Source organism: Bacillus sp. SYZHCR11, assembly GCF_057196865.1.
The window spans coordinates 627,269-684,939 of sequence record NZ_JBXUND010000001.1 but is presented as its reverse complement, the minus strand read 5'-3'; the positions used below and the strand labels follow the sequence as shown (position 1 = coordinate 684,939).

Below are 57,671 nucleotides of genomic sequence, written 5' to 3'. Positions count from 1 at the left end.
ATACGATGAGCGTCGATCTCAGCAATAACGGATTGACATTCCGGGCAAACGGAAGTAAAGTCAAATTCGCCGGCTTCATGAAAGTCTATGTAGAGGGTAAAGACGATCAGCTGGAAGAAAAAGACCGCATGCTTCCGGACCTTAAAGAGGGAGACACGGTTTTATCAAAAGATATTGAGCCTGAGCAGCACTTTACTCAGCCGCCTCCGCGTTACACAGAGGCGCGCCTGGTTAAAACGCTTGAAGAACTGGGGATCGGCCGTCCTTCGACATATGCGCCGACTCTTGACACCATCCAGCGCCGCGGTTACGTGGGATTAGACAATAAACGGTTTGTGCCGACTGAGCTTGGGCAGATCGTGCTGGATCTTATCATGGAGTTTTTCCCGGAAATCATCAACGTTGAATTCACGGCTAAAATGGAAAGGGACCTTGACCATGTTGAAGATGGCGAGACAGAATGGGTTCAAATCATTGACAGCTTCTATACCGATTTCGAAAAACGCGTGAAAAAAGCGGAAGCTGAAATGAAAGAAGTGGAAATTGAACCTGAATACGCAGATGAAGATTGTGAATTATGCGGCTCCCGGATGGTTTATAAAATGGGCCGATACGGTAAATTTATGGCGTGTTCCAACTTCCCTGACTGCCGGAATACAAAACCGATTGTTAAACAAATCGGCGTAAAATGTCCTAAGTGCCATGAAGGAAATATTGTCGAACGAAAATCAAAAAAGAAACGCGTCTTTTACGGCTGTGACCGTTATCCTGAATGCGACTTCGTATCTTGGGACAAACCGATTGAACGAAAATGCCCGAAATGTGAAAATATGCTCGTAGAGAAAAAGCTTAAAAAAGGCATACAAGTCCAATGCGTCGAATGCGATTATAAGGAAGAACCACAGAAGTAGCGGTGAGCAGAGCCTTGCTCACCTTCTTTGTGTGGAAGGGACAAACAACAGGAGATGAAAAGAAATGAACCAGCAAACAGTTAATGTAATCGGAGCAGGCCTTGCCGGAAGTGAAGCGGCATGGCAGCTTGCAAAACGAGGAATTCAAGTAAAACTATACGAAATGCGGCCCGTCAGGCAGACGGCAGCCCATCATACCGATAAATTCGCTGAACTGGTATGCAGCAACTCCCTCCGTTCAAATACACTCGCCAATGCGGTAGGCGTATTAAAAGAAGAAATGCGGGCGCTTGACTCAGCAATCATTCAATCTGCTGATAAATGCTCGGTTCCGGCAGGGGGAGCGCTTGCCGTTGACCGCCATGAATTTGCGCAAAGCGTGACGGATCTCGTGAAAAACCATCCGAACGTAACGGTTCTTACTGAGGAAGTAACAGAGATTCCGGAAGGCCCGACGGTTATCGCGACCGGACCGCTTACATCAGAATCGCTTTCACAGCAGCTGAAAGAGCTCACGGGAGAAGAGTATCTGTATTTTTATGACGCAGCGGCGCCGATTGTCGAAAAAGACAGCCTTGATATGGATAAAGTGTACTTAAAATCCCGTTATGACAAGGGAGAAGCGGCATACTTAAACTGCCCGATGACAGAGGAAGAGTTTGACCGTTTCTATGAAGCATTGACGACGGCTGAGACGGTCCCTTTAAAAGAATTCGAGAAAGAAATCTTCTTTGAAGGCTGCATGCCGATTGAAGTCATGGCGAAAAGAGGCAAGAAAACGATGCTGTTCGGACCGATGAAACCGGTCGGACTGGAAGATCCGAAAACAGGCAAGCGCCCTTATGCAGTCGTTCAGCTCAGACAGGATGACGCGGCGGGAACGCTTTATAATATTGTAGGTTTTCAGACACATTTAAAATGGGGAGATCAAAAAGAAGTGCTGAAACTGATCCCCGGCCTTGAAAATGTTGATATCGTCAGATACGGCGTCATGCACAGAAACACATTTATCAACTCGCCGAGCCTTTTGAACCCGACATATCAATTTAAACAGCGGAACGATCTGTTTTTCGCGGGCCAAATGACCGGTGTAGAGGGTTATGTTGAATCTGCCGCTTCAGGTCTTGTAGCGGGAATCAATGCCGCCAAACTTGTGCTCGGTCAGGATCTTGTGACATTCCCGCAGGAGACGGCGATCGGAAGCATGGCTCACTACATTACGACGACAAATCAGAAGAACTTCCAGCCGATGAATGCAAACTTCGGCCTCTTAAAAGAATTGCCTGTAAAAATTAAAAACAAAAAAGAACGAAATGAAGAATACGCTAAACGCGCAATTGAGACTATTCAAACTATTTCGAAAACGATATAGCTTTTCATTGCAACTTCGATGCATTATATGATACCATTTAAAAGCCCTTCGGAGAGGGAGGTCTTCATAATGACTGAGAATGTTAACTTTTTTTTAAAGTTATTCGTTGAATATTTACAAATTGAAAAAAATTATTCACAATATACTATTGTGAATTATGTTAATTCGATTGAAGAATTTGGGATGTTTCTGCATGCTCAAAATATAAATGGAATGAAAGAAGCTGCATATCATGATGTGAGAATATTTTTGACAGAGGCTTATGAAAAAGGCCTGTCAAGAAGAACAATCAGCAAGAAAATTTCAGCTTTGAGAAGCTTCTATAAATTTTTAATGAGGGAAAAGCTTGTTGAAGAGAATCCGTTTCAGCTTGTTCATCTGCCGAAACAAGAGAAACGGATTCCGAAGTTTCTTTATGAAAAAGAACTTGAGGAACTATTCGCTGTCTCAGACAGAAGTCAGCCGTCAGGGATGCGCGATCAGGCCCTGCTTGAGCTTCTTTATGCGACCGGAATGAGGGTCAGTGAGTGCTGTACGCTCACTGTCGGCGATCTTGACCTGTTCATGGATACGGTGCTCGTTCACGGGAAAGGCAAGAAGCAGCGCTATATCCCGTTCGGCTCATATGCCCGTGATGCGCTGGAGCTGTATATCAACAGCGGAAGGCAGTGCCTGCTTGAAAAAGCAAAAGAGCCTCATGATGTGCTGTTTGTCAATCAAAGAGGCGGCCCGCTGACCGCCAGAGGAATCCGGTATATTTTAAGCGGGCTTGTAAAAAAAGCATCCGGCACTTTACATATACACCCGCATATGCTTCGGCACACGTTTGCGACTCATCTGCTGAATGAAGGGGCTGATTTAAGAAGCGTCCAGGAGCTTTTGGGCCATTCCAATCTGTCTTCTACGCAGATATACACGCATGTATCGAAGGAAATGCTGAGAAACACATATATGTCCCACCACCCGAGAGCTTTTAAAGAAAATTAAAAGGAGGCCCTTCTCATGTCATCTTTTCATGCGACAACGATTTTTGCCGTCCAGCATAACGGGAAAAGCGCTATGTCAGGAGACGGCCAGGTCACATTCGGTCAGGCTGTAGTCATGAAACATACCGCGAGAAAAGTGAGAAAGCTGTTTAACGGAAAGGTTCTGGCCGGATTTGCGGGATCTGTTGCAGACGCTTTCACACTTTTTGAAATGTTTGAGGCGAAGCTTGAAGAATACAACGGCAATTTAAAACGTGCGTCGGTTGAGCTTGCGAAAGAATGGCGCAGCGATAAAGTGCTGCGCAAGCTGGAAGCCATGCTGATTGTCATGAACCAGGATACCTTGCTTCTCGTATCGGGAACAGGTGAAGTGATTGAGCCGGATGACGGCATTTTGGCAATCGGCTCCGGCGGAAACTACGCCCTGTCAGCAGGAAGAGCGCTGAAAACCTATGCCGGAGAGAATCTGTCCGCCAAAGATATTGCAAAAGCCGCTTTGAAAATCGCAGGCGAGATTTGTGTGTACACAAACGATCAGATCATTTTGGAAGAACTTGAATAGAAAGGACTTGAGGCGCATGGAAAACAAACCGTTAACACCGAGACAAATCGTAGATCGGTTGGATCAATACATTGTAGGACAGCAGGATGCGAAAAAAGCTGTCGCCGTGGCATTAAGAAACCGCTATCGCAGAAGTCTTCTTGATGAAAAACTGAGAGACGAGATCGTTCCCAAAAACATCCTGATGATGGGCCCGACCGGGGTGGGGAAAACAGAGATCGCCAGACGGATCGCCAAGCTTACCGGTGCGCCATTTATAAAAATTGAAGCGACAAAATTTACAGAAGTCGGCTATGTAGGCAGAGATGTCGAATCAATGGTCAGAGACCTCGTTGAGACATCCGTGCGGCTCATTAAAGAAGAAAAAATCAGCGAAGTGAAAGAACAGGCTGAAGAAAATGCAAACAAACGTATCGTGCGGCTTCTCGTTCCGGGAAAGAAAAAACAAGCGGGTGTGAAAAATCCGTTTGAAATGCTTTTCGGAGGAAGTCAGACGGCAAATGATGATGAAGCCGATCAGCAGGAAGAAGCAAGCCTTGAAGAAAAAAGAAAACGCATGGCGCATCAGCTCGCATTGGGAGAGCTCGAAGACCATTACGTCTCCGTAGAGGTGGAAGAGCAGCAGCCGTCGATGTTTGACATGCTGCAAGGCTCCGGGATGGAGCAGATGGGCATGAATATGCAGGATGCGCTGAGCAATCTGATGCCAAAAAAGAAAAAACGCCGCAAAATGACGGTCAGAGAAGCAAGGAAGGTTCTGACCAATGAAGAGGCAGGCAAATTAATCGATATGGATGAAGTCGGCCAAGAGGCCGTGTTAAGAGCTGAAGAGGGCGGCATTATCTTTATTGACGAAATAGATAAAATCGCAAAAAACGGAGGGGCTTCTTCCTCAGCAGATGTATCGAGAGAAGGCGTTCAAAGAGATATCCTTCCGATTGTCGAAGGATCTACCGTCGTCACGAAATACGGCTCCGTCAAAACAGATCACGTGCTGTTTATCGCAGCCGGGGCATTCCATATGGCCAAACCGTCTGATCTGATTCCGGAGCTGCAGGGCCGCTTTCCGATTCGTGTAGAATTGAGCAAGCTGACGGTGGATGATTTTGTGAAGATTCTCGTCGAACCCGATAACGCGCTGTTAAAACAATATCAGGCTTTATTGCAGACAGAAGGTATATCTCTTGAATTTTCTGACGAAGCTATTCGTAAGATCGCCGAAGTGGCTTATCATGTGAATCAGGATACGGACAACATCGGAGCGAGAAGGCTTCACACGATATTGGAACGTCTCTTGGAAGACCTGTCGTTTGAAGCGCCGGACGTGACGATGGAAAAAGTCGCCATCACGCCGCAATATGTTGAAGAAAAGCTCGGAACGATTGCAAACAACAAAGATCTAAGTCAATTTATATTGTGAAAATTTAATAAGAGGAATTCTAGGAGGATTATTTATCATGGCTTTACTACAAAAAACACGAATTATTAACAGCATGCTGCAGGCTGCGGCAGGCAAACCCGTAAACTTTAAAGAAATGGCTGAAACGCTTCGTGACGTCATTGATTCTAATATTTTCGTCGTCAGCCGCAGAGGAAAGCTTTTGGGCTACTCTATTAATCAGCAGATTGAAAATGACCGCATGAAAAAAATGCTTGAAGACCGCCAGTTCCCGGAAGAGTACACGAGAAATCTGTTCAATGTTCCGGAGACGTCTTCAAACCTTGATATCAACAGCGAATACACGGCGTTTCCTGTGGAAAACAGAGACCTGTTCCAAGCGGGCTTAACAACGATCGTGCCGATCATCGGCGGAGGAGAGAGACTGGGCACGCTGATTCTGTCCCGTCTGCAGGATCAATTTGAAGATGATGATCTCATTCTTGCTGAATACGGAGCAACCGTTGTAGGAATGGAGATTTTAAGAGAAAAAGCGGAAGAAATCGAAGAAGAGGCGCGAAGCAAAGCGGTTGTTCAAATGGCGATCAGTTCTCTGTCTTACAGTGAACTTGAAGCGATTGAGCATATCTTTGAAGAGCTTGACGGAAATGAAGGCTTGCTTGTGGCAAGTAAGATTGCGGACCGTGTCGGCATTACGCGTTCAGTAATCGTTAACGCGCTGAGAAAGCTGGAAAGCGCAGGCGTCATTGAATCCAGATCATTGGGAATGAAGGGGACGTACATTAAAGTTCTGAACAACAAATTCCTTATTGAATTGGAAAACCTTAAATCTCATTAAGACAAAAGCAGGATCCCTGAAAATGGGGGTCCTGCTTTTTTTATGGACAATAGGTGAAAAGTTGCAGTTTAAAGTTGCTTATTGGAAGCTGATCTGAGATAATCCATCTTGCTGTGTGAAAAAAGGAGGAAGATACAGAAATTCTGCTATTTTCAGTCTTATATTAAACAAATGCTTGTAGTCCAAATACTCTAGGACTTAATACCTACATGCAAAATAGATATAATTGAGCACTTTTTTTTAGCCTAACTTCATAGACTTTAAGCCTGTTATTTCTTACAATAAGCATATGGTTTTACAATTCTCGACAAGGATTTTTAGGAGAAAAATATCTGAAATGGAGGTAAGTGGATTTGGACTTATTTTCTGGAACTATACAAAATCTTGAGAATGCCTTGGGGAGAGCGGACATTAAGCAAAAAGTCTTAACTAATAACATCGCCAATATAGATACACCGAACTATAAGGCAAAAAAAGTCTCTTTCCGAAATTTGTTAGATCAGGAAACATCCAATCTTGAAGCGGTAAAAACCGACTATCGGCACGTTGACTTTACGGGTTCAGGGGACGATTATTCTATCGTGTCCAGCAGTGATACATCGTACCAGCAAAACGGAAACAATGTCGATATCGACAAAGAAATGACAGATTTAGCCGAAAATCAAATTAATTATCAGGCTTTGGTTGAAAGAATGAGCGGCAAATTCAATTCTCTGAAAACCGTCTTGACAGGAGGAAAATAATGAGTGGCTTTCAAAGCTTAAATATTTCGGGCTCCGCTTTAACTGCACAGCGTGTCCGGATGGACGTCGTATCGTCCAACCTGGCCAATATGGATACAACGAGAGCGAAGCAGGTAAATGGCGAATGGGTGCCTTACAGAAGAAAGCTGGTATCTCTCCAATCCGGAGGCGAATCATTTTCGTCCCTTTTACATTCCAAGATGAACGGAACAGGAAGCGCGGGAAATGGCGTAAAGGTATCTGGCGTTACGGAAGACCCGTCCGCTTTTAATCTCGTTTATGATCCGGAGAATCCTGATGCGAATAAAGACGGATATGTACAAAAACCAAATGTGGACCCATTAAAAGAAATGGTGGATCTTGTCAGCAGCACGAGATCATATGAAGCAAACGTAACTGCATTAAACGCCTCCAAAGGCATGCTTTTGAAGGCTTTAGAAATCGGAAAGTAAGGTGATGTAAGTGGTTAACGCTATTACTCCTTTTCAGCTTCAACAAACCCAAAACACTCAAAACGTAACGAATCAATTAAACCAAACTCAAAAAACTGATTCTTCAAACCAAACAAGCTTTTCGGAGCTTTTAAAAAACTCTATTGATTCGTTAAATGAGTCACAAGTAAAATCTGACCAAATAACGAACGAACTGGCTGCAGGAAAGGATGTAAACCTTGACGAGGTCATGATCGCTGCCCAAAAAGCAAATATCTCTCTGACGGCCGCTACCGAATTCCGCAATAAAGCCGTGGAAGCCTATCAGGAAATCATGAGAATGCAGATGTAGTGGTCAGATTGAAGAGAATGACTGGAATGACCGGGGGTTAACATGAATCGTACTCTAATGCAAATGAAAACCAAAACGGCAGCGTTTTGGAACAACAGATCAAAAACACAGAAGATACTCATGGTAAGCGGCTTGGCCGCATTCATTATTTTACTCATCGTCGTTATTATTTTTACTTCGTCTGAAAAGATGGTGCCTCTTTATAAAGATTTGTCCGCGGAAGAAGCGGGGAAGATTAAAGAAGAGCTCGATACGAAAAAGGTGTCTTCTGAACTTGCTGACGGCGGCACGGTCATTAAGGTTCCTGAGAGCCAAGTGGATTCACTTAAAGTCCAGCTTGCCGCGGAAGGCCTGCCGAAAACGGGATCAATTGATTATTCGTTTTTCGGACAAAATGCGGGCTTCGGCCTGACAGATAATGAGTTTGACGTTTTAAAGGTTGAGGCGACTCAGACCGAATTGTCAAACCTGATAAATGAAATGGACGGTATTAAAAGCTCGAAGGTCATGATCAATATGCCTAAAGAAGCCGTGTTCGTCGGTGAAGATCAGCCGGCAGCGTCCGCATCCATCGTTTTGCAGATGAAACCGGGCTACTCGCTTGATCAAAACCAGATCAACGGGCTGTACCATCTCGTTTCTAAAAGTGTTCCGAACTTAAAAGAAGATAATATCGTCATAATGGATCAAAATTCTACATATTATGACAAAAGTGACAGCGGTGCAGGGTCCGTTTCTGACAGTTATGCATCTCAGCAAGGTATTAAGTCGCAGGTCGAAAAGGACATTCAAAAACATGTTCAGTCACTGCTCGGCACAATGATGGGGCAGGATAAGGTCGTTGTTTCCGTAACGGCGGATATTGACTTCACGAAGGAAAAACGCACTGAAGACACTGTCGAACCTGTCGATAAAGATAACATGGAAGGCATAGCGGTAAGCGCCGAAAAAGTCGCGGAAACGTATAAAGGCGACGGTGCGGCCAACGGCGGCACGGCCGGAACGGGAAGCAATGACACCGCGAACTATGCCGAGACAAACGGCGGTTCAAACAGCGGGGACTACGAAAAAAGCAGCAATAAAATCAACTATGAAGTCAACCGCATTCATAAAGAAATCGCGGAAAGCCCGTATAAAGTGCGTGATTTAGGCATTCAGGTCATGGTGGAGCCGCCTAATCCGAAAAATGCCGCTTCCTTATCAGCACAGAGACAGGCTGATATACAGAAGATTTTAGGAACGGTCGTCAGAACGTCTCTTGATAAAAACGAAACGCAAAATCAAAACCTGACAGACAATGATATCAACAATAAAATCGTTGTATCCGTTCAGCCGTTTGACGGAAAAACAAGCCTGAACACAGATTCGGCACAATCTTCAGGTCTTCCGATCTGGGTATATATTACAGGCGGCGTACTGCTTGCGGCCATTATTCTGCTTATCATTCTCCTCATCAGAAAGAAACGCTCACAAGAGGATGAATACGAAGAATATGAATATGAAACACCGCCGGAGCCGGTTCGATTGCCTGATATCAACGAAGAGAAAATTGAAACGGAAGAAACAGTCAGACGAAAACAGCTTGAAAAAATGGCTAAAGAAAAACCGGAAGACTTTGCTAAATTGCTTCGAAGCTGGCTGGACGAGGATTAGGGGGAATGGAAAATGGCGAAACGTGATCAGAACAAGCTTACAGGAAAACAAAAAGCAGCCATCCTCATGATTTCCTTAGGCCTTGATGTATCAGCTTCTGTGTACAAGCATTTGTCTGAAGAAGAAATAGAAAGATTGACTCTCGAGATTTCGGGAGTCAGAAGCGTCGATCATCAAAGAAAAGATGAAATCATTGAAGAATTTCATAATATCGCAATCGCTCAGGACTATATTTCACAAGGCGGTTTAAATTACGCCCGCCAAGTGCTTGAAAAAGCGCTCGGAGAAGACAAAGCGGTAAGCATTTTAAACAGGCTCACCTCTTCTTTGCAGGTAAAGCCGTTTGATTTTGCGAGAAAAGCGGAGCCCGAACAGATTTTAAATTTTATTCAGCAGGAACATCCGCAAACGATGGCGCTGATTTTATCCTACCTTGACCCGGTGCAGGCCGGACAGATTTTGTCTGAGCTGAACCCGGACGTTCAGGCTGAGGTGGCAAGAAGGATTGCGGTTATGGACAGAACGTCTCCTGAAATCATAAATGAAGTGGAGCGGGTCCTTGAACAAAAGCTGTCCTCCTCCTTTACGCAGGATTATACGCAGACCGGCGGCATAGAAGCCGTTGTTGAAGTGTTAAACGGCGTAGACAGAGGAACGGAAAAAACGATCCTTGATTCATTAGAAATCCAAGATCCTGAATTGGCGGATGAAATCAAAAAACGGATGTTTGTCTTTGAAGATATTGTCACCCTTGATAACCGTGCGATTCAGCGCGTGATCAGAGATGTTGAAAACGACGACCTCCTGCTTTCATTGAAGGTTGCGAGCGAGGAAGTCAAAGAGATTGTCTTCAGCAATATGTCACAGCGTATGGTTGAAACATTTAAAGAGGAAATGGAAATTATGGGGCCTGTGCGTTTGCGTGATGTGGAAGAGGCGCAATCAAGAATCGTGGGCGTCGTCCGCAAGCTGGAAGAAGCCGGAGAAATTGTAATCGCGCGAGGCGGAGGAGACGATATTATTGTCTAATATCATTAAACAGCAATCATCATTTTCTCCTGAACAAAAACGGCGCAAGCTTTCCTTGCAGGAAGTCAGGAAAACACATTCCCAGCCAGACCGGGAGGAACCTGAAAATCCGGAGGCGCTCATGGCCTTTGCCAAGGCCGAAGCCGACAGGGTGTCTGAAGAAGCGAAAAGTCAATTGGATCACACTCTTCGGCAGATTGAAGAAGAGAAAAACCGCTGGGCGGAAGAAAAACAAAGATTGATTGAAGAAGCGAAGGCAGAAGGATATAAAGAAGGCATGGCATTGGGAAAAGCCGATGCTCAAGCAGAATATGCCAATCTCATCAGCCGGGCCAATGCCGTTATGGAAATGGCCAGACAATCAGTCGAGGAAAAACTGGAAAGCGCTGAGGAAGAAATTATTGAGCTTTCTGTTGCGCTCGCTAAAAAAGTATGGCGGCAAAAAAGTGACGATAAAGAGGCTTTCCTTCTGCTGGTCAAACAGGTAGTAGCCGAAGTAAAAGATTATGATGACATCTCCATCTATGTGGACCCTGAATATTATGAGACGGTTCATCAGCATATGGACGAAATTCAGCAGCTGTTATACAAAGAATGCAGATTAAGCTTATATGCCGATGAAAAAGCCGCGAAGGGAACGTGCTCGATAGAAACTCCGTTCGGACGTGTTGATGCAGGCATAGACACCCAGCTGATGCAATTAAAGCAAAAGCTTTTAACGGCGCTTGAGGCGGGAGCGGAGCAATGAAGACACAGTATTTAATAGACTCAATTGAAACAGCGGATCCGTACAAACGCTACGGCAAGGTTAAACGGGTCATCGGGCTGATGATTGAATCAAAAGGGCCCGAAAGCTCAATCGGAGATGTTTGTCTCATTTATCCGAAAGGCCATGCGAAAAAAGCGATTAAAGCTGAGGTTGTAGGCTTCCAGGATGAAAACATTCTGCTAATGCCTTATCTGGAAGCGGCCAGCATCGCGCCGGGCAGCATTGTGGAGGCCACTGGCGAGTCGCTCCGCATCAAAGTAGGGGCGGGTTTAATCGGACAAGTTGTCGACGCGTTCGGCGAACCTCTTGACGGCCGGGCGCTTCCGAAAGGTTTGTCCCCCGTTTCGACGGAACAGCCGCCGCCAAACCCGATGAAACGCCCGCCGATACGGGAAAAGATGGGTGTCGGCGTCAGATCGATTGACAGTCTGCTGACGGTAGGAAAAGGGCAGAGAATCGGGATTTTTGCCGGAAGCGGAGTCGGAAAAAGCACCTTGATGGGAATGATTGCGAAGCAGACTGAAGCTGATTTAAACATTATCGCACTTGTCGGTGAACGGGGGCGCGAGGTGCGTGAATTCATCGAGAAGGATTTAGGCGAAGAAGGCCTGAAACGCTCGATAGTCGTAGTCGCGACCTCTGATCAGCCTGCGTTAATGCGATTGAAAGCGGCGTATACGGCCACCGCCATTGCGGAGTATTTCCGCGATAAAGGCCGGAATGTGATGTTCATGATGGACTCCGTCACGAGGGTCGCGATGGCTCAGCGGGAAATCGGCCTGGCAGCGGGAGAACCGCCGACAACAAAGGGATATACACCTTCTGTGTTCGCTATTTTGCCCCGTTTGCTGGAAAGAACGGGCGCAAATGAACAAGGAACGATAACCGCTTTTTATACGGTTCTCGTTGACGGAGATGACATGAACGAACCGATTGCCGATACGGTGCGCGGAATATTAGACGGGCATATCGTTCTCGATCGGGCGCTTGCCAACAAAGGACAGTTCCCGGCCGTGAACATCCTGAAAAGCATCAGCAGGGTCATGTCTAATATTTCAGACACAGCGCACATAGAGGCGGCCAACAAATTCCGCGATCTTCTGTCAACTTATCAAAACTCTGAAGATCTCATTAATATTGGAGCTTACAAAAGAGGGTCATCAAGAGAAATTGATGAAGCGATTCAGTTTTATCCGCAGCTTATTCAATTTTTAAAACAAGGAACGGAAGAACCTGCTCAATTGGAAGACAGCATTGCGGCATTGACGAGTCTGACAGGAAAAGAGGAATAAACATCATGGCGTACCAATTCAGATTTCAAAAGCTGCTGGAATTAAAAGAAAATGAAAAAGACCAAACATTGACTGAATACAGACAATCGGTTTCTGAATTTGAGACAGTGGCTGAAAAACTATATGAAAATATGAGCAAAAAAGAATTGCTCGAAAAAGACAAAGAATCAAAGCTGAAATGCGGGATGAGCGTTCAGGAAATGAGACATTATCAGCAATTCGTTTCCAATCTTGAGAACACCATCTATCATTATCAAAAGCTTGTCATCATGAAACGAAATGAAATGAATGAGAAGCAGGAACAGCTCACCGAAAAAAACATTGAAGTAAAGAAATTTGAAAAAATGCGGGAAAAACAATTTAATATGTTCGCACTTGAAGACAAAGCTGCAGAGATGAGGGAAATGGACGACATTTCAATCAAGCAGTTTATGATTCAGGGGCATTAGGAGCGAATGAAATGGCCGATAAAGAAAAGAGATCTGGAAAGTTCGGTTCAATCCTGCTTTTTATCATGATCCCGCTGATTTTTCTGATCATCGTCGCAAGCATCATCCTTTGGGCTGCCGGCGTTGATGTGATGAAGCCGATTCAGGAAACAGCCGCTAAAACGCCTGTTTTAAAAGAATTGGTTCCCGAAACGAAAGAAATGAAAAGCGCGGCGGAAAAGCAGAAGGAAGACAGAACGGCTTCTCTTGAAAAGACCATAAAGGAACAAAAAAGTGAAATTAACATTTTGAATAAAGATTTAGACACAAGCAAGTCCGAAATCGATAATCTGAATCAGAAAATCCGTTCGCTGAAACAGGAAGCTGAACAGCAGCAGAAAACGAAGACGGATGAAACGAAAAAAGACGCTTCGGATTCAGCCGGAAAAGATAAAATGATCAACATCTATAAAAGTATGGACAGCGGTAAAGCGGCAAGCATTATCGTAAAGCTGAAAGAAAAAGAAGCCCTCGATATTTTAAACGGATTAAGTAAAAAGCAGCTTGCTGAAATCTTGACGAAAATGACTCCTGAACAAGCGGCTAAATATACAGAAAAACTATCCGCTGACGGAAATAAGGAGTGATGTAAGTTGAAGCTGCTTGAATTAACGGGTAATCGTACGCAGACTGCGCAAAACAGCAATGTGAAGATGAATGTAAACAGCTTAGGTCTATTTCAGAACTGGCTCCTGTCGGAAATCACTTCTCCCCGGCAGCCCGGAGATGAAACAAAAACAAGTGACGCAGAGCTGAATGATGCCCTATCGAAAATCGGTGATTGGCTGAAAGCCGGCCCGGAAGATAAAGAATTGCAGCTTAAACAGCTGCTTGAGGCGGTAAAAGCTCTTGAAGGAAAGCAGACGGCTGAAACAGCTCTTCCTTTATTGAAACAGCTTGCCGAATCCGTTGAAGACATGTTAGCGGGAAAACAGCATGGGGCGAAGCCTGAAACGAATGAGCCGGATTCTTCCGCAAAAGACGGGGATTCCGTCAAGGATGCGCTTGAGAAGGGCCTGCTTTTCATTCAAGAAGCCGTATCCCAGCTCTTCACATCTCAGCAGGAACTGCCGGACAGCACGCAGGCAAAGGCGGTTTACCAGGAAGGCGCCCGTTTATTAGAGGCATTGAAAAAACAAGGCGTTCCGGACCGCGTGATTCAAGACCTGCGGCAGACATTTTTTCCGAAAAACGAATCTGCATCTAAACTTTACTCCATGACAGCCGCTGAGCTGAAGAGCTTTCAAAGCGTCGCGGAGCAGCTTGCGGGCCTTTCTCAAAAGGGAACAAAGGAATGGGATATGGCTGAAACTGAGCTGAAAGCTTTTGTGTTATCTCAATCATCTGAATCATCCCAAGAGTCAGCCGGGAAAACGGAACAGCAAAACGGCGGCACGGTTTCTCACGCAAAGGCGCCTGACAGCAAATTGTCTGCACATATACTGTTTTCGGGAACGAGAAGCCTTGCCGGCATTCAGCAAGCGTCCGCAGGAGCTGAACAGCAGCCGGCAGAAAATAAACCGTTAACGGATCAGGTCATCAGCGGCTGGAAACAGATGAAATACACGCCTTTCGGGAAAACAACCGGAAGCTTTACGATTCGTCTTAATCCCGAGAACCTCGGATTTGTCACAATTAAGGTGACAAACGAAAACGGGATGTTTCAAAGCAAAATAATCGCATCCAGCCAGTCCGCGAAAGAGCTGCTGGAACAGCATCTTCCTCAGCTGAAACAGTCGCTTCCGAATATGTCGGTCCAGGTCGACCGTTTTACAGTCCCGCTTCAAGGCGGGGATCAGCAGTCTGTTTACGGGCAGACGGCCGATCACAATAAACAGCAGCATCAGGGACAGAGAGAGCAGAAGAACCAGCAGCAGTCAGGCGATTTCGGAGATATGCTGGAGGAGCTTTCTCTCAATGAAATGGAGGAAGAATAGTTGACATCAGTAAACTCGGATTATGCCGCGGCGGGCGCTTCAACCACTTCAAACGCGAAGAGCACCTCCGCAGTAAACAGCAGTACGAATTTAGGGAAAGACGAATTTCTGAAGATCTTAATGACACAGGTTCAAAACCAGGACCCGCTCAATCCGGTTGATGACAAAGAATTCATCAGCCAGATGGCGACATTTTCTTCATTGGAACAAATGATGAATATGAATACGACGATGACTAAATTTGTAGAAAATCAAGATCCGTTTACGATGTATGTGAACTGGATCGGCAAAAATGTCACATTCAGCGACAGCGACGGGAAGGATCAGACAAGCCCAGTCAATTCAGTCAAGCATTCAAACGGCAATTACGTGCTCGTGCTTGAAAACGGCAAAGAGGTCAGTCCGTGGAATGTCACGGCCGTCAGCGAAACATCTAAATAAAAAGAAACCCAGGGGGAATTTAACATGTTACGTTCATTATATTCCGGTATCAGCGGCATGAAAAACTTTCAGACAAAACTAGATGTAATCGGCAATAACATCGCCAACGTCAACACAGTGGGATTTAAGAAAAGCCGCGTTACATTTAAAGATATGATCAGCCAGACAGTCGCCGGCGGTTCAAACGTGACCAATTCAAAACAAATCGGCCTGGGTGCCGCGACTTCTTCCATTGATGTCGTTCATTCAACCGGCGCCCCGCAGGCTACACAGAATAAAACCGACCTAGCCATTGACGGAGACGGCTACTTTCAGATTAATACAGGTTCGGGAATCGTTTACACACGTGCGGGGAATTTCGGAAAGGACAATCAAGGCAACCTTGTTACGACTGACGGGTACTACCTTGAAAAAATCGGCGGCGGCAAAATCAATATTCCGACTGATGCGAAAGATTACAGCATCGGTGCAGACGGAACCGTTACATACACTGATGCAGGGGATGCGGTTCATGATGCCGGACAAATCGGTCTTGTCACGTTCCCTAACAGCGCCGGTCTGGAAAAAATCGGAGGCAACCTTTACAGAGAATCATTAAGTTCAGGAGCTGCGAGCGCAGTCACCACTCCGGGCGAAAACGGAACGGGTAAGCTTTTGGCAGGCTATCTTGAAATGTCAAACGTAGATCTGACAGATGAATTTACCGAAATGATCGTTGCTCAGCGCGGTTTCCAATCAAACTCAAAAATCATTACGACTTCAGATGAAATCCTTCAGGAGCTGGTTAATCTGAAACGGTAAGGAGGGAGGAGAGGCGGTTAGGCCGCTTCTCCGGATTGCATGATTCAAGTCACCCGTTTAAACGGCCAGCCTTTTACGCTGAACGCGCTGTTTATCGAACAGATTGAGTGCTTCCCCGACACGACGATTACACTGTCCAACGGCAAAAAGTTCGTAGTGAAAGAACCGGAGGAAGCAGTTCTCAAAAAAGTCATATCGTTTTACCATAGCATACAAATATTTTCACTGGATCAGGGAATAGAGGAAGAAGAATGAAGAAAAAATTAGTCATCATTTTGCTGATTATTTTAATTGTCATCGCCGGCCTCGGAACGGCAGCATATTTTGTCGTCAGCGGACATTCCGGCAAAGATAAAAAGCCGACAATTGACGAAGTCGTTGCAGCCACTGTGTCTGTCGACGATATCACGACAAACTTAAAGTCTGACAGCATCATCCGTATCGGCATCAAGCTTGAAACCGACTCGGCTAAAGCGAAGGAAGAACTTGAAAAACGCGATTTTCAGGTGAAAGACAACATCATTTCCATTTTAGCTGACACAAGCGCCGGAGAGATTGAGGGAGATAAAGGAAGAGAAGCGTTTAAACAATCATTAAAAGAGAAAGTAAACAGCTATCTCCAAGAAGGAAAAGTTCAGAAAGTGTACATTACCTCCTTTAATCTGCAATAAAAACAAATTTGACAGAATACGGAGGTGAAGAAAATGTCAGGAGAAGTTCTCTCCCAAAATGAAATAGACGCACTGCTTTCCGCCATTTCCACGGGTGAGGCGGATGCGGAAGAGCTGAAAAAGGAAGTTAAAGAGAAAAAAGTAAAGGTATATGATTTTAAACGGGCTCTCAGATTCTCGAAAGATCAGATACGCAGTTTAACCCGGATACATGATAACTTTGCGAGGCTTCTCACAACACACTTTTCCGCCAAGCTCAGAACGTATATTCATATATCCGTCAGCTCAGTTGACCAGGTGCCGTATGAAGAATTTATCCGTTCCATACCGAACATGACGATTTTAAATTTATTCGATGTTCATCCGATGGAAGGCAGAATCATGATGGAGGTTAATCCCACCATCGCATACGCAATGCTTGACCGCGTCATGGGAGGCATCGGCATCACTCATAACAAAGCTGACAGCCTTACGGAAATTGAAACGAATATTATTTCTAACTTATTTGAAAATGCACTGGGCAACTACAAAGAAGCTTGGCAATCGATTGCTGATATTGACCCTGAAATGACTGAATTTGAAGTGAATCCTCAGTTTGTACAGATGGTTTCCCCAAATGAAACAGTCGTTGTCATTTCTCTCAATACACAAATAGGTGAAATCAGCGGTGTCATTAATCTTTGTATTCCCCATGTCGTACTTGAGCCGATTATCCCTAAGCTTTCCGTACATTATTGGATGCAATCAGACCGGAATGAAGCGAAGCCCGAAGAAACGAAGCTGCTTGAAAAGCGCATCATGACGGCTCAAATTCCCGTTGTGGCTCTCTTGGGCGCTTCTGAACTGACAATAGAAGAATTTTTAAGTTTGGAAGTCGGGGACTGTATAACTCTGGACAAATCAGTGACTGATCCTCTTACTGTATTGGTCGGAAACAAACCGAAGTTTTTAGGGCAGGCCGGCCGGGTGAATCGAAGACAGGCAGTGCAAATTTTAGATCACGACATAAGAGGTGAACAAGATGAACAATAGATTATCTCAAGATGAAATCGATGCTCTTCTTAACGGCACAAGCAGTCAGTCAGAGGATACAGAACAGCCTCAAGAGGCGAACTTGTCTGAACTTGAGCGCGATGCGATCGGAGAAATCGGGAATATTTCGTTCGGCAGCTCGGCTACGGCGCTGTCCACTCTTTTAAATCAAAAAGTGGACATTACGACACCGAGTGTGACCGTCATTTCAAAAAGCAAAATCAGTGATGAATTTCCTCATCCGTATGTTGCCATTGAAGTGAACTACACAGAAGGCTTTGACGGCAGCAATTTGCTCGTCGTCGAACAAAGCGACGCGGCAATCATCGCGGATTTGATGATCGGCGGAGACGGCCGGGGCGCCGATCCGTCACTCGGTGAAATCCACCTGAGCGCCGTGCAGGAAGCAATGAATCAAATGATGGGCTCGGCTGCTACGTCAATGTCGACCGTATTCAGTAAAAAGATTGACATTTCTCCGCCAAGGGTTGAACTTCTGGATGTGACGGAAGAAAAAGGGACCGACAGAATACCTGAGGATGACCTGCTCGTAAAAGTGTCATTCCGTCTGAAAGTCGGCGAATTAATCGATTCGAGCATCATGCAGCTTTATCCGATTACGTTTGCGAAAGATCTGATCGCAGACCTGATGACTGCGGACCAGCATGAGTCAGAGGCCGCAGAAACCGCATCAGAACCACAGGAAACATACGAAACGCCGCAGCCGGAACCTGCCATGCAGCCGGAGCCGCAGGCAAAACCCGAGCTTCCGAAGAGACAGGGAACCGCAAAAAAAGCTGCTCCTGTTCAAGTCGCTCCGGTAGAATTCCAGGCGTTTGATCATAACGAAGCGGCGCAAGGATCAAGGAATAACCTTGATATGCTGATGGATATTCCGCTTTCCGTTACGGTTGAGCTCGGCAGAACGAAGAGAAGCGTCAAAGAAATCCTTGAACTTTCTGCGGGAAGCATTATTGAGCTTGACAAGCTGGCTGGTGAACCTGTGGACATCCTGGTCAACCAGCGGATCGTGGCAAAGGGCGAGGTCGTTGTCATAGAAGAAAACTTCGGCGTGAGAGTCACTGATATTTTAAGTCAGGCAGACCGCCTTAACAATTTAAAATAAGCGAACATAGAGGAGAGAAACAGATTATGGCACACAGAATTTTAATTGTAGACGATGCAGCATTTATGAGAATGATGATCAAGGATATTTTAGTGAAGAACGGTTTTGACGTTGTAGCTGAAGCTTCAGACGGAGCGCAGGCAGTCGAAAAATTCAAAGAGCATTCCCCCGACCTAGTGACAATGGATATTACAATGCCTGAAATGGACGGGATTACAGCTCTAAAGGAAATTAAACAGATCGATCCGCAGGCGAAAATCATCATGTGTTCGGCTATGGGCCAGCAGTCAATGGTTATTGACGCGATTCAGGCCGGCGCAAAAGACTTTATCGTGAAACCGTTCCAAGCGGACCGCGTGCTTGAAGCCATTAATAAAACATTAAGCTAAAGGGTGTACGACTGTTGAAAAAGAGTCATGGTTTACTAGCTTTGATTTGTTGTTTCGTTTTACTCAATGTACATCCGTTCCCTGCTTTTGCGGCAGAGTCTGATAATTCCACCGTCAACGAATGGTTTGACAAACAATCAACAAACAAAACAGAGAAAAAAAGCGATACATCGAAACAAACGGCTGATCAAGAGATAGGGGATGCTTCTGCATCTTCTGTCTCCGCTTTTGATTTTGTAAAGATGATCGGGGCGTTATTATTCGTCATTCTGCTGATCTATGGATTTGTCAAACTGATGAATAGAAGAAACCGTCTGCTGAAGCCGTTTCAATATGTAGAAAATATCGGCGGAACGTCAGTCGGCCAAAATCGTTCCGTGCAGCTGATTAAAGTGGGAAACAGCGTTCTCGTAGTCGGTGTGGGCGAAACGATACAGCTTTTAAAAGAAATAGAAGATGAAAAAGAGCGCGAGGCGATTCTGAGCCAATACGAAGAGTCGATGTCTTCAAAAGTGGAATGGACCAAGCTCGTAAATCCGCGTAAGGATGGAGAAAAAAAGCCGCAAACGATGCTTCCGTCGTTTTCAAAAGCGCTGAAAGAACAGCTGAACGAGCTGAAACAAAGCCGTTCTGAAGGAAAGAAGAAAGGCCCTTATCATCATGAATGAATTCGTTAATCTTTTTAATTCAAGCAATCCGACCGAAGTCAGCTCCACTGTTAAATTACTGCTGCTTTTGACTGTCTTTTCAGTAGCGCCGGGGATTCTGATTTTGATGACCTGCTTTACGAGAATCGTCATCGTTCTGTCTTTTGTGAGAACCTCACTGGCGACGCAGAACATGCCTCCGAACCAGGTTTTAATCGGCCTTGCGCTGTTCTTGACGTTTTTTATTATGGCGCCGACTTTTTCAGAGATTAATAAGGAAGCCTTAACGCCGCTGATGGACAACAAAATCAGTCTCGATGAAGCATATACAAAAGCCGAGAAGCCGATTAAAGAGTATATGAGCAAGCATACAAGGCAGAAGGATCTGGCGCTGTTTATGAACTATGCCAAAATGAAAAAACCTGAATCGATTCAGGATATTCCTTTGACGACGATGGTGCCTGCTTATGCGATATCAGAACTCAAAACCGCTTTTCAAATGGGCTTTATGATTTTTATTCCGTTTTTAATTATCGATATGGTCGTGGCGAGCGTCTTAATGTCAATGGGAATGATGATGCTACCGCCGGTTATGATCTCTCTGCCCTTTAAAATATTGCTTTTCGTTTTGGTCGATGGATGGTATTTAATCGTGAAATCTTTGCTTGACAGCTTTTAGGGTAGGTGCTAATTGTGAGTTCAGAATTTGTAATTTCCATGGCGGAAAAAGCCGTATATGTAACACTAATGATCAGCGGGCCGCTGCTTGCGATCGCGCTGATCGTCGGTTTGCTCGTCAGTATCTTTCAAGCGACAACTCAAATCCAGGAACAGACGCTTGCGTTCATTCCGAAAATCGTGGCGGTGATGCTTGGACTGATCTTTTTCGGTCCTTGGATGCTGTCGACGATTCTTTCGTTCACAACTGATCTGTTCTCTCATCTGAACCGATTTGCAGGGTAGAATCAAATGAATTCCATCATTGATTTATTTCCCGCTTTTTTATTGGTCTTTATCAGAATCTCTGCTTTTTTTGTAACGGTGCCGGTGTTCGGACATCGGAATCTGCCGGCGGTTCACCGAATCGGCTTTGCTTTTTTTCTTTCGGTGATCTGCTTCAGCACGCTGAAACATGCGCCGGAAATAGAAATAGGGGAACAGTATATGCTGCTTGTCATAAAAGAGGCCGTTGTGGGCTTGAGCCTCGGGCTGATTGCTTTCATGATGATGACAGCCATTCAGATAGCGGGTTCCTTTATTGATTTTCAGATGGGCTTTTCCATCGCCAATGTCATTGATCCGCAATCAGGAACGCAAAGCCCGCTGATCGGACAATTCGTTTATACGCTGGCGCTGTTATTTATGCTCAGCGTAAACGCCCATTATCTTTTATTGGACGGGATTTATTACAGCTTTCAGTATATCCCGCTTGATCAGGCATTTCCGTCGTTTGGAAATGATCACTTTGGACTTTTTATCGCAAAAAGCTTCAATGCCATGTTCATTATCGCTTTTCAAATGTCTGCGCCGGTTGTGGCCAGTCTGTTTTTAGTTGATTTGGCGCTCGGTATTGTGGCGAGAACGGTGCCGCAGCTGAATGTTTTCGTTGTCGGGCTTCCTCTGAAAATAGCCGTGAGCTTTATTATGCTGATCGTTTGTATGGCGGTGATGTTTGTCGTCGTCCGCAACATCTTCAGCCTTACCGTTGAAACCATGCGGAATCTATTGGCATTGGTCGGTGTGACATGATGAGACTCAGACTGAATCTGCAATTCTTTGCCGGTGAAAAAACGGAGAAAGCCACTCCGAAAAAACGGAAGGATACAAGAAAGAAAGGACAGGTCGCGAAAAGTACGGATGTGAATACAGCCGTTTCTTTACTGATTATCTTTCTTTCGCTGATCGCGCTCGGTCCTTATATGCGGGACAGGCTGCTGTCCTTTATTAAAACGTTTTATACGAAATCGATATCATTACATCTGTCAGCATCTTCCGTGCATGAACTGTTCGTAGATACGGTGAAAGATATCAGCCTCATCCTCGCGCCGATTATGCTGGTCGCGCTTGTGGCAGGTGTCGTGAGCAATTACATGCAGGTGGGTTTTCTGTTTTCTGCGGAAGTTCTCAAGCCTGACTTGAATAAGCTCAGCCCGCTGAAAGGATTTAAGCGGATTTACAGCATGAGGGCGATTGTTGAACTGATCAAATCCATTTTGAAGATTACTGTGGTCGGTTTTGCCGCCTTTATGGTGCTCTGGCTGCATTATGGCGATATTCTCCGCCTTCCGCTTTTAACACCTGCGGAAGTGCTCACTTTCGTTTCTAAGCTCACGCTTTGGATGGGGCTTGCGGGATCAGGGGCTCTAATGCTGCTGGCCGGGCTTGATTATTTATATCAGCGTTTTGACTATGAGAAAAATATCAGAATGTCAAAGCAGGATATAAAAGATGAATACAAAAAATCGGAGGGTGATCCGATTATCAAGTCCAAAATTAAGCAGAAGCAGCGGGAAATGGCGATGAGGCGGATGATGCAGGAAGTGCCGAAAGCGGATGTCATCATTACCAACCCGACCCATTATGCGATTGCTTTAAAATATGATGAAAAGAAAATGGACGCCCCTTACATTGTTGCCAAAGGGGTCGACCATCTTGCATTAAAAATCAGGCAGATCGCCAAAGAACACGATGTCATGACGATTGAAAACAGGCCGCTCGCGCGTGCGTTATATGATCAGGTTGACATTGACCAGGCTGTGCCGGAAGAGTTTTTCAAAGTCATTGCGGAAATTTTGGCTTATGTATATAAAACGAAACAAAAAGTATAGTGAATTTCAGATTCAAAAGGAGAGAAAAACAGCATGTCAACAAGAGATTTATCGGTTTTAATAAGTGTTGTCCTCATTGTGGCAATGCTGGTGATTCCATTCCCTCCATGGTTGTTAAGTATTTTGATCATCATTAATATCTCTCTTGCGTTGATCGTGCTTCTCACCACAATGAATATGCAAGAACCGCTGCAATTCTCGATATTCCCGTCATTGCTGCTGTTATTGACGCTGTTTCGGCTTGCGCTCAATGTGTCGACGACACGTTCGATTCTTTCTCACGGAGAAGGGGGAAAGGTTGTTGAGACATTCGGGAATTTCGTTGTCGGCGGAAATGTGCTGGTAGGGCTTGTTGTCTTCATAATCTTAATTATTATTCAGTTTATCGTCATTACAAAAGGCGCCGAGCGGGTATCGGAAGTGGCGGCGAGATTTACGCTCGATGCGATGCCCGGAAAGCAAATGAGTATTGACGCGGATTTAAATGCCGGCATGATTACGGAGCAGGATGCAAAGCACAGACGTGAAAAAGTCGCCCGGGAAGCGGATTTTTACGGCGCCATGGACGGTGCGAGCAAATTCGTCAAAGGGGATGCCATCGCGGGGATCATCATTGTGATGATCAATATTATTTTCGGAATCGTAATCGGCATGCTGCAGCAGGGGATGAGCATACAAGAAGCTGCGTCTCACTTTACAATGCTGACGGTCGGTGACGGTATCGTTTCTCAAATGCCGGCCTTGCTCATTTCAACGGCTACGGGGATTGTCGTGACGAGAGCGGCATCTGAAGGAAACCTCGGTCATGATATTACAGGCCAGCTGTTTGCTTATCCGAAGCTCTTGTATGTAGCCGCGGGAACTGTACTTTTGCTCGGTCTTCTTACACCGATCGGCATTCTGCTGACGGGGCCGATCGCCGGTCTGCTTGCATTCGGCGCTTATATGCTGTCCAAAGCGGATAAGCCGAGCGAAGAAGAGGAAGAAATTCTTGAAGAAGAGGCTCAGGCGGATGAACTGAAAAGCCCGGAAAGCGTTGTGCAGCTTTTACATATTGATCCGATTGAATTTGAGTTCGGATACGGACTCGTGCCGCTTGCAGACGCGGGGCAGGGCGGTGATCTTCTTGACCGCATCGTCATGATCAGACGTCAGCTTGCGCTTGAATTGGGACTTGTCATTCCGGTTGTGCGCATCAGGGATAACATCGCACTCCAGCCGAATGAATACAGATTGAAAATTAAAGGCAATGAAGTCGCTAAAGGAGAGCTCCTGCTGGATCATTATTTAGCGATGTCACCGACGCCTGAAGATGACGTCATTGAAGGAATCGAAACGATTGAACCGTCGTTCGGACTTCCCGCAAAATGGATCAGCGAAGCTGCAAAAGATGAAGCGGACATGCTGGGGTATACAGTTGTTGATCCGGCGTCAGTCGTATCTACGCATATTACAGAAAAAATCAAGCAGCATGCTCATGAACTGGTCGGCAGACAGGAAACAAAGCAGCTGATCGATCATCTGAAGGAAAATTATCCTGTGCTTGTTGAGGAAGTCACGCCGAACCCTCTTTCTGTCGGCGATATTCAAAAGGTGCTTGCCAAATTGCTGAGAGAAAAAGTTTCAATCAGAAACTTGGTGACCATTTTTGAAACTCTTGCCGATTACGGAAGATTAACGACAGATTCAGACCTTTTGACAGAATACGCGAGACAGTCGCTTGCCAAACAAATCACGGCACAATATGCGAGAGAGCATGAAACGCTGAAGGTCATCACATGCTCAGGCCGGGTGGAAAAAGCGATTGCAGACGGGGTTCAGCAGACTGAACAGGGCAATTACCTGTCACTCGATCCTGAGGTTTCAGACAGCATCATCCGTTCTGTCGCTAAAGAGGCCGAGCAGCTTTCCATCCGTCAGGAGTCAGCGATTCTTCTTTGCTCGCCTGCTGTCAGAATGTATGTAAAACAGCTGTTAGAACGGTATTTCCCTGATCTTCCGGTTCTTTCTTATAATGAGCTGGAAGCAAATGTTGAAGTACAGAGCATTGGAGTGGTGGATATTTAATGAAAATAAAAAAATTTACAGCCGCTTCAATGCAGGATGCCGCGAAGCAAATCAAAAAGGAACTCGGCAATGATGCCGTTATTTTACATTCCAAACAAGTAAAGAAACGAAAATGGCTGGGGCTGCGGTCGCAGCAGGCCGTCGAAGTGATAGCGGTTTTAGATCGTGACGTCAGGGAAGCGAGAAAAACGCCGCCGGCTGCCGCTGAAGAAATGAAAAAGACGGAAACGGCGGAGAAAGCTGAGCCTGTTCAGCCGCCGCGCCTTCCGGATCAAAGTATTTCCGGCGAACTGGCGCATTTGAAAGAAGTGCTCCCTGAACCATTAAAAAAAGCCGAGAGACTATTGAAGCAAGCCGGGCTTCCTGATCATACGCAAAACGCCGTACTCAGTGAATTGCTCAGTTCTTCAATTGTTTCCGGAGATTTAACTGAAGATAATGTCAGCTCAAAGCTGCAGGATTTGTTAGTGAAAAAACTCCCTTCGACAGACAGGTGGCAGGAAGGGATTCAATCAAAATACGTCGTGCTTTTCGGTTCAACCGGGGCCGGCAAAACGACTACACTTGCGAAACTTGCGGCCTCATCAATGCTGACAGAGCATAAAAAAATTGCCTTTATGACGACGGATACTTACCGGATTGCCGCGGTCGAGCAGCTGAAGACATATGCGGAGCTGCTTCAGGCTCCTCTTGAAGTATGCTATTCAAAGGAAGAATGTCTGAAGGCACTGGAAAAATTCGCTGAATACGACCATGTTTTCATTGATACAGCCGGCAGAAACTTTAAAGAAGAGCAGTATATTACGGAATTACAAGAGATGATTCCGTTTGAATCAGGCTTACAATCCTTTCTCGTATTATCGGCATCTGCAAAATATGAAGATATGAAACAGGTGCTGAAACAGTTTTCCGGTGTGCCGGTCAATCAATACATTTTCACGAAAACGGATGAAACCGCCTCACTCGGCTCCGTGTTTCAAGTGCTGTCGGAATCAAGAATCGGCGCCGCCTATTTGACAAATGGACAGGATGTGCCTGAAGACATCCTATCGGCTTCACCAAAAGAGTTTGTAAGGATGCTTTTGGCATGAAACCCGATCAGGCAGAGTCATTAAGAAGGAAAATGAGAGAGAGGCAAATGATCAAGCCGGAGCTTTATGAGAAAAAAGCGAAGACATTAGCCGTCATAAGCGGTAAAGGCGGCGTCGGAAAATCTAATTTAACATTAAACATGGCAGTTGCCCTGCAGGAAAAAGGAAAAAAAGCACTCATCATTGATCTTGACATCGGAATGGGCAACATTGATGTGCTGATCGGAGCTGCTTCTTCCCGCACCATTATTGATGTGATGGAGAATCGGCACGCGTTGGCTCAATCACTTTCCTCCGGTCCGAAAGGCCTTCGCTACATATCCGGAGGAACGGGGCTTGAGGCGTTCTATCAAGCAGACAGAGAGAAGTGGTCGGCTTTTATGAATGGTCTTTCCGCTGTATTAAGCGATTTTGATTACGTTCTGTTTGATATGGGAGCGGGACTTTCAAAAGAACAGCTGCCGTTTATTTTATCGGCGGAAGACATTCTCGCCGTGACAACGCCTGAGCCGACGGCCATTATGGATGCGTACAGCGCGATCAAACATCTTTTGCTCGCGGATGAACGGCTGACCGTAAACATTGCCGTCAATCGCGCCCGCGCCCAAAAACAGGCGCTGGACACGTACAACCGCCTTTCTCATGCGATCCACACGTTTTTAGGCGCGGAGGTGCGTTTCGCCGGCTCCATACCCGATGATCCGCTAGTAAGTCAAGCCGTCATTGACCAGGTGCCTTTTTTAATAAAAAGTCCTCAAGCAAAAGCCAGCAGGTCCGTCCGTCTTCTGACGGATGTCTTGTTTCAAACGGAAGAAAACAAACCAAGAGAAGAGAAACCGGCTTTTATTGAGAGATTATCTTCTTTTTTATTGAGGAGGACTTTACAGTGATTCGTGTGCTTGTCGTTGATGACTCAGCTTTTATGAGAAAGATGATTACCGATTTTCTGGCTGCGGAAGTGCAGATAGAAGTCATCGGGACAGCCAGAAACGGGGAAGAGGCGCTGAAGAAAATAGAGCTTCTCAAACCGGATGTTGTCACACTTGATATTGAAATGCCGGTCATGAACGGAACGGATACATTGCGGAAGATCATCAGCATATATAAACTTCCCGTCATCATGGTATCGAGCCAGACACAGCAAGGGAAGGACCGAACGATCAACTGCCTGGAGATGGGCGCTTTTGATTTTATCACCAAGCCTTCCGGAGCGATTTCACTTGATCTTTATAAAATTAAAGAGCAGCTGATTGAGAGGGTGATTGCAGCCGGGCTGTCCCGCGCCCAAAAACCTGAGGCGGCAGTGAAAGAGTCTTCTATCCCGGAACGTCCGGCTTTGGCGGGATTTGAAAGACCGAAAGCAAAATCCGCCAAGCAGGCCGTATTCATCGCGACCTCTACAGGCGGACCGCGGGCTCTGCAAAAGGTGGTTCCGAAACTGCCGAAGGATTTAAAGGCGCCTGTATTTGTCGTTCAGCACATGCCTGAAGGCTTCACCGCTTCACTTGCAGACAGACTCAACCATTTGTCAGATATTCAGGTCAAAGAAGCGGAAAACGGTGAAGAAGCGAAAGACGGATGGGTGTACATCGCGCCCGGCGGAAAAAATATGACGGTTGCAGAGGAAGGCGGAAGGCTCCGCATCATTCTTGATGTTCATGATACGGAAAGCCGGCATAAACCGTCAGCCGATTATTTGTTTCGGTCGGCAAGCCGTTTATCCGGTTACGAAAAGGTAGCCGTCATTATGACAGGCATGGGCAGCGACGGAACCGAGGGCGTAAAAGAAATGCTCAGAACAGGCGGCGTTAAAACGATTGCGGAATCGGACGAATCCTGTGTTGTGTTCGGAATGCCGAAGTCAGCGATAAAGGCGGGCCTCATTCATGAGATTAAACATGTGGAAGATATCGCGGCATCCATCACCGGATGTGTGAAAAAAGAGAGGGTGTGAATCAATTGGATATGAATCAATATTTAGATGTCTTTATTGATGAAAGTAAAGAGCACTTACAGACATGTAACGAAAAGCTGCTGCTGTTGGAAAAAGATCCGGCAGACCTTCAGCTTGTGCATGACATCTTCAGAGCTGCCCATACGCTGAAAGGCATGAGCGCAACGATGGGATATACAGATCTGGCGCATTTAACCCACCTGATGGAAAATGTGCTGGACGCCATCCGCAACGGAGAAATGCCCGTTACATCGGATTGGCTGGACGTGCTGTTTGAAGCGCTTGATCATCTTGAAGAGATGGTGCAGTCCATTATTGACGGAGGAGACGGCAAACGTGATATTTCTGAAGTAAGTGCGAAGCTCGACGTAAATGCGGCGCATGAGACTGCGGCTTCAGCCGAAACAGCAGAACCGCCGGCTTCAAAACAACAGACTTCAACTGAATGGAATTATGATGAGTTTGAACGGACTGTTATTGAAGAGGCGGAAGAGCAAGGATTCAGCCGCTATGAAATAACGGTTTCCCTGAATGAAAGCTGTATGCTCAAAGCCGTGCGCGTGTACATGATATTTGAAAAGCTGAATGAAGCCGGGGAAGTCGCAAAAACGATACCTGCCGCGGAAGTGCTTGAGACGGAAGATTTCGGAACGGATTTTCAGGTGTGTTTCTTGACAAAGCAGCCTGCTGAAGAAATTAAAGAACTCATCAGCGGCATTTCAGAAGTGGAGAATGTCGAAATTTCTGCCGGTGCGCCGTTAAAAACGGCCGAAAAACCGCAAGCAGCTGAACCGGTGAAGGAAACTCCGGTTAAAAAGGCTGAAAAACAGCCGAAACCGCAAGCGAAAACGGAAGAGCAGCCGAAGCATCACAGCGGCTCGAAAACGATTCGCGTCAACATTGAAAGACTGGATTCTTCAATGAACCTTTTTGAAGAACTTGTCATTGACCGCGGACGTCTTGAGCAGATCGCCAAAGAGCTTGACCACAATGAGCTGACTGAAACCGTTGAACGCCTGACCAGAATTTCGGGCGACCTTCAGTCTATTATTCTTAATATGCGGATGGTGCCGGTAGAAACCGTCTTTAACCGTTTCCCGAGAATGATCCGCCAGCTTCAAAAGGAATTAAACAAGAAAATCGAATTGTCCATCATCGGAGCTGAAACGGAGCTGGACCGCACGGTGATTGATGAAATCGGTGATCCGCTTGTCCATTTAATCAGAAACAGCATCGATCACGGCATTGAATCGCCTGAAGTGCGGGTGAATAAAGGAAAACCGGAATCGGGTCATGTCGTGCTTAAGGCATATCACAGCGGCAATCATGTCTTTATTGAGGTTGAAGATGACGGGGCCGGCCTGAACAGAAAGAAAATTCTTGAAAAAGCGCTCGAGCGGAGTGTAATCACCGAACGTGATGCTGAAACGCTTGAAGATAATGAGATTTACGAGCTTATTTTTGCTCCTGGCTTCTCGACTGCCGATCAAATTTCTGACATTTCAGGTCGGGGCGTCGGTCTGGATGTCGTAAAAAATAAACTCGAATCACTCGGCGGCTCTGTCAGTGTCAAATCCGCGGAAGGCCAAGGTTCTCTTTTCAGTATCCAGCTTCCGCTGACACTTTCAATTATATCCGTTCTTCTCATTAAACTGGAAGAAGAGACGTTTGCGATACCGATTTCTTCTATTATAGAGACGGCTGTTATTGATAAGAAAGATATCCTGCAGACGCATGACAGAGAAGTGATTGATTTCAGAGGACAAATCGTTCCGATCGTCTATCTCAAAAAAGAATTCGGCATTACAGATTCAAAACAGGATGCCGATCAGTTCCATGTAATCGTCGTGAAAAAGGGCGATAAATCCACTGCTTTTGTCGTGGACTCTTTTATCGGACAGCAGGAAGTCGTACTGAAATCACTCGGCGACTATTTGACGAACGTCTTTGCGATTTCCGGCGCTACGATTCTCGGAAACGGAGAAGTGGCGCTGATTATTGATTGCAATGCGCTGATCTACTAAAACGACACGAGGAGGTGCCCGCATGACTGCTGAAATCAAAACAGGTGAAAAAATGATTGTGTTTATGATAAACGGGAAAGAATACGCTATCTCAGTTTCCCAGGTGAAATCAATTGAAAAGTGGCAAAAACCGACGAGGGTCCCGGGTGTGGAATCGTATATCCGCGGCGTTATCAATCTGCGCGGAGTAATTACCCCGGTTCTTGATTTAAGAAAACGTCTGAACCAGCCTGAACAGGACATCACAGAAGAGACACGGATTATCATCATTTCTTACCGTGACGCCGATGTCGGATGGGTCGTGGATGAGGCCAATGACGTCATCACCGTGCATGAAAATGAAATCGAATCCGCGCCTGAAAGCCAGACAAAGGAAACGGATGTGTGGATTAAACAGATCGTCAAGCAAGATAACAGGCTCCTCAATATTATTGATGCGCATGCGGTGCTGGATAAAGGTGCTTCGGCATCTGCGTCCGGAGAGCCGAATGCTTAAAGGGGAAAAGACAACATGAGTAAGTTTGAAGCGATCAAAGAAGAGCAGATGGATATTTTGCGGGAAGTCGGAAATATCGGGGCGGGTCACTCGGCTTCTGCCATGGCTCAGCTGCTGAACAGAAAGATAGACATGGAAGTGCCGTTTGCGACTTTATTGACATTTGATGAGCTCGCTGATTTTTTCGGCGGGGCTGAAACGCCGGTCGCCAGTATCTTTTTAAGAATGGAAGGCGACATGACAGGCTCTATCTTTCTCATCATGCCTTTCCATCAGGCGGAACAGTTTATCAGAGAGCTGATCGGAAATCCGGATTTTGATATTGACCAGTTGGGCGAAGATCATTTGAGTTCTTCTGCTTTACATGAGTTCGGCAATATTTTAGCAGGCTCCTATTTAACGGCATTGGCTGATTTGACAAAGCTTGAGATTTACCCGAGCGTGCCGGAAATCTCACTTGATATGTTCGGCGCGGTTATCAGTGAAGGACTGATGGAGCTCAGCCAAGTCGGAGAGCATGCCATTGTCGTGGATACTTCTATTTTTGACCAGGGCAGCCGGCAGGAGCTCAAAGCCCATATGTTTATGCTCCCGGACTATGATTCTTTTGAAAAGCTCTTCGTCTCATTGGGTGCGGCTTTATGAGCCGTGCGGAAGCCGCAGTCGTTAAAGTGGGGATTGCGGATGTTCAAGTCGCGCGTTATCCGGATAAAATCCGGACTTCGGGACTCGGTTCATGCGTGGGGCTGGTTTTATACGATAAAGACAAACAAACGGCAGGACTCGTTCACGTCATGCTGCCGGACTCCGGTTTATCAAAAACGGCGGAGCTCAACCGTGCAAAATACGCGGACACCGCCGTTAAGATGACAATTGATATGCTTTTGAAAGCCGGCTGCCGCAAGTTTGCCCTGAAGGCAAAACTCGCCGGGGGAGCGGAGATGTTTAAGTTTAAAATGACAAACGACCTGATGAAAATCGGTCCGAGGAATGTAGCGGCTATCAAAGAGCAGCTTTCATTGTATAACATTCCGGTCATCAGTGAAGATACGGGCGGCTCAAGCGGCCGGACGATTGAATTTGAGCCAAAGTCCTGCATGCTGCACATTCGAACTGTTAAACAAGGTGAAACAACGATTTAATAAAGGTATGAGGTAGGGGGATAACAATGCAATCCTTGAATTATGAAGATCAGGTGCTTTGGTCGCGCTGGAAAGAGTGGAAAGATCCTAAAGCCGGTGATGATTTAATGCGCCGTTACATGCCGCTGGTCACATATCATGTCGGCAGAATTTCCGTCGGACTGCCGAAATCGGTGCATAAAGACGATCTAATGAGCCTTGGTATGCTTGGTTTATATGATGCCCTAGAAAAATTTGACCCCGGCCGGGATTTAAAATTTGATACCTATGCCTCGTTTAGAATTCGCGGTGCAATCATCGACGGGCTGCGTAAAGAAGATTGGCTGCCCAGAACTTCACGGGAGAAGACAAAAAAAGTCGAAGCGGCAATCGAAAAACTTGAACAGCGCTACCTTCGGAATGTGACGCCTTCAGAGATCGCAGAAGAGCTTGGGATGACGGAGCAGGACGTAGTATCAACGATGAATGAAGGTTTTTTTGCCAATCTCTTATCAATTGATGAAAAGCTTCACGACCAGGATGACGGTGAGAATATTCAAGTGATGATCAGAGATGACAAAAATGTGCCGCCGGAAGAAAAAATCATGAAGGACGAGCTGATCGCTCAGCTTGCGGGCAAAATTCACGAGCTCTCTGAAAAAGAGCAGCTTGTCGTCAGTTTATTCTATAAAGAAGAACTGACTTTGACCGAAATCGGACAAGTCCTGAACCTTTCGACGTCGCGGATTTCACAGATTCATTCAAAGGCGCTGTTTAAATTAAAGCACCTGCTTGAAAAAGTAATTCAATAATGAACTCATGGTTAGCGAGTGAAAAACATGTCAACACTATTATGGCTTTTAAGCTTTGTGCTTCACGGCGTACTGCTTTATGCCGTCATTATTCTGTACACGAGGTTTTCAGCCCTCAAGGAGACGGAGCGCCAGCAGAAGAAGATTCTTGAAGAGACGGAAAACACCCTTGCAGCGTTTCTGCTTGAGCTGAAAGAAGAAAATGAAAGACTCGAAGACACAAAAAGCCGGAATGATCAAGCGCCTGACGCAGAAGACGCCGAACCCCGGCCGGAACCGAAAAAAGAGCCTGATATTCCGGATCACATGGAAAAGCTCATCAGTGCAACGGAACGGGCTGAAAGTGACGAAAACAACGGTGCGCATTCGTTTGAAGAACGTGTTTCAGAATTATATGAACAAGGGCTCACCCCTGCGGAAATCGCCAAACGGGTGCAGAGCGGAAAGACAGAAATCGAGCTGTTTTTAAAATTTCGCGGCAAAGCTGTAAAGGATTCTTGATTGTCGCATAAAGCTGTGTTATATTATGTCTTGGTGTTAAATACACACGCTTAACGATTTATGCAGAGGGTGCTGCAAACGGCAGTTCTGCACAAAAATGACCTAAGCGGAGGAAAAAAACCATTTTATTAGGAGGAAATCACATGTCAGTTATTTCTATGAAACAATTGCTTGAAGCTGGTGTTCACTTCGGCCACCAAACACGCCGCTGGAACCCAAAAATGAAGCGTTACATTTTCACGGAGCGTAACGGAATCTACATCATTGACCTTCAAAAAACAGTGAAAAAAGTAGAGGAAGCTTACAACTTCACGAAAAACCTTGCTGCTGAAGGCGGAAAAATCCTTTTCGTCGGCACAAAAAAACAAGCTCAGGATTCTGTTAAAGAAGAAGCTGTACGCTCTGGCATGTACTATGTCAACCAACGCTGGTTGGGCGGTACACTGACAAACTTCGAAACAATCCAAAAACGCATTAAGCGTCTGAAAGACATCGAGAAAATGCAAGAAAACGGTACATTTGAAGTACTTCCGAAAAAAGAAGTTGTTCAATTGAAAAAAGAATTAGAGCGTCTTGAAAAATTCCTCGGCGGAATTAAAGACATGAAGGATCTTCCTGATGCATTATTCATCATCGATCCTCGCAAAGAGCGCATCGCTGTTGCGGAAGCTCGCAAATTGAACATTCCTATCATCGGAATCGTAGATACAAACTGTGATCCTGATGAAATTGATGTCGTAATCCCTGCAAACGATGACGCAATCCGCGCTGTCAAACTTCTTACTTCTAAAATGGCAGATGCCATTCTTGAAGCGAAGCAAGGCGAAGAAGAAGCGGAAGCTGCTGAAGAGACTGCACCTGAAACAGAAACGACAACTGCGTAACCTAATCAAAAGGTGATAAGAGGGACTGCCTTTTATCACCTTTTTTCAAGAAAAATGTATCTATACATATCTTGTTTACACATATAAGGAGGAATTCAAATGGCTATTACTGCACAGCAGGTAAAAGAACTGCGTCAAAAAACAGGCGCTGGTATGATGGACTGTAAAAAAGCATTGACTGAAACTGACGGAGATATGGACAAAGCAATCGACCTTCTGAGAGAAAAAGGAATTGCGAAAGCGGCTAAAAAAGCTGACCGTATCGCTGCTGAAGGTTCTACTCTTATTAAAACTGACGGCAACAAAGGCGTTATCTTAGAAGTAAACTCTGAAACTGATTTCGTTGCGAAAAACGAAGGCTTCAAAGAGCTTCTGAACACGCTTGCTGACCACCTTCTTGCAAACGCTCCTGCTGATCTTGAAGAAGCGATGGGTCAAAAGATGGAAAACGGTTCTACTGTTGAAGAATACATCACAAGCAACGTTGCTAAAATCGGAGAGAAAATCACTCTTCGCCGTTTTGCTGTTCTTACAAAAGAAGACAGCGAAGCGTTCGGTGCTTACCTTCACATGGGAGGCCGCATCGGCGTATTATCCGTTCTTAGCGGAACAACTGACGAAGATCTTGCAAAAGACATCGCGATGCATGTTGCAGCGGTAAATCCTCGTTATATTTCCCGCGACCAAGTGTCTGAAGAAGAAGCAAACCATGAGCGTCAGATCCTGACTCAGCAAGCTCTTCAAGAAGGCAAACCTGAAAACATCGTAGCTAAAATGGTTGAAGGCCGTCTGAACAAATTCTTCGAAGAAATTTGCTTATTAGACCAAGCTTTCGTTAAAAACCCAGACGAAAAAGTGAAACAAGTTGTGGCTGCGAAAAACGCATCTGTTAAAACTTACGTCCGCTACGAAGTTGGAGAAGGCATTGAAAAACGCCAAGAAAACTTTGCTGAAGAAGTTATGAACCAAGTGAAAAAATAATGGCGGAAAGCCTTGGCGAATCTTTCGCGGCTTTTCAGGCAGTATAGGGGACACTACTTGTGTTCCCTATTTTTAAAACTATATTTACAAACCTTTTTTTCTCTTGCATAATAGGAAACGGCAATGTTTACACTTGGAGGTTATTATGGAAAAACCAAAATACAATCGTATCGTTTTAAAGCTTAGCGGAGAAGCATTGGCAGGAGAGCAGGGAAACGGCATTAATCCGACTGTTATCCAATCCATCGCTAAACAGGTAAAAGAAATCGCTGAGCTTGACGTCGAAGTGGCCGTAGTTGTAGGCGGCGGCAACTTATGGCGCGGAAAAACAGGCAGTGACTTAGGAATGGACCGTGCGACGGCCGATTATATGGGCATGCTTGCTACTGTCATGAACTCACTTGCCCTGCAGGACAGCCTGGAAACGCTCGGAATTCAGTCCAGAGTGCAGACATCAATTGAAATGCGTCAGGTCGCTGAGCCTTATATCAGAAGAAAAGCCATCCGCCACCTGGAGAAAAAACGCGTTGTGATTTTTGCCGCGGGAACGGGAAACCCTTATTTCTCTACGGACACAACCGCAGCGCTGCGTGCCGCTGAAATCGAAGCGGATGTGATTTTAATGGCGAAAAATAATGTCGACGGTGTGTATAATGCCGATCCGAGAAAAGATGAGTCAGCTGTTAAATACGAAAAATTATCTTATCTCGATGTGTTAAAAGACGGGCTGGAAGTCATGGATTCTACGGCTTCTTCACTATGTATGGATAATGATATTCCGCTGATCGTCTTTTCTATTATGGAAGAAGGAAATATTAAGCGTGCCGTAATCGGCGAATCAATCGGAACGATCGTAAGGGGGAAATAACGTTGTCAAACGAAGTATTAACACAAACAAAAGAACGCATGGAAAAAGCGGTTGCCGCTTATTCACGTGAATTGGCGTCAGTCCGCGCGGGACGTGCCAACCCATCTCTATTGGATAAAGTGACAGTAGAATACTACGGTGCCCAAACACCTTTAAACCAGCTGTCTTCCATCAATGTGCCTGAAGCGCGTATGCTTGTTGTCACACCGTATGACAAAACGGCAATCGGCGATATTGAAAAAGCGATCCTGAAAGCTGACCTTGGCGTAACTCCGACAAGTGACGGCACAATTATTCGCATCGCGATCCCGGCTCTGACGGAAGAAAGACGTAAAGAACTTGTCAAAGTCGTGAAAAAATACGCGGAAGAAGCGAAAGTAGCAGTCCGTAATGTCCGCCGTGACAGCAACGACGACCTCAAAAAACTTGAGAAAAACGGGGACATTACAGAAGACGAGCTTCGTGCTTCCAGTGAAGACGTTCAAAAGCTGACAGATGAATATGTGTCAAAAATTGACAGCGTCACGAAAGACAAAGAAAAAGAAATCATGGAAGTTTAATGAAAAACTATGTACAATAGATAATGTGAAAAGACCCTCTCATGTTTACAGGGGGTTTTTTTGTTAATACTGTTGATTACATTGATCATCAGCAACGCAACCTTTTTGGGTGACGGAGGAATCTCATGCTCAACATACTCAAAAATTGGAAGAATCAGCAGAATGCGGCTTCCAACTTAGAACGGTATACAAAAGAAGACATACTGAAGGGTGAAATTCCCGCACACATTGCCATTATTATGGACGGAAACGGACGCTGGGCGAAGAAGCGCTCACTCCCGCGGATTGCCGGACATCATGAAGGAATGAAAGTGGTAAAAAGGGTGACAAAGCTCGCAAATCAGCTCGGCGTTAAAGTTCTGACTCTTTATGCGTTTTCAACGGAGAATTGGAAGCGACCGAAGATGGAAGTCGACTTTTTGATGAAGCTTCCGGAAGAGTTCCTGAATACGTATCTTCCTGAATTGATAGAGGAAAATGTACAGGTGAAAATTATCGGAGATGAATCCGCGCTCCCTTCTCATACGTACAGGGCGATTGAGAAGGCCGTAAAAGATACAGAACAAAATGACGGGCTGATTCTCAATTTCGCTTTGAACTACGGCGGACGCACGGAAATCGTCAATGCGGCAAAAGCATTGGCCGAACAGGTGAAAAGCGGCACGCTGAATATCGAAGACATTGATGAAGCGCTCTTTTCCGGGCATTTAATGACAGAATCAATCCAGGACCCGGAACTGCTCATCAGAACGAGCGGAGAAATCAGACTGAGCAACTTTATGCTTTGGCAGGTGGCTTACAGTGAATTTGTTTTTACAGATGTCCTGTGGCCCGATTTTAAAGAAGATCACTTTCTGCAGGCAGTGGGAGAATTTCAGCAGCGGGGCCGGAGGTTTGGCGGAATTTAGAGGATGGTGGAAATGAAACAAAGATTGTTAACAGGTGTTCTGGCAGCGGCACTATTTTTATTTTTGGTTATTTTCGGAGGATTGCCGTTCACCGTATTTGTTTACGTGATGGGAAGTATAGCGCTTTTTGAGCTTTTGCGGATGAAAAAGCTCAGATTTTTTTCTTTTCCGGGTCTGATCAGCCTCTTGTTGTTATGGCTGTATATGATGCCGGACAAATATCATTTTTTCGATGCGAAAATGGAAGTAACGATTTTCGCCGTATTGATTCTGCTCAGCTATACGGTGCTTGTGAAAAACACCTTTACGTTTGACGAAGTCGGGTTTATCGTTCTCGCGACGGTATATATCGGACTGTGTTTTCATTATTTTATTGAAATCAGAAACATTGAAACAAACGGGCTTTTGTATATCTTTTATGCCTGCGTTGTCATATGGTCAACGGACTCAGGCGCATATTTCGTCGGAAAGTCGCTCGGGAAGCGGAAGCTGTGGCCCGAAATCAGTCCCAACAAAACAGTGGAAGGGTTTCTCGGCGGTATTGTCATCGCCCTTATTTTTACGGCTGTTTTTCAGCTGTTTGCTCACCTTCCGATTTCATATCCGGTTCTTTTGGTCATCACGCTTGTTCTGTCTGTGTTCGGACAGATCGGGGATTTGGTTGAATCAGCGCTTAAGCGGCACTATGATGTGAAGGATTCGGGGAAAATCCTTCCCGGGCACGGCGGCATTTTAGACCGATTTGACAGCTTTTTGTTTGTCATGCCGTTCTTATACTTTCTGCTTGCGCTTTTTTCATGAGAAAGGCTAATATGAAAATAAGACCGATCTGGACGCATAGAATGGGAGTGGCATTTTGAAGAATATTTGTCTTTTAGGAGCAACAGGATCAATCGGGGAGCAGACGTTAGACGTATTGCGCATGCATCAAGATCAGTTCCGTCTCGTCTCGATGACTTTCGGTAAAAACGCCGAGAAAGCGATCCCGTTGATCAGAACGTTTCAGCCGAAATATGTAGCAGTCGGCGACATGGATACATATCAAAAAGTGAAAGAAGCGTCTTTTTCGCATGAATGTCAAATCGGCATCGGAGAAGAAGGCCTGATTGAAGCGGCAGTCATGGACGAAGTGGATATCGTGGTCAATGCGCTGCTTGGAAGCGTCGGTTTAATCCCGACTTTGAAAGCGATTGAACAGAAAAAAACAATTGCGCTTGCAAATAAGGAAACTCTCGTCACTGCCGGGCATATAGTGAAAGGACACGCAAAACGATACGGTGTTCCTCTTCTTCCGGTTGACAGCGAACATTCCGCTATTTTTCAGGCGCTGCAAGGCGAACAGAGCAAAAATATCGAGCGCCTGATCATTACGGCATCCGGCGGCAGTTTCAGGGATAAAACGCGGCAGGAGCTTGAGTCTGTAACGATTGCCGACGCCCTTAATCACCCGAACTGGTCGATGGGTGCAAAGATTACGATTGACTCGGCTACAATGATGAATAAAGGGCTTGAAGTCATTGAAGCGCATTGGCTGTTTGACATTCCGTATGAACAGATTGACGTTGTATTACATAAAGAGAGCATCATTCATTCGATGGTTGAATTTCACGACAGAAGCGTCATCGCCCAGCTCGGAAATCCGGACATGAGGGTGCCGATTCAATACGCGCTGACATATCCGGACCGGCTGCCTCTGCCTGAAACAAAAAGGCTTGAATTATGGGAGATCGGAAGCCTTCATTTTGCTAAAGCTGACTTTGAAAGGTTCCGCTGCTTACAATTTGCCTTTGAATCAGGTAAAATAGGGGGAACGATGCCGACGGTTTTAAATGCGGCCAACGAAGAAGCCGTTGCCGCTTTTCTTGCCGGACGGATTTCATTCTTATCGATTGAGGACCTGATTGAAAAAGCATTGGACCGCCACAGCGTAATTCAGGATCCGAGTCTTGCGGATATCCAAGAAGTGGACAAAGACACCCGGGGATACGTTAATTCAATACTCACATAAGGTGGTATGTTCGTGAATACAGTTATCGCGTTTATTATTATTTTCGGAACGCTCGTTTTTTTCCATGAGCTCGGGCATTTATTGCTCGCCCAAAGAGCGGGAATCCTTTGCCGTGAATTTGCGATCGGCTTCGGCCCTAAAATCTTTTCATTTAAAAAGAATGAAACCGTGTATACGATCAGACTCCTTCCGGTCGGAGGGTTCGTCCGCATGGCCGGTGAAGACCCGGAGATGATCGAAGTCAAACCCGGTTATACCGTCGGGCTTCTTTTTAATAAAGAGGACGAAGTGGAAAAAGTCATCATTAATCAAAAGGAAAAGTATCCCGACGCTTTAATTATCGAGGTGGAGACGGCTGATCTTGAGCACGAAATGAAGATTACCGGGTACGAGCAGGGGAAAGAAGATGAACTGGCGGGCTTTACTGTCAGTCAGACCTCTTTTTTTATCGTAGACGGAGAAGAAGTGCAGATTGCGCCTTACAATCGACAATTCGGGTCTAAACCCGTATGGAAGCGGATTAAGGCGATTGCTGCCGGTCCGATTATGAACTTCATCTTAGCGTATGTCATTCTCGTCATGCTCGGATTCATTCAAGGCGTGCCTTCAAATCAGCCTGAGCTCGGGAAGCTGACAGACAATGGACGCGCAGCTGCTGCAGGTTTAAAAGAAGGCGACTATATCCAGAGCATTAACGGTGAAAAAATGAGGTCATGGACCGACATCGTGACAGCGGTAAAAGAAAATCCCGGGAAAAAAATCGATGTCGCCGTCAAACGGGATGGCAAATCGTTTCATATCTCGGTTACACCTGAAGCTGTAAAAGATGAAAATAAAAAAACAATCGGCCGCTTCGGCTCTTATGCGCCGACTGAAAAAGGCGCGCTTGCAGCGATTGCTTACGGCGCGACATCTACCGTTGATGTCACAAAAGCGATCCTGACCAATCTGAGCAAACTTGTGACAGGCCAGTTTAAGCTTGATATGCTTTCGGGTCCTGTCGGCATTTATGATATGACGGATCAAGTTGCAAAAACCGGTATTATCAACCTATTCCAGTTTGCGGCGTTTTTAAGCATCAACCTGGGAATCGTCAACCTGCTGCCGATACCGGCGCTTGACGGCGGACGGCTGCTGTTTTTATTCATTGAAGCAATCCGCGGCAAGCCGATAAACCGTGACAAGGAAGCATTTGTCGTATTTATCGGCGTAGCTTTCTTAATGCTTCTTATGCTGGTTGTCACATGGAACGATATCCAGCGTTTATTCTTATAATTGACTAGTAAAAAATCAGAGGTGCGAAGACATGAGACAAAGTTTGACGCTTATTCCGACCCTGAGAGAAGTGCCGGCTGATGCTGAAGCAAAAAGCCATAAGCTTCTGCTGAGAGCGGGATTTATCAGACAAAATACGAGCGGGGTTTACAGCTACATGCCCCTGGCTTACAGGGTCATTCAAAACATTCAGAAGATCGTGCGTGAAGAAATGGAAAAAATCAACGCGGTGGAAATGCTGATGCCGGCCCTTCAGCAGGCTGAAACATGGCAGGAATCAGGCAGATGGTATACGTACGGGCCTGAATTAATGCGTCTGAAAGACCGCCACGGCCGTGAATTTGCTTTAGGCGCGACACATGAAGAAGTCATTACTTCTCTCGTGCGTGATGAGGTGAAATCTTATAAGCGTCTGCCGCTCACTCTTTACCAGATCCAGTCTAAATTCAGAGATGAAAAACGCCCGCGTTTCGGGTTATTGCGCGGACGCGAATTCATCATGAAAGATGCGTATTCTTTCCATGCTTCTGAAGAAAGTCTGGAGGAAACGTACCAAAACATGTACGGCGCATACAGCAGCATTTTCGCACGCTGTGAATTAAACGTCCGTCCCGTTATTGCCGACTCAGGCGCGATGGGCGGAAAAGACACGCATGAATTTATGGCTCTTTCTGAAATAGGGGAAGATACCATCGCTTATTCCGATGGATCCTCTTACGCAGCCAATACGGAAATGGCGGAAGTTGTCATGAACAGCGAGCCGTCAGATGAAACACCCGAGGCATTGGAGAAAATTGATACGCCGAATGTCAAAAGCATTGAAGAGCTCGCTTCGTTCTTGCAGATCGAGCCGAGCGCCTGCATCAAATCAATGCTGTTTAAAGCGGATGACCGATTTGTTCTCGTGTTAGTAAGAGGCGATCATGAGGTCAACGACGTGAAAGTGAAAAACCTTCTGAACGCGGAAGTGGTTGAGCTTGCGTCTCATGAAGAAGTAGCGGAGAAACTTGGCACGGAGCCGGGATTTGCGGGGCCGATCGGCGCTGCCGGCGACATTGAGATTTATGCCGACCAAGCCGTGAAAGTAATGGTAAACGCCGTTTGCGGCGCGAATGAAAAAGACCGTCATTACCGAAACGTAAACATCGAACGTGACGCGTCTGTAAAAGCGTATGCCGATCTTCGAATCATTCAGGAAGGCGATCCGTCACCTGACGGAAAAGGCACGATCCGTTTCGCTGAAGGGATTGAGGTCGGACAAGTCTTTAAACTCGGCACGCGTTACTCTGAAGCGATGAATGCGACATACCTTGATGAAAACGGGCGTGCGCAGCCGATGCTGATGGGATGTTACGGAATCGGCGTGTCCAGAACGCTTTCTGCCATCGCTGAACAGCATCACGACGAAAAAGGCTTAATCTGGCCGAAGAGCGTTGCTCCGTATGATCTTCATATTTTGGCGCTGAATATGAAAAATGAAGCGCAAAAAGAGCTTGCTGAACAGCTTTACAGAAAATTCCAGTCGGAAGGTTATGAGGTTTTATACGATGACCGCGCTGAACGCGCAGGCGTGAAGTTTGCTGATTCTGATCTGATCGGCCTTCCGATCCGCATCACTGTCGGAAAACGTGCCGACGAAGGCATCGTAGAAGTGAAAATCCGCAAAACCGGTGAATCTGCCGAAGTTTCAGTGGATGAGCTTTCTGAATTTATTAAGACGAAGTAATCACCATAACGAATCGTACAAAATCATGTTAAAATAGAGAAAAAAGAAGGTACCTCATCACCTGCGGAGGTACCTTCACTTATGATGTTTTAAGGGAGGGATACTGTCTGAATGGAACAGTTATCAGTAAACAGAAGACAGTTTCAGATTCTTCTGCAGCAGCTTAATATGACAGATGATACCTTCATGACATACTTTGAAGACGGAGAGATTGATAAACTGACAATCCATAAAGCAGAAAAAGCCTGGCATTTCCAATTTCGCTTTAAGGCTCTTTTGCCGTATCAAATATACGATTCATTCATGATGAGGTTAACACAATCGTTTGCTCACATCGCCCGTGTCACATCGTCTGTTCAGGTCATCGATCCTACAGTGACAGAGGAGCTTGTACAGGATTATTGGACACGCTGTATTGAAGAGCTTGAAGGAACCTCGCCGCCGATGGTGGCTCTTTTGAATCAGCAGAAGCCGAAGCTCAAGGGAAACAAACTGATCGTGAAAACAAAAACAGATACAGAAGCATCGGCGCTCAAAAATAAATACAGCGCACTGATTCAGCACAGCTATCGCCAATTCGGATTTCCGGAACTGCAGCTGGATACCGAAATTTTCGTATCTGACCAAGAAGTCCAGAAATTCCGCGAGCAAAAGCTTGCTGAAGATCAGGAGCGGGCGATGCAGGCGCTTATCGAAATGGAGAAGAAGGAAAAAGAGGGCGATGAGGATCAAGCGCCGTCCGGCCCGCTTGTCATCGGCTATCAAATTAAAGAGAACGAAGAAATCCGGACGCTTGACAGCATCATGGATGAAGAAAGAAGAATCACGGTGCAGGGGTTTGTGTTTGATGCTGAAACACGCGAGCTGAAAAGCGGACGCACGCTCTGCATTTTCAAAATCACGGACTATACAAACAGTATTTTAGTAAAAATGTTCGCCAGAGAAAAAGAAGACGCCGCTTTGATGAAAACGCTGAAAAAAGGCATGTGGGTGAAGGCGCGGGGAAGCATTCAAAACGATACATTCGTCAGAGACCTCGTCATGATTGCAAATGACGTGAATGAAATAAAAGCCAAAACCCGTGAAGACACCGCTCCTGAAGGCGAAAAACGGGTTGAGCTTCATCTGCATTCTCCGATGAGCCAAATGGATGCTGTAACGGGCATCGGAAAGCTTGTCGAACAGGCGAAAAAATGGGGACATGAAGCGATTGCGTTAACTGATCATGCCGTTGTGCAGTCTTTCCCGGATGCTTATTCCGCCGCGAAAAAACACGGCATTAAAATGATTTACGGAATGGAAGCCAATATCGTGGATGACGGCGTTCCGATCGCATACAATCCAGCTCACCGTCTCTTGGAAGAAGACACATACGTCGTCTTTGACGTTGAAACGACAGGTCTGTCCGCAGTGTATGACACCATCATTGAGCTTGCCGCAGTCAAAATAAGAGGCGGAGAAATCATCGATAAATTCGAAGCGTTCGCCAATCCGCACCATCCGCTGTCAGCAACGACGATAGAGCTTACCGGGATTACGGATGACATGGTCCGCGACGCTCCCGATGTCGTTGACGTCGTCCGGGATTTTAAAGAATGGATCGGCGATGACGTGCTTGTGGCTCATAACGCCAGCTTTGATATGGGATTTTTAAATGTGGCGTACAAGCGTCTTTTGAAAACGGAAAAAGCGAAAAATCCGGTCATTGATACGCTGGAACTCGCGCGTTTCCTGTATCCTGAATTTAAAAATCACCGCTTAAATACGTTATGTAAGAAGTTTGATATCGAATTAACCCAGCATCACCGAGCGGTCTTTGACGCTGAAGCAACGGGCTACCTGCTGTTGAAAATGCTCAAAGATGCCGCTGAAAAAGACATTTTTTATCATGATCAGCTGAATGAGAATATGGGACAATCCAATGCTTATCAAAGATCAAGGCCTTATCACGCTACATTGCTTGCCGTAAATGAGACCGGCCTTAAAAATCTGTTTAAGCTCGTGTCCATTTCTCATATTCAATATTTCTACAGAGTGCCGCGCATTCCGAGGTCGCAGCTTAATAAATACAGAGAAGGTCTGTTAATCGGCTCTGCCTGTGACAGGGGAGAGGTCTTTGAAGGCATGATGCAAAAATCACCTGAAGAGGTTGAAGATATCGCATCATTCTATGATTATCTTGAAGTGCAGCCGCCGGAAGTATACAGACACCTTCTGCAGCTTGAGCTCGTCCGGGATGAAAAAGCGCTGAAAGAAATCATCGCCAACATCACGAAGCTCGGGGAAAAATTGAATAAGCCGGTCGTTGCCACCGGAAATGTTCACTATTTAAACGATGAGGACAAAATTTACCGGAAGATCTTAATATCTTCCCAAGGCGGCGCCAACCCGTTAAACAGGCACGAACTGCCTAAAGTGCACTTCAGAACGACAGATGAAATGCTGGATGCTTTCTCCTTTCTCGGTGCGGAAAAAGCGAAAGAAATTGTGGTTGACAATACGCAGAAAGTCGCTTCGATGATCAATGAGATCAAACCGATCAAAGACGATCTGTACACGCCGAAAATTGACGGAGCCGATGAAGAAATCCGTGAAATGAGCTATCAGCGCGCCAGAAGCATTTACGGTGAAGAGCTTCCTGAAATTGTGGAAGCGAGAATAGAAAAAGAATTAAAAAGCATCATCGGTCATGGATTCGCCGTTATTTATCTCATCTCCCATAAGCTTGTAAAACGGTCTCTGGATGACGGTTATCTCGTCGGCTCCCGGGGGTCCGTCGGTTCATCGCTTGTGGCGACCTTAACGGAAATTACTGAAGTGAATCCGCTCGCTCCGCACTATGTGTGCCCGAGCTGCCGATATTCCGAATTCTTTAATGACGGATCAGTCGGTTCCGGTTTTGACCTTCCGGATAAAAGCTGCCCGTCTTGCGGCACACCTTTGAAAAAGGACGGGCATGATATCCCGTTTGAAACGTTCTTAGGCTTTAAAGGTGACAAAGTACCCGATATCGACTTGAACTTCTCAGGTGAGTATCAGCCCCATGCCCATAACTACACGAAAGTGCTGTTCGGTGAAGATAACGTGTATCGCGCGGGAACGATCGGCACCGTTGCGGAAAAGACGGCTTACGGATATGTGAAAGGCTATGCGGGTGATCACAACCTACACATGCGCGGCGCGGAGATCGACCGTCTGGTGCAGGGCTGCACCGGCGTTAAGAGAACGACCGGCCAGCACCCGGGGGGGATTATCGTTGTCCCGGATTACATGGATATTTACGATTTTTCCCCGATACAATTCCCGGCAGATGCGACGGGGTCTGAATGGAAAACGACTCATTTTGACTTCCACTCCATTCATGACAACCTGCTGAAGCTTGATATATTGGGGCACGATGACCCGACAGTCATCCGGATGCTCCAGGATTTAAGCGGAATTGATCCGAAGACGATTCCGACAGATGATCCGGAAGTTATGAAGATTTTCCAAGGCACAGAATCGCTCGGCGTCACTGAAGAGCAGATCGGCTGTAAAACGGGGACGCTCGGTATTCCTGAATTCGGGACGCGATTTGTGCGGCAGATGCTTGAGGATACGAAGCCGACGACGTTCTCCGAGCTTGTCCAGATTTCCGGGCTTTCCCACGGCACGGACGTATGGCTCGGCAACGCGCAGGAACTGATATACAACAATACGTGTGAACTGAGCGAAGTGATCGGCTGCCGTGATGACATTATGGTTTACTTGATTTATCAGGGCCTTGAGCCTTCACTGGCCTTTAAAATCATGGAATTCGTGCGTAAAGGCAAAGGCCTGACGCCGGAATGGGAAGAAGAAATGAAAAAGAACAATGTGCCGAACTGGTATATTGATTCATGCAAAAAAATCAAATACATGTTCCCGAAAGCCCACGCCGCCGCATACGTGCTGATGGCGGTGCGGATTGCCTATTTTAAAGTGCATCACGCGCTTTTATATTATGCTGCGTATTTTACCGTCCGCGCAGATGACTTTGACATTGATACAATGATTAAAGGCTCGACCGCCATCAGAGCGGTGATGGATGATATCAGCTCTAAAGGGCTTGATGCTTCGCCTAAGGAGAAAAACCTCCTTACCGTGTTAGAGCTTGCGCTTGAAATGTGTGAGCGCGGCTATTCCTTCCAGAAGGTCGATCTATACCGTTCGAGCGCTTCGGAATTTATCATTGACGGCAACAGTCTCATCCCGCCGTTCAACTCAATTCCGGGACTCGGAACCAACGCCGCTCTCAATATTGTGAAAGCGCGGGAAGAAGGGGAGTTCCTTTCAAAAGAGGACCTTCAAAAACGAGGAAAAGTGTCAAAAACCATTTTAGAGTATTTAGATCGTCACGGCTGTCTTGAGTCGCTTCCGGACCAAAATCAGCTGTCGCTGTTTTAAGCTTTGTGCACAGCCTCCGAGCGGAGTTTGATTTGCATTAAATATATGGTTATGGTATAGTTTTATTGGAAATGCTAACGATTACCGAGGCAAAGAGTGGGGAAACCCGCTCTTTTGTATTGAACAGGCAATTTTGCCTCGACATGTCCATCGTTTTCTCAATGCCCCTGCTCTTTAGAAGCAGGGTTTTTATGCAGAGGAACGGCTGATATGATATCGACAGCACAAGGAGGAAAAACATGAGCAAAAAAGTGACTGATACCGTTCAAGGAATGGCTCAGCCCATACTGGATGACCTTCAGCTTGAACTCGTAGACATTGAATTTGTCAAAGAGGGTCAAAACTGGTTCCTTCGCGTGTTTATTGATTCCGATAACGGTGTTGATATTGAGGAGTGCGCCAAAGTCAGCGAAGCGTTAAGCGAAAAGCTGGATGAGGCCGATCCGATCACTCAGAACTACTTTCTTGAAGTATCTTCTCCTGGAGCCGAGCGTCCATTAAAGAAAAAAGCCGACTTCGAAAAATCACTGGGCAAAAATGTGTACATGAAAACGTACGAACCGATTGACGGTTTAAAAGTGTTTGAAGGCAAATTGGCTGAATTTGATGGACAAACTGTTACAATAGAGATGACGGTCAAAACAAGAAAGAAACGGGTCAATATTCCGTATGAAAAAATAGCTAACGCAAGATTAGCTGTAACATTTTAATGAATGAAGTATTAGTGTTTAAGGGGGGAGACCGCTAACATGAGCAGTGAACTATTAGATGCTCTCACTATTCTTGAAAAAGAAAAAGGCATCAGTAAAGACATTATCATCGAAGCAATTGAAGCTGCCTTAATTTCCGCGTATAAGCGAAATTTTAACCAGGCGCAAAACGTACGGGTCGATCTGAACCGTGAGACGGGCACGATCCGCGTGTTCGCAAGAAAGGATGTCGTAGACGAGGTATACGATTCAAGACTTGAAATCTCGCTTGACGACGCCCAGCACATCCATCCGAACTACCTTGTCGGAGATGTCGTTGAAATAGAAGTCACGCCGAAAGACTTCGGCCGCATTGCTGCGCAGACGGCGAAACAAGTGGTGACGCAGCGTGTCCGTGAAGCTGAGCGCGGCGTGATTTACTCAGAATTTATCGATCGTGAAGAAGACATCATGACGGGAATTGTACAGCGCTTAGACAGCAAGTTTATTTACGTGTCTCTCGGCAAGATTGAAGCGCTGCTGCCCGTCAATGAACAAATGCCGAATGAGAGCTATAAACCGCACGATCGGATTAAAGTATTTATCACAAAAGTCGAAAAAACGACAAAAGGGCCGCAGATCTATGTATCAAGAACGCATCCTGGCCTGTTGAAGCGTCTTTTTGAAATCGAAGTGCCGGAAATTTATGACGGAACGGTCGAACTGAAATCCGTTGCCAGAGAAGCGGGCGACCGCTCTAAAATCTCCGTCCGCACTGATGACCCTGACGTTGATCCGGTCGGTTCATGCGTCGGTCCTAAAGGCCAGCGGGTGCAGGCGATCGTCAATGAACTGAAAGGCGAAAAAATTGATATCGTCAACTGGTCTGATGATCCGGTTGAATTTGTTGCCAATGCGCTCAGTCCGTCTAAAGTGCTGGATGTCATCGTCAGCGAAGAAGAAAAAGCCACGACTGTCATCGTTCCTGATTACCAGCTTTCTCTGGCAATCGGAAAAAGAGGGCAAAACGCCCGCTTAGCCGCGAAACTGACAGGCTGGAAAATCGATATCAAAAGTGAAACGGATGCAAGAGACCTTGGCATCTATCCGAGAGAGCATGAAGAAGATGACGATTTAGAGCCGCTCTTTATGGAGCCTGAAACAGCCGAATCGGATGAATAAGAGGTGACTTTAGGTGAATAAGCGAAAAAAAATTCCTCTGCGCAAATGCGTGGTAACGGGGGAAATGAAGCCTAAAAAGGAACTGATCCGAATTGTCCGTTCTAAAGAAGGAGAGATTTCAGTCGATCCGACCGGAAAGAAGAACGGGCGGGGTGCCTATATCACCCTTGAGAAAGAATGCATCTTAGCTGCGAAAAAGAAAAACACATTGCAAAATCAATTTCAATCACAAATCGATGACCAGATTTTCGAAGAATTGCTGGAACTGGCGGAAAAGGTGAAAAAATAACATGTCTGGAATGGAATGGTTTCCCTTGCTGGGTCTGGCCAATCGAGCTCGTAAGGTCGTGTCGGGCGAGGACTTGGTTATAAAAGAAATTAGAAATGCGCGTGCAAAACTTGTTCTGCTGACAGAAGATGCATCTGCGAATACTGCAAAAAAAGTATCCGATAAATGCAATTATTATAAAGTGCCTTATAAAAAAGTCGAAAGCCGCGCGGATCTCGGCCGCTCTATCGGCAAGGAATCACGTGTCGTTGTCGCCGTCACTGACCAAGGTTTTGCGAATAAGCTGATCAGCTTGCTCGATTAATATTTTTGGGGGTGAACGAATGGCTAAAATGAGAGTTTACGAATATGCAAAAGCCATCAATGTTTCAAGCAAGGAAATTTTGACTGCGCTGAAAAACATGGATATAGTAGTAAATAACCATATGGCAATGCTTGAAGAAAAGACCATTAAGCAGCTTGATGCGAAATTTAAAAAAGGCGGCGCCGGCGTTACATCTCAGAAGCCTGCGGAAACGAACAAAAACAAGCCGCAAGGGATTAATCAGCAGCCTGCTGGGAATCAACCAAACAAAATTCGAGACGGAAAGAAGAATGACGTGCAGAATAATCAATTTAACAAAAACAAGAAGAATAACAACAACAACAAAAACAAAAACAAACGCAATCATAACAACAAAAATCAGTATCAGCAAAAACCGCTGAAACCGAAAAAAGAGCTTCCTGAGAAAATTACGTTTTCCGGCTCTTTAACAGTCGGGGCCTTAGCCGAAGAACTTGGCAAAGAACCGTCTGAACTCATTAAAAAACTGATGCTTCTGGGCGTAATGGCTACGATTAACCAGGAGCTTGACAAAGACACAATCGAACTGATCGCATCTGAATACGGTGTGGAAACAGAAGAAGTGATTGTGCTCGAAGAAACAGAGCTTGAAAAATATGAAGAGGCTGACAAAGAAGAAGATCTTCAAATCCGTCCGCCTGTCGTGACGATCATGGGCCACGTTGACCACGGGAAAACGACCCTCCTTGACAGCATCAGAAAAACAAAAGTTGTTGAAGGTGAAGCCGGCGGAATCACCCAGCATATCGGGGCGTACCAGATCGAAGAAAACGGCAAAAAAATCACGTTCTTAGATACTCCGGGACACGCGGCGTTCACAACAATGCGTGCGCGCGGTGCGGAAGTAACTGATATTACCATTTTAGTCGTAGCGGCTGATGACGGCGTTATGCCGCAAACAGTCGAAGCCATCAACCATGCGAAAGCGGCTGAGGTTCCGATTATCGTTGCCGTGAATAAAGTGGATAAAGAAAGCGCGAACCCTGACCGTGTCATGCAGGAGCTGACTGAATACGGACTCGTTCCTGAAGCATGGGGAGGAGAAACGATTTTCGTTCCTCTGTCCGCTCTTACAGGCAAGGGAATTGACGAGCTTGTCGAAATGATTCTGCTTGTCAGTGAAGTGGAAGAGCTGAAAGCCAATCCGAACCGTCAGGCAAAAGGAACGGTTATTGAAGCTGAGCTCGATAAAGGAAGAGGTTCTGTCGCAACACTTCTCGTTCAAACGGGAACATTGCATGTCGGAGATCCGATCGTTGTCGGAAATACATTCGGCCGCGTGCGGGCCATGGTCAATGACCTCGGCCGCCGCGTGAAAACAGCCGGACCGTCCACACCTGTAGAAATCACGGGCTTAAACGACGTACCGCAGGCTGGCGATCAATTCCTCGTCTTTAAAGATGAAAAAACAGCCCGTTCTGTCGGTGAAGCACGCGCTTCCAAGCAACTGGAAGAACAGCGCAGCGACAAAGCGAAGCTGAGCCTCGATGATCTGTTTGAACAAATTAAACAAGGCGATGTTAAAGACATCAATTTAATCGTAAAAGCTGACGTTCAAGGTTCAGCTGAAGCGTTAACAGCCGCTCTTCAAAAAATTGAAGTAGAAGGCGTAAAAGTGAAAATCATTCACACAGGCGTCGGTGCGATTACGGAATCAGACATCATTCTCGCATCAGCTTCAAATGCAATCGTTATCGGGTTTAATGTGCGCCCAGACGGAAATGCTAAGAGCACGGCTGAAGCTGAAAATGTAGATATCCGTCTTCACCGTATCATTTACAAAGTCATCGAAGAAATTGAAGCGGCGATGAAAGGAATGCTTGATCCTGAATACGAAGAAAAAGTCATCGGTCAGGTTGAAGTGCGCCAAACATTCAAAGTGTCGAAAATCGGCACGATTGCCGGCGGATATGTAACAGACGGCCACATTACACGTGACAGCGGACTCCGCCTGATCCGTGACGGCGTGGTCATCTTCGAAGGGGAAGTAGACGTTCTGAAACGCTTCAAAGATGATGTGAAAGAAGTTTCACAAGGATATGAATGTGGTATAACGATTAAGAAATACAATGACATTCGCGAAGGCGACGTCCTTGAAGCGTATGTCATGCAGGAAATCGAAAGAAAGTGATCGGATTTGCGGAATGTGAATGCATCATTTATGATGCGGGATCATTAAAGGAGAAACGAGCCGTTCTGAAGCGGATTATAACGAGGGTTCAGAATAAGTTCAACGTGTCGGCCGCAGAAATCGGCTATCAGGACACTTGGCAGCGGACCAGCTTCGGAATCGCTGTCGTCTCTTCCTCTCACGTTCAGGCGGAAAAGGAGATCCAGCGCGTACTCGCGTTTATTGACTCCTTTCCCGAGATAGAACGGACGATCACTAGAACAGAGTGGTTTTAACTTAGAGGTGATTGAATTGAGTATGAGAGCAAACCGTGTCGGCGAGCAGATGAAAAAAGAGCTCGGGGATATTATCAGCCGAAAGCTGAAAGACCCGAGAATCGGATTTCTCACTGTAACAGACGTACGTGTTTCAGGTGATTTGCAAATAGCGAAGGTGTATATCTCCGTTCTCGGCGGAGAGAAAAAGAAAGAAGAGGCGCTGAAAGGGCTTGAGAAAGCGAAAGGATTTATCCGTTCCGAAATCGGCAGCCGAATCAGACTCCGCAAAACGCCTGAGCTTGAATTTGAATTTGATGAATCAATTGAGTACGGCAATCGTATTGAAACATTGATTCACGAACTGCATTCAGATAAACCGTCTGAATAACGGGAAAGAGGATGGGCGAGTGTCGTCTGTCCTCTTTTCTGCGTTTTACGGGATACAATTGATAACAAAGGAGCGAAAGACAGATGGTTAACGGAGTTCTCCTTTTACATAAACCGGTCGGCATGACTTCTCACGACTGTGTAATGAAAATAAGAAAACTGTTAAAAACAAAGAAAGTCGGGCATACGGGAACCCTTGATCCGGAAGTGTCAGGCGTACTGCCGATCTGTGTCGGACGGGCTACAAAGATCGTTGAGTACGTCACCGACAAGTCAAAAACGTACGATGCTGAGATCACTCTCGGTTTCTCCACATCGACCGAAGATCAGACTGGAGAAACGGTCAGCGTAAAACCTGTCAGGGAGCCGCTGGAAGAAGCGGATATCAAAGCCGTTTTAGACGAATTGAAGGGACCGCAGGAGCAAGTGCCGCCGATGTATTCCGCGGTAAAGGTCAACGGGAAAAAGCTCTATGAATACGCCAGAGCGGGTATTGAAGTGGAGCGGCCGAAGCGGAATATCACGATTGAAGATATCGCGCTCACTTCCCATGTCACTTATAACGAAGACACAGCATCATTCCGCTTTACAGTCACGTGCTCAAAAGGCACTTACGTCAGAACGTTGGCGGTGACAATCGGTGAAAAACTCGGCTATCCCGCGCATATGTCGCATCTCATCCGCACTGCTTCGGGCGATTTCAGCCTTGATGAATGTTTCACGTTTGAGCAACTTGAACAGCAGGTTTCGGACGGAACGGTTGCAGAGCATGCCGTGCCGATCGATAGAGCGCTCAATCATTTGCCGAAATGGGTCATAAGTGATACATTAGCTAAGAAAGCTGAAAACGGGTCAGTGTTTGACATCCCGGCGGAATTTTCTGCAATGACAGCTGACGCCCGTATAGCGGTCTGTACTGAAGACGGAGAATGTGTGGCCATTTATATGCCGCATCCTTCAAAAAAAGGACTGCTGAAACCGGCTAAAGTGCTCATGCAAAAAAGCGAACAATAAGAAAAAAGGTGACCGTTCTGTGAAGACGATACATATTTCTCATCCGCATCATTTACAAAAAGAAGAGCAGCCGGCGTCTGTCATGGCGCTCGGCTACTTTGACGGCGTTCATTTGGGACACCGGAAAGTAATCGGAACAGCCAGACAAATTGCCGAAGAAAAAGGCCTGTCGCTGGCCGTTATGACGTTTCATCCACACCCTTCCCATGTGTTGGGCAGGGACAAAGAGCCAAAGGATCTGATTACGCCGCTTGAAGATAAAATCAGCCAGATCGGGCGTTTAGGCGCTGATGTGCTGTATGTCGTAAAGTTTGATGAAGCGTTTGCGTCTCTGTCTCCAAAACAGTTTGCCGAGGAGTATATTTTAGGGTTGAACGCGCGGCACGCTGTGGGAGGCTTCGATTTTACGTACGGAAAATACGGAAAAGGCACGATGGAGACGCTGCCGGACGATTTAAACGGCAAGGCCGGATGCACGACTGTCGAGAAACAGACCGAGCAGGACAGAAAGATCAGCTCCACTTATATCCGGTCAGCGCTCCAGGATGGTGACGTTGAACTTGCGCACACTCTTCTCGGTCAGCCGTATTTTATCCGGGGCACTGTGATTCACGGAGACAAGAGAGGCCGCACCATCGGTTTTCCGACCGCGAATATCGGCCTGCACAACAGCTATATCGTGCCGCCGACAGGCGTGTATGCAGTGAAAGCCGAAATAAAAGGCGAGGTGTATGAAGGCGTCTGCAACATCGGCTACAAACCGACCTTTTATGAAAAGCGTCCCGATCAGCCGTCAATTGAAGTTCATTTGTTTAATTTTCAACAGGATGTATACGGAGAAGACGTTAAAATCGAGTGGTACAAACGAATCCGAAGCGAACGGAAGTTTAACGGCATCGATGAACTGACGGCTCAGATCGGGAAAGACAAACAAGAAGCGATCCGTTTTTTCAGCAAATAACGGAAAAACATCAAAAGTACACAAATTTTATTCTAAAAGATTTGCATATGGGCGCGATTTTTAGTATCATATGTTTCGTAGTCTTAAAACCATTGCTTGGCAATCCGAAGTCACCGACGGTTGCTAGGTAACTGGGGCTAATTATGATATGGAGGTGAAACAGGATGGCAATTACTCAAGAGCGTAAAAATCAACTCATCAGCGAGTTCAAAACACACGAATCTGATACTGGTTCTCCAGAAGTTCAGATCGCTATCCTAACAGACTCAATTAACAACTTGAACGAGCATTTGCGTACTCACAAGAAAGATCACCACTCACGTCGCGGTCTTCTTAAAATGGTAGGTAAACGTCGTAATCTTCTTACGTATCTGCGTAATAAAGACGTAACTCGTTACCGTGAGTTAATTAACAAACTAGGCTTACGTCGATAATCGTAAAAAGCGGGAGGATTCCCGCTTTTTTATCGTATTAAAGCGAAAAAAATAATAATAAAAAAACAATGAAATCCTTTTACATACTACTTTGACATTGATATGTTCAATTCATTTCGTTCATAATAGGAGTAATTGATTATTTCACACATTAAGAGAGGAGCTCGTAATCGAATGGGACAAGAGAAACATGTCTTTACCATAGATTGGGCCGGCAGACAGCTTACAGTAGAAGCCGGCCAGCTTGCCAAACAGGCAAACGGCGCTGTCATGGTCCGCTACGGCGATACTGCAGTGCTCAGCACAGCAACCGCATCAAAAGAACCGAAACCGCTAGATTTTTTCCCGCTTACCGTTAACTATGAAGAAAGATTATACGCAGTAGGTAAAATTCCGGGCGGTTTTATTAAAAGAGAAGGCCGTCCAAGTGAAAAGGCCGTTTTAGCCAGCCGTCTGATCGACCGTCCGATCCGCCCGCTTTTCGCAGACGGATTCCGTAACGAAGTACAGGTCATCAGCATTGTCATGAGTGTTGATCAGGACTGCTCATCTGAAATGGCTGCAATGTTCGGTTCATCACTCGCTCTTTGCGTTTCCGATATCCCGTTTGAAGGCCCGATCGCGGGTGTGACGGTAGGCCGCATTGACGGGAAATTCGTCATCAATCCGACGGTTGACCAGCTTGAAAAAAGTGATATCAACCTCATCGTTGCAGGCACAAAAGATGCCATCAACATGGTGGAAGCCGGAGCGGATGAAGTTCCTGAAGAAATCATGCTTGAGGCGATTATGTTCGGTCACGAAGAAATTAAGCGCCTGATCGCATTCCAAGAAGAAATCGTCGCAGCAGTCGGCAAAGAGAAAACAGAGATCGAACTGTATGAAATTGACGAAGAGCTCAGCGCAAAAGTAAAAAGCCTTGCGGAGCCGGATCTTCTCAGCGCCATTCAGGTTCACGAAAAACATGCTCGCGAAGACGCGATCAATGAAGTGAAAAATGCAGTTGTCGCGAAATTCGAAGAAGAAGAGCATGATGAAGATACAATTAAAAAAGTGAAACAGACACTGTCTAAACTCGTGAAAAACGAAGTGCGCCGTTTGATCACAGAAGAAAAAGTCCGTCCGGACGGCCGCGGCGTTGATCAAATCCGCCCGCTTTCTTCAGAAGTCGGTCTTCTGCCGAGAACGCACGGATCCGGGCTGTTTACGAGAGGACAGACGCAGGCGCTCAGCGTTTGTACATTAGGCGCCCTTGGAGACGTTCAGATTCTTGACGGTTTAGGCGTGGAAGAGTCAAAACGCTTTATGCATCATTATAACTTCCCGCAGTTCAGCGTAGGGGAGACAGGCCCGATGCGCGGACCGGGACGCCGTGAGATCGGTCACGGTGCTCTTGGAGAGCGTGCGCTTGAGCCGGTCATTCCGAATGAAAAAGACTTCCCGTATACGGTCCGCCTCGTATCTGAAGTGCTTGAATCAAACGGTTCCACTTCACAGGCCAGCATCTGCGCAAGTACGCTTGCCATGATGGACGCAGGTGTTCCGATTAAAGCCCCTGTTGCAGGTATCGCGATGGGACTTGTGAAATCAGGCGAGTACTATACAGTATTGACGGATATTCAAGGGATGGAAGACGCCCTCGGTGACATGGACTTTAAAGTAGCCGGCACGGAAAAAGGCGTGACAGCGCTGCAAATGGACATTAAAATTGAAGGCCTTTCAAGAGAAATTCTTGAAGAAGCGCTTCAGCAGGCGAAAAAAGGAAGAATGGAAATCTTGGACAGCATGCTCAGCACGCTTGGTGAATCAAGAAAAGAACTTTCTCAATATGCGCCGAAAATTTTAACGATGACCATTAATCCGGATAAAATCCGTGACGTTATCGGACCGAGCGGTAAACAAATCAACAAAATCATTGAAGATACCGGTGTTAAAATTGACATTGAACAAGACGGCACCATCTTTATTTCTTCTACTGATGAAAGCAGCAACCAAAAAGCGAAAAAAATCATCGAAGATCTTGTCAGAGAAGTCGAAGTCGGCCAGCTTTACCTCGGTAAAGTGAAACGGATTGAGAAATTCGGCGCTTTCGTTGAAATCTTCAGCGGAAAAGACGGTCTCGTTCACATCTCTGAACTAGCGCTCGAACGGGTCGGCAAGGTTGAGGATGTTGTGAAAATCGGTGACGAAATCCTTGTGAAGGTAACTGAAATTGACAAACAGGGACGAGTGAATCTGTCGCGTAAAGCAGTGCTGCGCGAAGAGAAAGAAAAAGAACAGGAACAACAACAATCTTAAATGAAAACCTAACAAGGAGCCTGGGAGACCCGGCTTCTTTATTTTGAGAAAGACAACAGACGGGTTCTACCTTGTCCTCCTCATACATAATGTGTGATGAGGGGGGAAGGACATGTTGAAAAAATTCGTGCCGTTTGCCGTTTTTTTATTTCTTTTTTTTGTTTCGTTTGAAATGTTAAAAAACCCGTATACAGTTGATTACATAGACGCAATGAAAAAAGACGCGGTAACTGTGTCAGCATCAAAAGATCCGCTCTATGAAGAATTACTGCAAAAAGCGTCAGAGTATGAAGTGAAGCCGCAAGACGCTCGGATTGATAAAATATGGAAGAGTATACCGGGATATAACGGTTTAAAAGTCAATGTGGAAAAATCCTATAAACAAATGAAAAAGGACGGAGAATTTCACGAAGACGACCTTGTCTATGAGCAGGTAAAGCCGAAAGTCCATCTTGATTCTCTGGCGCCCGAACCCATTTATAAAGGAAATCCCGACAAACCGATGGTCGCCTTCCTGATAAATGTCGCCTGGGGAAATGAATACGTGGAGCAAATGCTGCCTATTCTGAAGCAGCACCAGGTCAAAGCAACTTTCTTTCTTGAAGGGAAATGGCTGAAAAACAATCAGGAACTGGGGAAAAAAATAGCGGCAGACGGACATGAAATCGGAAATCATTCATACAATCACCCTGATATGAGCAAACTGACTTCAGGAAGCATTTCCGAACAGCTTGACAAAACCAATGCACAAATCAGCGAGACGCTCGGCATGAAGCCGAAATGGTTTGCGCCGCCAAGCGGCAGCTTCAGAAAAGCCGTGGTCGACCTTGCGGCGGAAAAAGGAATGGGCACCATCATGTGGACCGTTGACACCATTGACTGGCAAAAACCGTCTCCCGCTGTTTTACAAACAAGGGTCTTGAGCAAAATACATAACGGAGCCATGATTTTAATGCATCCGACTGATCCGACTGCGAAAAGCCTGGATACACTGATTGCAAAAATCAAAGAAAAAGGCTACGCGCTCGGCTCAGTGTCTGACTTAATGGATGAAAACAGGCTGATGAAGTAGCAGGCAGTTGCCTGTCTTTGAATAGGAGGAACAGACTTGATAAAACGCTATACATGCCAAAACGGTGTAAGAGTTGTGCTTGAAAATAATCCAACGGTGCGGTCTGTGGCAATCGGCGTATGGATCGGGACGGGATCACGTCATGAAACGCCGGAGACAAACGGTATTTCGCACTTTCTTGAACATATGTTTTTTAAAGGAACAAATACCAGGTCC

General features: G+C 45.9%; 61 protein-coding genes (2 of these 61 running past the window's edge). All 61 read left to right on the top strand.

Annotation, left to right across the window (positions count from 1 at the left end):
* A protein-coding gene (gene topA, locus AC2CGA_RS02950) for a type I DNA topoisomerase (RefSeq protein ID WP_003154274.1) crosses the window boundary here: on the top strand, positions 1-911 show its 3' end. Its footprint begins 1,165 nt before the window's first position; only the last 911 of its 2,076 coding nucleotides appear in the window; the start codon falls outside the window, past its left edge; the stop codon is at positions 909-911.
* Between the two features lie 64 nt (positions 912-975).
* Positions 976-2,283, top strand: a complete 1,308-nt coding sequence (trmFO, locus tag AC2CGA_RS02945) for an FADH(2)-oxidizing methylenetetrahydrofolate--tRNA-(uracil(54)-C(5))-methyltransferase TrmFO (protein ID WP_003154273.1) — start codon at positions 976-978, stop codon at positions 2,281-2,283.
* Positions 2,284-2,352: 69 nt separating this feature from the next.
* Complete coding sequence (gene xerC, locus AC2CGA_RS02940; RefSeq protein WP_043867088.1) at positions 2,353-3,270, top strand: tyrosine recombinase XerC; 918 nt, start codon at positions 2,353-2,355, stop codon at positions 3,268-3,270.
* Positions 3,271-3,285: 15 nt separating this feature from the next.
* Positions 3,286-3,831 carry an ATP-dependent protease subunit HslV gene (gene hslV, locus AC2CGA_RS02935; protein WP_003154267.1) on the top strand — a complete coding sequence of 182 codons (546 nt, stop codon included), beginning with the start codon at positions 3,286-3,288 and terminating at the stop codon, positions 3,829-3,831.
* A 16-nt stretch (positions 3,832-3,847) separates the two neighbouring features.
* Positions 3,848-5,251, top strand: a complete 1,404-nt coding sequence (gene hslU / locus AC2CGA_RS02930) for an ATP-dependent protease ATPase subunit HslU (RefSeq protein ID WP_014305002.1) — start codon at positions 3,848-3,850, stop codon at positions 5,249-5,251.
* Positions 5,252-5,288: 37 nt separating this feature from the next.
* Positions 5,289-6,068 (top strand): GTP-sensing pleiotropic transcriptional regulator CodY, encoded by a 780-nt coding sequence (codY, locus tag AC2CGA_RS02925; RefSeq protein ID WP_003154263.1) that lies wholly within the window; start codon positions 5,289-5,291, stop codon positions 6,066-6,068.
* A gap of 353 nt (positions 6,069-6,421) precedes the next feature.
* Positions 6,422-6,811: a flagellar basal body rod protein FlgB gene (flgB, locus tag AC2CGA_RS02920; protein WP_003154260.1), complete on the top strand. Its 390-nt coding sequence runs from the start codon at positions 6,422-6,424 to the stop codon at positions 6,809-6,811.
* On the top strand, positions 6,811-7,263 hold the full coding sequence (gene flgC, locus AC2CGA_RS02915; RefSeq protein ID WP_003154259.1) for a flagellar basal body rod protein FlgC: 453 nt from the start codon (positions 6,811-6,813) through the stop codon (positions 7,261-7,263). Before flgB ends, flgC begins: the two co-directional genes overlap by 1 nt.
* A 10-nt stretch (positions 7,264-7,273) precedes the next feature.
* Entirely contained in the window at positions 7,274-7,594 is a 321-nt protein-coding gene (gene fliE / locus AC2CGA_RS02910) for a flagellar hook-basal body complex protein FliE (RefSeq protein WP_007409777.1), read from the top strand.
* Between the two features lie 42 nt (positions 7,595-7,636).
* Complete coding sequence (fliF, locus tag AC2CGA_RS02905; RefSeq protein ID WP_003154257.1) at positions 7,637-9,247, top strand: flagellar basal-body MS-ring/collar protein FliF; 1,611 nt, start codon at positions 7,637-7,639, stop codon at positions 9,245-9,247.
* Positions 9,248-9,259: 12 nt separating this feature from the next.
* Positions 9,260-10,276, top strand: a complete 1,017-nt coding sequence (gene fliG, locus AC2CGA_RS02900; RefSeq protein WP_003154256.1) for a flagellar motor switch protein FliG — start codon at positions 9,260-9,262, stop codon at positions 10,274-10,276.
* A complete protein-coding gene (gene fliH, locus AC2CGA_RS02895; protein ID WP_003154255.1) occupies positions 10,269-11,024 on the top strand; it encodes a flagellar assembly protein FliH in 756 nt (251 codons plus the stop codon). The genes fliG and fliH overlap by 8 nt, the downstream gene beginning before the upstream one ends.
* The gene (fliI, locus tag AC2CGA_RS02890; RefSeq protein ID WP_003154254.1) at positions 11,021-12,337 is read left to right on the top strand and encodes a flagellar protein export ATPase FliI; all 1,317 of its coding nucleotides are present in this window, start codon (positions 11,021-11,023) and stop codon (positions 12,335-12,337) included. The genes fliH and fliI overlap by 4 nt, the downstream gene beginning before the upstream one ends.
* A 5-nt stretch (positions 12,338-12,342) precedes the next feature.
* Positions 12,343-12,786 (top strand): flagellar export protein FliJ, encoded by a 444-nt coding sequence (gene fliJ, locus AC2CGA_RS02885; RefSeq protein ID WP_003154253.1) that lies wholly within the window; start codon positions 12,343-12,345, stop codon positions 12,784-12,786.
* Positions 12,787-12,797: 11 nt separating this feature from the next.
* Positions 12,798-13,412, top strand: coding sequence for a MotE family protein (locus AC2CGA_RS02880; RefSeq protein WP_015388236.1), 615 nt, complete (start codon positions 12,798-12,800; stop codon positions 13,410-13,412).
* A gap of 6 nt (positions 13,413-13,418) precedes the next feature.
* Positions 13,419-14,762, top strand: a complete 1,344-nt coding sequence (locus AC2CGA_RS02875) for a flagellar hook-length control protein FliK (RefSeq protein ID WP_024085300.1) — start codon at positions 13,419-13,421, stop codon at positions 14,760-14,762.
* Positions 14,763-15,203: a flagellar hook assembly protein FlgD gene (gene flgD / locus AC2CGA_RS02870; protein WP_003154247.1), complete on the top strand. Its 441-nt coding sequence runs from the start codon at positions 14,763-14,765 to the stop codon at positions 15,201-15,203.
* 24 nt (positions 15,204-15,227) lie between these two features.
* A complete protein-coding gene (gene flgG, locus AC2CGA_RS02865; protein ID WP_003154244.1) occupies positions 15,228-16,004 on the top strand; it encodes a flagellar basal body rod protein FlgG in 777 nt (258 codons plus the stop codon).
* Between the two features lie 39 nt (positions 16,005-16,043).
* Positions 16,044-16,259 carry a swarming motility protein SwrD gene (gene swrD, locus AC2CGA_RS02860; RefSeq protein ID WP_003154243.1) on the top strand — a complete coding sequence of 72 codons (216 nt, stop codon included), beginning with the start codon at positions 16,044-16,046 and terminating at the stop codon, positions 16,257-16,259.
* Positions 16,256-16,675, top strand: coding sequence for a flagellar basal body-associated protein FliL (gene fliL / locus AC2CGA_RS02855; protein ID WP_003154241.1), 420 nt, complete (start codon positions 16,256-16,258; stop codon positions 16,673-16,675). Before swrD ends, fliL begins: the two co-directional genes overlap by 4 nt.
* Positions 16,676-16,708: 33 nt before the next feature.
* Positions 16,709-17,707, top strand: a complete 999-nt coding sequence (fliM, locus tag AC2CGA_RS02850; RefSeq protein WP_003154240.1) for a flagellar motor switch protein FliM — start codon at positions 16,709-16,711, stop codon at positions 17,705-17,707.
* The gene (gene fliY, locus AC2CGA_RS02845) at positions 17,697-18,833 is read left to right on the top strand and encodes a flagellar motor switch phosphatase FliY (RefSeq protein WP_003154239.1); all 1,137 of its coding nucleotides are present in this window, start codon (positions 17,697-17,699) and stop codon (positions 18,831-18,833) included. Before fliM ends, fliY begins: the two co-directional genes overlap by 11 nt.
* 26 nt (positions 18,834-18,859) lie before the next feature.
* Positions 18,860-19,222 (top strand): chemotaxis protein CheY, encoded by a 363-nt coding sequence (gene cheY, locus AC2CGA_RS02840; RefSeq protein ID WP_003154238.1) that lies wholly within the window; start codon positions 18,860-18,862, stop codon positions 19,220-19,222.
* A 14-nt stretch (positions 19,223-19,236) separates the two neighbouring features.
* Positions 19,237-19,890, top strand: coding sequence for a flagella biosynthesis regulatory protein FliZ (gene fliZ, locus AC2CGA_RS02835; RefSeq protein ID WP_003154237.1), 654 nt, complete (start codon positions 19,237-19,239; stop codon positions 19,888-19,890).
* The gene (gene fliP / locus AC2CGA_RS02830; RefSeq protein WP_048367253.1) at positions 19,883-20,548 is read left to right on the top strand and encodes a flagellar type III secretion system pore protein FliP; all 666 of its coding nucleotides are present in this window, start codon (positions 19,883-19,885) and stop codon (positions 20,546-20,548) included. The genes fliZ and fliP overlap by 8 nt, the downstream gene beginning before the upstream one ends.
* A 14-nt stretch (positions 20,549-20,562) precedes the next feature.
* Positions 20,563-20,832, top strand: a complete 270-nt coding sequence (gene fliQ / locus AC2CGA_RS02825; protein WP_003154234.1) for a flagellar biosynthesis protein FliQ — start codon at positions 20,563-20,565, stop codon at positions 20,830-20,832.
* 6 nt (positions 20,833-20,838) lie between these two features.
* Positions 20,839-21,618, top strand: coding sequence for a flagellar biosynthetic protein FliR (gene fliR, locus AC2CGA_RS02820; protein WP_003154233.1), 780 nt, complete (start codon positions 20,839-20,841; stop codon positions 21,616-21,618).
* Positions 21,618-22,697 carry a flagellar biosynthesis protein FlhB gene (flhB, locus tag AC2CGA_RS02815; RefSeq protein ID WP_052585931.1) on the top strand — a complete coding sequence of 360 codons (1,080 nt, stop codon included), beginning with the start codon at positions 21,618-21,620 and terminating at the stop codon, positions 22,695-22,697. Before fliR ends, flhB begins: the two co-directional genes overlap by 1 nt.
* Before the next feature lie 33 nt (positions 22,698-22,730).
* Positions 22,731-24,764 carry a flagellar biosynthesis protein FlhA gene (flhA, locus tag AC2CGA_RS02810; protein WP_003154231.1) on the top strand — a complete coding sequence of 678 codons (2,034 nt, stop codon included), beginning with the start codon at positions 22,731-22,733 and terminating at the stop codon, positions 24,762-24,764.
* A complete protein-coding gene (gene flhF, locus AC2CGA_RS02805; RefSeq protein ID WP_117614572.1) occupies positions 24,764-25,855 on the top strand; it encodes a flagellar biosynthesis GTPase FlhF in 1,092 nt (363 codons plus the stop codon). The genes flhA and flhF overlap by 1 nt, the downstream gene beginning before the upstream one ends.
* Positions 25,852-26,745, top strand: a complete 894-nt coding sequence (locus tag AC2CGA_RS02800; RefSeq protein ID WP_003154229.1) for a MinD/ParA family protein — start codon at positions 25,852-25,854, stop codon at positions 26,743-26,745. Before flhF ends, AC2CGA_RS02800 begins: the two co-directional genes overlap by 4 nt.
* Entirely contained in the window at positions 26,742-27,809 is a 1,068-nt protein-coding gene (locus tag AC2CGA_RS02795) for a protein-glutamate methylesterase/protein-glutamine glutaminase (protein WP_003154228.1), read from the top strand. Before AC2CGA_RS02800 ends, AC2CGA_RS02795 begins: the two co-directional genes overlap by 4 nt.
* A 5-nt stretch (positions 27,810-27,814) precedes the next feature.
* Positions 27,815-29,833, top strand: coding sequence for a chemotaxis protein CheA (cheA, locus tag AC2CGA_RS02790; protein ID WP_003154227.1), 2,019 nt, complete (start codon positions 27,815-27,817; stop codon positions 29,831-29,833).
* Between the two features lie 22 nt (positions 29,834-29,855).
* Positions 29,856-30,329 carry a chemotaxis protein CheW gene (gene cheW / locus AC2CGA_RS02785; protein WP_003154225.1) on the top strand — a complete coding sequence of 158 codons (474 nt, stop codon included), beginning with the start codon at positions 29,856-29,858 and terminating at the stop codon, positions 30,327-30,329.
* Between the two features lie 15 nt (positions 30,330-30,344).
* Positions 30,345-30,974, top strand: coding sequence for a CheY-P phosphatase CheC (gene cheC / locus AC2CGA_RS02780; RefSeq protein WP_003154222.1), 630 nt, complete (start codon positions 30,345-30,347; stop codon positions 30,972-30,974).
* Entirely contained in the window at positions 30,971-31,471 is a 501-nt protein-coding gene (cheD, locus tag AC2CGA_RS02775; RefSeq protein WP_003154219.1) for a chemoreceptor glutamine deamidase CheD, read from the top strand. The genes cheC and cheD overlap by 4 nt, the downstream gene beginning before the upstream one ends.
* A gap of 26 nt (positions 31,472-31,497) precedes the next feature.
* Positions 31,498-32,262, top strand: a complete 765-nt coding sequence (gene sigD / locus AC2CGA_RS02770; RefSeq protein ID WP_003154217.1) for an RNA polymerase sigma-28 factor SigD — start codon at positions 31,498-31,500, stop codon at positions 32,260-32,262.
* 27 nt (positions 32,263-32,289) lie between these two features.
* Positions 32,290-32,763: a DUF6115 domain-containing protein gene (locus tag AC2CGA_RS02765; RefSeq protein WP_014305010.1), complete on the top strand. Its 474-nt coding sequence runs from the start codon at positions 32,290-32,292 to the stop codon at positions 32,761-32,763.
* 143 nt (positions 32,764-32,906) lie between these two features.
* Positions 32,907-33,647, top strand: a complete 741-nt coding sequence (rpsB, locus tag AC2CGA_RS02760; protein WP_003154215.1) for a 30S ribosomal protein S2 — start codon at positions 32,907-32,909, stop codon at positions 33,645-33,647.
* Positions 33,648-33,746: 99 nt separating this feature from the next.
* Positions 33,747-34,628: a translation elongation factor Ts gene (gene tsf / locus AC2CGA_RS02755; RefSeq protein WP_003154214.1), complete on the top strand. Its 882-nt coding sequence runs from the start codon at positions 33,747-33,749 to the stop codon at positions 34,626-34,628.
* A 145-nt stretch (positions 34,629-34,773) separates the two neighbouring features.
* On the top strand, positions 34,774-35,496 hold the full coding sequence (gene pyrH, locus AC2CGA_RS02750; RefSeq protein ID WP_003154213.1) for a UMP kinase: 723 nt from the start codon (positions 34,774-34,776) through the stop codon (positions 35,494-35,496).
* A gap of 2 nt (positions 35,497-35,498) precedes the next feature.
* A complete protein-coding gene (frr, locus tag AC2CGA_RS02745) occupies positions 35,499-36,056 on the top strand; it encodes a ribosome recycling factor (protein ID WP_003154212.1) in 558 nt (185 codons plus the stop codon).
* 125 nt (positions 36,057-36,181) lie between these two features.
* The gene (gene uppS, locus AC2CGA_RS02740) at positions 36,182-36,964 is read left to right on the top strand and encodes an undecaprenyl pyrophosphate synthase (RefSeq protein WP_003154211.1); all 783 of its coding nucleotides are present in this window, start codon (positions 36,182-36,184) and stop codon (positions 36,962-36,964) included.
* Positions 36,965-36,967: 3 nt separating this feature from the next.
* Positions 36,968-37,765, top strand: coding sequence for a phosphatidate cytidylyltransferase (locus AC2CGA_RS02735; RefSeq protein ID WP_007409796.1), 798 nt, complete (start codon positions 36,968-36,970; stop codon positions 37,763-37,765).
* Positions 37,766-37,820: 55 nt separating this feature from the next.
* Positions 37,821-38,972, top strand: a complete 1,152-nt coding sequence (gene dxr, locus AC2CGA_RS02730) for a 1-deoxy-D-xylulose-5-phosphate reductoisomerase (protein WP_003154208.1) — start codon at positions 37,821-37,823, stop codon at positions 38,970-38,972.
* 6 nt (positions 38,973-38,978) lie between these two features.
* Entirely contained in the window at positions 38,979-40,247 is a 1,269-nt protein-coding gene (gene rseP / locus AC2CGA_RS02725; protein WP_088005384.1) for an RIP metalloprotease RseP, read from the top strand.
* A 31-nt stretch (positions 40,248-40,278) separates the two neighbouring features.
* On the top strand, positions 40,279-41,973 hold the full coding sequence (gene proS / locus AC2CGA_RS02720) for a proline--tRNA ligase (RefSeq protein WP_349686163.1): 1,695 nt from the start codon (positions 40,279-40,281) through the stop codon (positions 41,971-41,973).
* A gap of 111 nt (positions 41,974-42,084) precedes the next feature.
* Complete coding sequence (locus tag AC2CGA_RS02715; RefSeq protein WP_484480120.1) at positions 42,085-46,398, top strand: PolC-type DNA polymerase III; 4,314 nt, start codon at positions 42,085-42,087, stop codon at positions 46,396-46,398.
* Between the two features lie 239 nt (positions 46,399-46,637).
* A complete protein-coding gene (gene rimP, locus AC2CGA_RS02710; protein WP_003154197.1) occupies positions 46,638-47,108 on the top strand; it encodes a ribosome maturation factor RimP in 471 nt (156 codons plus the stop codon).
* A gap of 39 nt (positions 47,109-47,147) precedes the next feature.
* Positions 47,148-48,269: a transcription termination factor NusA gene (gene nusA / locus AC2CGA_RS02705; RefSeq protein ID WP_003154195.1), complete on the top strand. Its 1,122-nt coding sequence runs from the start codon at positions 47,148-47,150 to the stop codon at positions 48,267-48,269.
* A gap of 13 nt (positions 48,270-48,282) precedes the next feature.
* Positions 48,283-48,558: a glucose-induced regulator RulR gene (gene rulR, locus AC2CGA_RS02700; protein ID WP_003154193.1), complete on the top strand. Its 276-nt coding sequence runs from the start codon at positions 48,283-48,285 to the stop codon at positions 48,556-48,558.
* Position 48,559: 1 nt separating this feature from the next.
* Positions 48,560-48,862 (top strand): YlxQ family RNA-binding protein, encoded by a 303-nt coding sequence (locus AC2CGA_RS02695; RefSeq protein WP_003154192.1) that lies wholly within the window; start codon positions 48,560-48,562, stop codon positions 48,860-48,862.
* A 19-nt stretch (positions 48,863-48,881) separates the two neighbouring features.
* The gene (gene infB / locus AC2CGA_RS02690; RefSeq protein WP_003154190.1) at positions 48,882-51,032 is read left to right on the top strand and encodes a translation initiation factor IF-2; all 2,151 of its coding nucleotides are present in this window, start codon (positions 48,882-48,884) and stop codon (positions 51,030-51,032) included.
* Positions 51,029-51,307 (top strand): DUF503 domain-containing protein, encoded by a 279-nt coding sequence (locus AC2CGA_RS02685; protein ID WP_003154188.1) that lies wholly within the window; start codon positions 51,029-51,031, stop codon positions 51,305-51,307. Before infB ends, AC2CGA_RS02685 begins: the two co-directional genes overlap by 4 nt.
* 16 nt (positions 51,308-51,323) lie before the next feature.
* Positions 51,324-51,677 carry a 30S ribosome-binding factor RbfA gene (gene rbfA, locus AC2CGA_RS02680; protein WP_003154185.1) on the top strand — a complete coding sequence of 118 codons (354 nt, stop codon included), beginning with the start codon at positions 51,324-51,326 and terminating at the stop codon, positions 51,675-51,677.
* An 83-nt stretch (positions 51,678-51,760) separates the two neighbouring features.
* On the top strand, positions 51,761-52,690 hold the full coding sequence (truB, locus tag AC2CGA_RS02675) for a tRNA pseudouridine(55) synthase TruB (protein WP_060657306.1): 930 nt from the start codon (positions 51,761-51,763) through the stop codon (positions 52,688-52,690).
* A 19-nt stretch (positions 52,691-52,709) separates the two neighbouring features.
* Positions 52,710-53,651 (top strand): bifunctional riboflavin kinase/FAD synthetase, encoded by a 942-nt coding sequence (gene ribF / locus AC2CGA_RS02670; RefSeq protein WP_003154183.1) that lies wholly within the window; start codon positions 52,710-52,712, stop codon positions 53,649-53,651.
* Positions 53,652-53,815: 164 nt separating this feature from the next.
* Positions 53,816-54,085: a 30S ribosomal protein S15 gene (gene rpsO, locus AC2CGA_RS02665; RefSeq protein WP_003154182.1), complete on the top strand. Its 270-nt coding sequence runs from the start codon at positions 53,816-53,818 to the stop codon at positions 54,083-54,085.
* 174 nt (positions 54,086-54,259) lie between these two features.
* Positions 54,260-56,383 (top strand): polyribonucleotide nucleotidyltransferase, encoded by a 2,124-nt coding sequence (pnp, locus tag AC2CGA_RS02660; RefSeq protein WP_003154181.1) that lies wholly within the window; start codon positions 54,260-54,262, stop codon positions 56,381-56,383.
* A gap of 112 nt (positions 56,384-56,495) precedes the next feature.
* Positions 56,496-57,455, top strand: a complete 960-nt coding sequence (locus AC2CGA_RS02655; RefSeq protein ID WP_003154180.1) for a polysaccharide deacetylase family protein — start codon at positions 56,496-56,498, stop codon at positions 57,453-57,455.
* A gap of 36 nt (positions 57,456-57,491) precedes the next feature.
* Positions 57,492-57,671: the beginning of a M16 family metallopeptidase gene (locus tag AC2CGA_RS02650; RefSeq protein ID WP_003154178.1), read on the top strand. The gene runs 1,056 nt beyond the window's last position; only the first 180 of its 1,236 coding nucleotides appear in the window; the start codon lies at positions 57,492-57,494; the stop codon falls past the right edge of the window.

Excerpts from the sequence above, each read along its gene's own strand:
- trmFO (WP_003154273.1), top strand. The coding sequence starts at position 976 with ATGAACCAGCAAACAGTTAATGTAATCGGAGCAGGCCTTGCCGGAAGT.
- xerC (WP_043867088.1), top strand. The coding sequence starts at position 2,353 with ATGACTGAGAATGTTAACTTTTTTTTAAAGTTATTCGTTGAATATTTA.
- hslV (WP_003154267.1), top strand. The coding sequence starts at position 3,286 with ATGTCATCTTTTCATGCGACAACGATTTTTGCCGTCCAGCATAACGGG.
- hslU (WP_014305002.1), top strand. The coding sequence starts at position 3,848 with ATGGAAAACAAACCGTTAACACCGAGACAAATCGTAGATCGGTTGGAT.
- codY (WP_003154263.1), top strand. The coding sequence starts at position 5,289 with ATGGCTTTACTACAAAAAACACGAATTATTAACAGCATGCTGCAGGCT.
- flgC (WP_003154259.1), top strand. The coding sequence starts at position 6,811 with ATGAGTGGCTTTCAAAGCTTAAATATTTCGGGCTCCGCTTTAACTGCA.
- fliF (WP_003154257.1), top strand. The coding sequence starts at position 7,637 with ATGAATCGTACTCTAATGCAAATGAAAACCAAAACGGCAGCGTTTTGG.
- fliG (WP_003154256.1), top strand. The coding sequence starts at position 9,260 with ATGGCGAAACGTGATCAGAACAAGCTTACAGGAAAACAAAAAGCAGCC.
- fliI (WP_003154254.1), top strand. The coding sequence starts at position 11,021 with ATGAAGACACAGTATTTAATAGACTCAATTGAAACAGCGGATCCGTAC.
- fliJ (WP_003154253.1), top strand. The coding sequence starts at position 12,343 with ATGGCGTACCAATTCAGATTTCAAAAGCTGCTGGAATTAAAAGAAAAT.
- AC2CGA_RS02880 (WP_015388236.1), top strand. The coding sequence starts at position 12,798 with ATGGCCGATAAAGAAAAGAGATCTGGAAAGTTCGGTTCAATCCTGCTT.
- flgG (WP_003154244.1), top strand. The coding sequence starts at position 15,228 with ATGTTACGTTCATTATATTCCGGTATCAGCGGCATGAAAAACTTTCAG.
- swrD (WP_003154243.1), top strand. The coding sequence starts at position 16,044 with ATGATTCAAGTCACCCGTTTAAACGGCCAGCCTTTTACGCTGAACGCG.
- fliL (WP_003154241.1), top strand. The coding sequence starts at position 16,256 with ATGAAGAAAAAATTAGTCATCATTTTGCTGATTATTTTAATTGTCATC.
- fliM (WP_003154240.1), top strand. The coding sequence starts at position 16,709 with ATGTCAGGAGAAGTTCTCTCCCAAAATGAAATAGACGCACTGCTTTCC.
- fliY (WP_003154239.1), top strand. The coding sequence starts at position 17,697 with ATGAACAATAGATTATCTCAAGATGAAATCGATGCTCTTCTTAACGGC.
- cheY (WP_003154238.1), top strand. The coding sequence starts at position 18,860 with ATGGCACACAGAATTTTAATTGTAGACGATGCAGCATTTATGAGAATG.
- fliP (WP_048367253.1), top strand. The coding sequence starts at position 19,883 with ATGAATGAATTCGTTAATCTTTTTAATTCAAGCAATCCGACCGAAGTC.
- fliR (WP_003154233.1), top strand. The coding sequence starts at position 20,839 with ATGAATTCCATCATTGATTTATTTCCCGCTTTTTTATTGGTCTTTATC.
- flhB (WP_052585931.1), top strand. The coding sequence starts at position 21,618 with ATGAGACTCAGACTGAATCTGCAATTCTTTGCCGGTGAAAAAACGGAG.
- flhA (WP_003154231.1), top strand. The coding sequence starts at position 22,731 with ATGTCAACAAGAGATTTATCGGTTTTAATAAGTGTTGTCCTCATTGTG.
- flhF (WP_117614572.1), top strand. The coding sequence starts at position 24,764 with ATGAAAATAAAAAAATTTACAGCCGCTTCAATGCAGGATGCCGCGAAG.
- AC2CGA_RS02800 (WP_003154229.1), top strand. The coding sequence starts at position 25,852 with ATGAAACCCGATCAGGCAGAGTCATTAAGAAGGAAAATGAGAGAGAGG.
- cheW (WP_003154225.1), top strand. The coding sequence starts at position 29,856 with ATGACTGCTGAAATCAAAACAGGTGAAAAAATGATTGTGTTTATGATA.
- cheC (WP_003154222.1), top strand. The coding sequence starts at position 30,345 with ATGAGTAAGTTTGAAGCGATCAAAGAAGAGCAGATGGATATTTTGCGG.
- cheD (WP_003154219.1), top strand. The coding sequence starts at position 30,971 with ATGAGCCGTGCGGAAGCCGCAGTCGTTAAAGTGGGGATTGCGGATGTT.
- sigD (WP_003154217.1), top strand. The coding sequence starts at position 31,498 with ATGCAATCCTTGAATTATGAAGATCAGGTGCTTTGGTCGCGCTGGAAA.
- AC2CGA_RS02765 (WP_014305010.1), top strand. The coding sequence starts at position 32,290 with ATGTCAACACTATTATGGCTTTTAAGCTTTGTGCTTCACGGCGTACTG.
- rpsB (WP_003154215.1), top strand. The coding sequence starts at position 32,907 with ATGTCAGTTATTTCTATGAAACAATTGCTTGAAGCTGGTGTTCACTTC.
- tsf (WP_003154214.1), top strand. The coding sequence starts at position 33,747 with ATGGCTATTACTGCACAGCAGGTAAAAGAACTGCGTCAAAAAACAGGC.
- pyrH (WP_003154213.1), top strand. The coding sequence starts at position 34,774 with ATGGAAAAACCAAAATACAATCGTATCGTTTTAAAGCTTAGCGGAGAA.
- uppS (WP_003154211.1), top strand. The coding sequence starts at position 36,182 with ATGCTCAACATACTCAAAAATTGGAAGAATCAGCAGAATGCGGCTTCC.
- AC2CGA_RS02735 (WP_007409796.1), top strand. The coding sequence starts at position 36,968 with ATGGTGGAAATGAAACAAAGATTGTTAACAGGTGTTCTGGCAGCGGCA.
- rseP (WP_088005384.1), top strand. The coding sequence starts at position 38,979 with ATGTTCGTGAATACAGTTATCGCGTTTATTATTATTTTCGGAACGCTC.
- proS (WP_349686163.1), top strand. The coding sequence starts at position 40,279 with ATGAGACAAAGTTTGACGCTTATTCCGACCCTGAGAGAAGTGCCGGCT.
- AC2CGA_RS02715 (WP_484480120.1), top strand. The coding sequence starts at position 42,085 with ATGGAACAGTTATCAGTAAACAGAAGACAGTTTCAGATTCTTCTGCAG.
- rimP (WP_003154197.1), top strand. The coding sequence starts at position 46,638 with ATGAGCAAAAAAGTGACTGATACCGTTCAAGGAATGGCTCAGCCCATA.
- nusA (WP_003154195.1), top strand. The coding sequence starts at position 47,148 with ATGAGCAGTGAACTATTAGATGCTCTCACTATTCTTGAAAAAGAAAAA.
- AC2CGA_RS02695 (WP_003154192.1), top strand. The coding sequence starts at position 48,560 with ATGTCTGGAATGGAATGGTTTCCCTTGCTGGGTCTGGCCAATCGAGCT.
- infB (WP_003154190.1), top strand. The coding sequence starts at position 48,882 with ATGGCTAAAATGAGAGTTTACGAATATGCAAAAGCCATCAATGTTTCA.
- truB (WP_060657306.1), top strand. The coding sequence starts at position 51,761 with ATGGTTAACGGAGTTCTCCTTTTACATAAACCGGTCGGCATGACTTCT.
- rpsO (WP_003154182.1), top strand. The coding sequence starts at position 53,816 with ATGGCAATTACTCAAGAGCGTAAAAATCAACTCATCAGCGAGTTCAAA.
- pnp (WP_003154181.1), top strand. The coding sequence starts at position 54,260 with ATGGGACAAGAGAAACATGTCTTTACCATAGATTGGGCCGGCAGACAG.
- AC2CGA_RS02655 (WP_003154180.1), top strand. The coding sequence starts at position 56,496 with ATGTTGAAAAAATTCGTGCCGTTTGCCGTTTTTTTATTTCTTTTTTTT.